At 65.4% G+C, this 57,671-nt stretch carries 29 protein-coding genes; 20 read left to right on the forward strand and 9 right to left on the reverse strand.

The window, feature by feature from the left end; genetic code table 11:
* The first annotated feature begins 160 nt into the window (after window positions 1–160).
* The 11 genes from manA (at window position 161) to QM806_RS35650 (ending at window position 13,663) form a co-directional block, all read left to right on the forward strand.
* A complete protein-coding gene (manA, locus tag QM806_RS35600) occupies window positions 161–1,405 on the forward strand; it encodes a mannose-6-phosphate isomerase, class I (protein ID WP_283294496.1) in 1,245 nt (414 codons plus the stop codon).
* A gap of 139 nt (window positions 1,406–1,544) precedes the next feature.
* Window positions 1,545–2,447 (forward strand): UTP--glucose-1-phosphate uridylyltransferase, encoded by a 903-nt coding sequence (locus tag QM806_RS35605; RefSeq protein WP_283294498.1) that lies wholly within the window; start codon window positions 1,545–1,547, stop codon window positions 2,445–2,447.
* A 396-nt stretch (window positions 2,448–2,843) separates the two neighbouring features.
* Window positions 2,844–4,367 (forward strand): sugar transferase, encoded by a 1,524-nt coding sequence (locus tag QM806_RS35610; RefSeq protein ID WP_283294500.1) that lies wholly within the window; start codon window positions 2,844–2,846, stop codon window positions 4,365–4,367.
* 222 nt (window positions 4,368–4,589) lie between these two features.
* Window positions 4,590–5,555 (forward strand): WecB/TagA/CpsF family glycosyltransferase, encoded by a 966-nt coding sequence (locus QM806_RS35615; protein WP_283294502.1) that lies wholly within the window; start codon window positions 4,590–4,592, stop codon window positions 5,553–5,555.
* 184 nt (window positions 5,556–5,739) lie between these two features.
* On the forward strand, window positions 5,740–6,894 hold the full coding sequence (locus tag QM806_RS35620; RefSeq protein ID WP_283294504.1) for a glycosyltransferase family 4 protein: 1,155 nt from the start codon (window positions 5,740–5,742) through the stop codon (window positions 6,892–6,894).
* Window positions 6,895–6,985: 91 nt separating this feature from the next.
* A complete protein-coding gene (locus tag QM806_RS35625) occupies window positions 6,986–8,107 on the forward strand; it encodes a polysaccharide pyruvyl transferase family protein (RefSeq protein ID WP_283294505.1) in 1,122 nt (373 codons plus the stop codon).
* Window positions 8,092–9,354 (forward strand): hypothetical protein, encoded by a 1,263-nt coding sequence (locus tag QM806_RS35630; protein ID WP_283294507.1) that lies wholly within the window; start codon window positions 8,092–8,094, stop codon window positions 9,352–9,354. Before QM806_RS35625 ends, QM806_RS35630 begins: the two co-directional genes overlap by 16 nt.
* Complete coding sequence (locus QM806_RS35635) at window positions 9,351–10,517, forward strand: polysaccharide pyruvyl transferase family protein (RefSeq protein ID WP_283294509.1); 1,167 nt, start codon at window positions 9,351–9,353, stop codon at window positions 10,515–10,517. The genes QM806_RS35630 and QM806_RS35635 overlap by 4 nt, the downstream gene beginning before the upstream one ends.
* Window positions 10,507–12,009, forward strand: coding sequence for a lipopolysaccharide biosynthesis protein (locus tag QM806_RS35640; protein WP_283294511.1), 1,503 nt, complete (start codon window positions 10,507–10,509; stop codon window positions 12,007–12,009). The genes QM806_RS35635 and QM806_RS35640 overlap by 11 nt, the downstream gene beginning before the upstream one ends.
* A 142-nt stretch (window positions 12,010–12,151) precedes the next feature.
* A complete protein-coding gene (locus QM806_RS35645) occupies window positions 12,152–13,027 on the forward strand; it encodes a nitroreductase family protein (RefSeq protein ID WP_283294513.1) in 876 nt (291 codons plus the stop codon).
* A 78-nt stretch (window positions 13,028–13,105) separates the two neighbouring features.
* Complete coding sequence (locus QM806_RS35650; protein WP_283294515.1) at window positions 13,106–13,663, forward strand: YdcF family protein; 558 nt, start codon at window positions 13,106–13,108, stop codon at window positions 13,661–13,663.
* 108 nt (window positions 13,664–13,771) lie between these two features.
* Here QM806_RS35650 and QM806_RS35655 read toward each other — a convergent pair whose 3' ends face one another.
* The 4 genes from QM806_RS35655 to QM806_RS35665 all read right to left on the reverse strand — a co-directional run bounded on the left by QM806_RS35655 (window position 13,772) and on the right by QM806_RS35665 (window position 18,495).
* Complete coding sequence (locus QM806_RS35655) at window positions 13,772–14,080, reverse strand: hypothetical protein (protein ID WP_283294517.1); 309 nt, start codon at window positions 14,078–14,080, stop codon at window positions 13,772–13,774.
* A gap of 213 nt (window positions 14,081–14,293) precedes the next feature.
* Window positions 14,294–15,865 carry an IS1634 family transposase gene (locus QM806_RS35660; protein ID WP_283294531.1) on the reverse strand — a complete coding sequence of 524 codons (1,572 nt, stop codon included), beginning with the start codon at window positions 15,863–15,865 and terminating at the stop codon, window positions 14,294–14,296.
* A 338-nt stretch (window positions 15,866–16,203) separates the two neighbouring features.
* The gene (locus QM806_RS41940; RefSeq protein ID WP_502943944.1) at window positions 16,204–16,629 is read right to left on the reverse strand and encodes a fluoride efflux transporter FluC; all 426 of its coding nucleotides are present in this window, start codon (window positions 16,627–16,629) and stop codon (window positions 16,204–16,206) included.
* A 6-nt stretch (window positions 16,630–16,635) separates the two neighbouring features.
* A complete protein-coding gene (locus tag QM806_RS35665; RefSeq protein WP_283294518.1) occupies window positions 16,636–18,495 on the reverse strand; it encodes a DUF4012 domain-containing protein in 1,860 nt (619 codons plus the stop codon).
* Window positions 18,496–18,735: 240 nt separating this feature from the next.
* Here QM806_RS35665 and QM806_RS35670 point away from each other — a divergent pair, with 240 nt between their 5' ends.
* Window positions 18,736–43,692, forward strand: a complete 24,957-nt coding sequence (locus tag QM806_RS35670; protein WP_283294519.1) for a non-ribosomal peptide synthase/polyketide synthase — start codon at window positions 18,736–18,738, stop codon at window positions 43,690–43,692.
* A 121-nt stretch (window positions 43,693–43,813) separates the two neighbouring features.
* Window positions 43,814–45,523: a tyrosine-protein kinase domain-containing protein gene (locus QM806_RS35675; protein WP_169693244.1), complete on the forward strand. Its 1,710-nt coding sequence runs from the start codon at window positions 43,814–43,816 to the stop codon at window positions 45,521–45,523.
* On the opposite strand, the gene QM806_RS35680 is transcribed toward QM806_RS35675, so the two are convergent.
* The gene (locus QM806_RS35680; protein ID WP_011597644.1) at window positions 45,488–46,006 is read right to left on the reverse strand and encodes an arsenate reductase/protein-tyrosine-phosphatase family protein; all 519 of its coding nucleotides are present in this window, start codon (window positions 46,004–46,006) and stop codon (window positions 45,488–45,490) included. The two genes, QM806_RS35675 and QM806_RS35680, sit on opposite strands and share 36 nt — an antisense overlap.
* A 105-nt stretch (window positions 46,007–46,111) precedes the next feature.
* Here QM806_RS35680 and QM806_RS35685 point away from each other — a divergent pair, with 105 nt between their 5' ends.
* The 4 genes from QM806_RS35685 to QM806_RS35700 all read left to right on the forward strand — a co-directional run bounded on the left by QM806_RS35685 (window position 46,112) and on the right by QM806_RS35700 (window position 50,346).
* Entirely contained in the window at window positions 46,112–47,434 is a 1,323-nt protein-coding gene (locus tag QM806_RS35685; RefSeq protein ID WP_005563241.1) for a UDP-glucose dehydrogenase family protein, read from the forward strand.
* 131 nt (window positions 47,435–47,565) lie between these two features.
* On the forward strand, window positions 47,566–48,531 hold the full coding sequence (locus QM806_RS35690) for an esterase/lipase family protein (RefSeq protein ID WP_283294521.1): 966 nt from the start codon (window positions 47,566–47,568) through the stop codon (window positions 48,529–48,531).
* A 115-nt stretch (window positions 48,532–48,646) separates the two neighbouring features.
* Window positions 48,647–50,062: a DUF7159 family protein gene (locus QM806_RS35695; protein ID WP_283294523.1), complete on the forward strand. Its 1,416-nt coding sequence runs from the start codon at window positions 48,647–48,649 to the stop codon at window positions 50,060–50,062.
* Window positions 50,063–50,112: 50 nt separating this feature from the next.
* Window positions 50,113–50,346: a hypothetical protein gene (locus tag QM806_RS35700; protein WP_206033988.1), complete on the forward strand. Its 234-nt coding sequence runs from the start codon at window positions 50,113–50,115 to the stop codon at window positions 50,344–50,346.
* 11 nt (window positions 50,347–50,357) lie between these two features.
* Here the strand turns inward: QM806_RS35700 and QM806_RS35705 are convergent, their stop codons facing one another.
* Window positions 50,358–51,653, reverse strand: coding sequence for a YibE/F family protein (locus tag QM806_RS35705; protein ID WP_005253476.1), 1,296 nt, complete (start codon window positions 51,651–51,653; stop codon window positions 50,358–50,360).
* A 262-nt stretch (window positions 51,654–51,915) separates the two neighbouring features.
* Between QM806_RS35705 and QM806_RS35710 the strand changes: the two genes are divergently transcribed.
* The 3 genes from QM806_RS35710 (at window position 51,916) to QM806_RS35720 (ending at window position 55,178) form a co-directional block, all read left to right on the forward strand.
* Window positions 51,916–53,043 (forward strand): RNA-guided endonuclease InsQ/TnpB family protein, encoded by a 1,128-nt coding sequence (locus tag QM806_RS35710; RefSeq protein ID WP_502943948.1) that lies wholly within the window; start codon window positions 51,916–51,918, stop codon window positions 53,041–53,043.
* A 487-nt stretch (window positions 53,044–53,530) separates the two neighbouring features.
* The gene (locus QM806_RS35715) at window positions 53,531–53,992 is read left to right on the forward strand and encodes a hypothetical protein (protein ID WP_212636664.1); all 462 of its coding nucleotides are present in this window, start codon (window positions 53,531–53,533) and stop codon (window positions 53,990–53,992) included.
* A gap of 4 nt (window positions 53,993–53,996) precedes the next feature.
* Entirely contained in the window at window positions 53,997–55,178 is a 1,182-nt protein-coding gene (locus QM806_RS35720) for an MAB_1171c family putative transporter (protein WP_169695892.1), read from the forward strand.
* On the opposite strand, the gene QM806_RS35725 is transcribed toward QM806_RS35720, so the two are convergent.
* The 3 genes from QM806_RS35725 to QM806_RS35735 are packed head-to-tail and all read right to left on the reverse strand — an operon-like array spanning window position 55,169 to window position 57,631.
* Window positions 55,169–55,597 (reverse strand): hypothetical protein, encoded by a 429-nt coding sequence (locus QM806_RS35725; protein WP_283294527.1) that lies wholly within the window; start codon window positions 55,595–55,597, stop codon window positions 55,169–55,171. The two genes, QM806_RS35720 and QM806_RS35725, sit on opposite strands and share 10 nt — an antisense overlap.
* A complete protein-coding gene (locus QM806_RS35730; protein ID WP_169695894.1) occupies window positions 55,594–56,313 on the reverse strand; it encodes a helix-turn-helix domain-containing protein in 720 nt (239 codons plus the stop codon). Before QM806_RS35730 ends, QM806_RS35725 begins: the two co-directional genes overlap by 4 nt.
* Window positions 56,314–56,368: 55 nt before the next feature.
* Window positions 56,369–57,631: a pyridoxal phosphate-dependent aminotransferase gene (locus tag QM806_RS35735; protein ID WP_005238257.1), complete on the reverse strand. Its 1,263-nt coding sequence runs from the start codon at window positions 57,629–57,631 to the stop codon at window positions 56,369–56,371.
* Window positions 57,632–57,671 lie beyond the last annotated feature (40 nt).

Below are 57,671 nucleotides of genomic sequence, written 5' to 3' on the forward strand. Positions count from 1 at the left end.
GCCCGCGGCCGCGTCGCACTCGAAAAGATCAGCTAAATCAGAGACACACCACTAGGGCATCGAGAAACTGGCGACGGACCTTGCCGTCGAACACTGTGCGCTTCAGTGCACATCAATGTTTCAGCGGGTCACAGCTAGATTCTCGACGAGTGTCTGATCGATGAATCGCCTCCATGGAACAATCCGGTCGTATGACTGGGGCTCCCACACTGTGCTGGCGGAGCTCACGGGTCGACCCTCGCCGTCCGATCGGCCCGAAGCCGAACTCTGGCTGGGTGCGCATCCAGCAGACCCGGCTCGCGTGGACGACGCGGCCTCCGGCGTCTCACTCCTCGACGTGATTTCGGCCGACCCGCACGGGCAACTGGGGGAGGCCAACGCGGAACGCTTCCGAGGTCGCCTTCCGTTTCTACTCAAGGTGCTCGCCGCGGAGGAACCGCTGTCGTTGCAGGCGCACCCTAACTCGATGCAGGCACGTGAAGGATTCGAACGCGAAAACGCAAACGGTGTCCCGCTGGACTCGCCTGCCCGCAACTACAAGGACGACAACCACAAACCGGAACTTGTGGTTGCGCTGACGAGATTCGAGGCGCTCGCGGGTTTCCGCGACGTGCGGCGAACCGTCGCGTTGCTGCGAGCGCTGGGTGTTGCGGAGTTGGACCGGTGTGCGGAGCAATTGGCAGCTCAGGCCGACTCTTCTGGTGTGCGCGCGCTGTTCACGCAGTGGATCACGGGCGACGAACACTCGGCGCCGCTGATCGGTGCTGTGGTCGAGGCCTGCCGACGTTATCTATCGGCGGAGCCCAACGGAGCGGTGGGTGAGTTCGCGGCCGAGGCGCAGACCGCGCTCGACCTGGGGAGCAGGTATCCGAACGACCCCGGTGTGCTGATCTCGCTGCTGCTCAATCGGATCACGCTCGAACCGGGGGAGGGCCTGTTTCTCGCGGCCGGAAATCTGCACGCATACCTGCGAGGCGTGGCCGCCGAGATCATGGCCAGCTCGGACAATGTGCTTCGGGGTGGTTTGACACCCAAGCACGTTGATGTGCCCGAGTTGCTGAAAGTCCTTGATTTTCGGCCGGGGTCCATGCCGGTGGTGCGTGCGGACGGTGATGGCCGTGACAACACGCGCGTGTACGAGGCGCCGGAGAGAGAATTCGAGCTCACCCGGCTGCAACTCGACACGAGCCGGAGTGGTGCCGCGTCATCCACAGCGACTCTCGCCGCCGGGAACCCACGGATCGTTCTCTGCACGGCAGGATCGACCGTCCTCTCGTCCCACTGCGACTCGCTCGAGCTGAGTGCGGGGCAGTCGGCGTGGTTGCCTGCATCGAACCCGGCGGTGACCCTGGCACCGGCACAGCAGCGCGCCCAGGTCTTCGTCGCCACCATCGGCTCCGGATGATGCGGACTCTCCTCACCACCAAGGGATCTGCGCTTATGTGCATTCAGTAGACCTGGACAACTGACCAGTGTGACGGTCGGTTCACACGCGGGGGTCGTGACACTGCAGCTCAATTAAGCAATTCGAGAAAGGCATAACGATGGGGGAATTGGATTCGACTGCTTTTCGGACGGCTGTGGTGCCGGCCGCGGGAATGGGTACGCGATTTCTGCCGGCGACCAAGACGGTCCCCAAAGAGCTACTTCCTGTGGTGGATACGCCCGGGATCGAGTTGGTGGCCGGCGAGGCAGCCGCATCGGGAGCGGAGCGGCTGATCATCGTGACAGCGCCTGGCAAGGACGGCGTGGTGGCGCACTTCGTCGAAGACCTGGTGTTGGAAAACAACCTTGCGGCCAGGGGTAAACACAGTCTGCTGGATAAGGTGCGCAGGGCACCGGGCCTCCTCGCTGTGGAGTCGGTAGTCCAGCATCAACCGCTGGGGCTCGGCCATGCGGTCGGTTGCGCTGAACTGGTGTTGGGGGACGACGAGGATGCGATCGCGGTTCTGCTGCCGGATGACTTGGTTCTGCCGAACGGCGTGCTCGATGTCATGTCGCGCGTGCGAGCCAAGCGTGGCGGAACGGTGCTGTGTGCCATCGACGTCCCCAAGGATGAGGTGAGCGCATATGGAGTCTTCGACGTCGAGACGGTCCCCGATGCCGTGAATCCGAACGTACTGCGGGTGAAAGGCATGGTGGAGAAGCCGAGCCTCCAAGACGCACCGTCGACTCTCGCGGCTGCGGGCCGTTACCTCTTGGACCGGGCGATCTTCGATGCGCTCCGACGAATTCGGCCGGGAGCGGGCGGCGAGTTGCAACTGACGGATGCGATCGCACTGCTGATCGCGGAGGGGCATCCCGTACACGTCGTGGTTCATCGGGGTCCTCGGCACGACCTCGGCAATCCCGGTGGGTTCCTTCGCGCGTCGGTTGACCTGGCGCTCAGTCGTCCGGAATATGGGGTGGACTTGCGGACGTGGCTGGAGCAGAGGGTCAAGGGCTAGAGCGATGTTCCGTTCGTTCGTCTTGGCGTTTCGGCGCACCTGCCCATGGTCAGAGCAACGTTACCGCGTTGTTACTGTCCAGTACGGAGTGCGGAAAATACTCGAAGATCGGAATCCGTGCCAGCAGTCGGGTCTGAGGTCAGCCTTCGGACTGGCCCCCGAGCGCGTCACTCTAAGCGCAGATCCTCTGGTTGACCAGGGTCGAAAGTCCCTCTCTCTGAGGAAAAATCGGTGGTGTGAGTCGCATCACTCCGGGCCGTCTCAAGTGTAACGAGACGGCCACTGGTGCGATTATTAGCTGGCAGCAAAACTCCGGGGGGCGGACTTCCTCTACCGCCACGCAGGTCGCGAGACAGTGACGCTCGCCGACTCTTTGGTCCTAGTTGGAAGGCTCAGATGGTGACGTCGTTCGGTGTTTCGCTCGACTCGGCAACCCCGGATGGGGGCAGCGCGCCCGCATCGGGTCTCGACGGCCGACTCGGCGGCAGGCGTGCCTGGCAGGCCTCGTACATCCGGCGGTTGTGGGTCTCGGACACTGTGGTCGTGATTGCCGCTGTAGCCCTCGCGCAGTGGGTTCGGTTCGGCGACAGCGGCGTCCTGCACACCTCGGCGTTCCCTCAAACACTCAGCTATGCGCTAGTGTCTGCTCTACTCGCAGTGTCATGGCTCGCCACGCTCGTCATCTTCCGGACCCGCACGGTCCGGGTGATCGGGAGCGGCCCGGACGAATACCGGCGAATCTTCGTCTCCACTGTCAGACTGTTTGGCCTCATCGCCATCGTGTCGCTCCTGTTCCGCCTCGACCTCGCTCGCCTCTATCTCGCGATTGCCTTTCCGGTCGGGCTGGCCGGTCTAATTTTCAGCCGTTGGGCGTGGCGTCGGGTGATCGCCCGGAAACGTTCCCGCGGCGAGTTCCAGACGTCGGTGCTCGTGGTAGGTGGCGAGCGCTCGGTGCGGAGTTTGGCCGAATCGTTCGAGCGCGGCACGGCCGACGGTTACAAGGTGGTCGGCATGTGCATACCAGGGCACACTGGCGCACACAACGACAAGATCGTTGTCGGAGAGCGCGATATCCCCGTGTTTGGTGACGAGGGTGACGTGGTTCGTGCGTTGGGTTTCTGCCGCGCTGACACCGTTGCAGTGACCGCTACAGAGCACCTCGGGCACGAGGGTATGCGTTCCCTTGCGTGGGACCTTGAGCCACACCATGTGGATCTGGTGGTCGCGCCGGGCATGATGGACGTGTCCGGTCCGCGCCTGTCGATGCGGCCGGTCGCGGGCCTGCCCCTGATCCACGTGGAGAAGCCGCAGTACCACGGCGCTCAGAAGTTCTCGAAGCTCTCCTTCGACTACGTGTTCGCGGCCCTTGCGCTCATTCTCATCAGCCCTGTGATGATGACGGCTGCTCTTGCGATCAAGCTGACGAGCAAGGGCCCGGTGTTCTACAAATCGGAGCGAATGGGCTTGGACGGGAGGCCGTTCCCGATGCTCAAGTTCCGCAGCATGATCGTCGACGCGGACAAGCAGGTGGCGTCGTTGATGAAATCGAACGAGGGCGCCGGCGTGCTGTTCAAAATGCGCGACGATCCTCGAGTTACCAAGGTGGGGAAGTTCCTCCGCAAGTACAGCCTCGATGAGTTGCCACAGTTTGTGAATGTCCTGCGCCGAGAGATGAGTGTGGTTGGCCCGCGCCCGCCGCTGCGCCGGGAGGTGGAGGCCTACGACGGGACCGTTCGGCGCCGGCTGTTGGTCAAGCCTGGGATTACAGGCCTATGGCAGGTAAGCGGACGCTCGGATCTGTCCTGGGACGAGACTGTGCGGCTTGATCTCTCGTATGTAGAAAACTGGTCGATGATGGGCGACGTGCTGATCATCGGGAAGACGATCAGGACGGTGATTGCCGGTGACGGAGCGTACTAGTGAGACGATACTCGTACCCTCAAGCCTCAGGGCGTCTCAAAACTGGGCCTCTGTCGCCGATCAAAAGTCGCGGGAATGGCGAGTGTCGCCTTGGTTTGAGACTGATCGGTGCATCCTCACTCATGGAAACAGCCCGTGCGCGACAGGATATCGGCGTCCCGAGCAATCGATCATGAGCACACGTAGCCGGTACTGTATTCCTGCACTTGAGGAAGTTTGAATGTGAGTACCAAAGTTGCGATTTGCCATGGCTATTTTACGCAACGTGTCCGTCCTGAAAAGGTCGTGCGCGCTATGGTGCGCGGATTTCCCGAATCGAAAATTTATACCAGCCTAAACAATGAGAACGAAGCGCGCCCAGATTTTAAAAGTTTGGATATGCGCTATTCTGCCCTGAATAGAATCCCCGAAAGGACAAGGATGCTGCAGTATGCACCCGAATCAGTCCGCCTGCGCATTCGAGGTGCCGAAGTGCCTTTCGACGTGCGCACACTCGACGAGATCACCAATGAGATTGTCGGTACCGCCCCAGACTCATGGCACGTAGTCATTACGCCGAATCTTCACCACATCCATCTGCTTCGGCAGGACACGTCACTGCTCGAGGTCTACCAGGCGGCAAAGCTCATCATTCCCGACGGGTGGCCGGTCGCTTGGATGCTGTCTCGCGTGTCAAAATCCAAAGTCGGTCGGGTCACCGGATCTGACCTTTTGGAGCGCATACTCGCAGTCCACGGTGGGGGGAGGCGGTTGGTACTTGTGGGGGGTGCGGATCCCGACGTGCTGTCCTCCCTCGCAGAGCGGGCGCAACGAAACCAGTGGGACGTCATGGTTGAGCCCGCGCCGAAGCCCGAGGTCGAGAACGTGGATCCGCGACGAGATCTGGTTACGCGAGTCGCAAAGAAGGGCGAAGGTGGAATCGTAGTACTCGGCTTGGGGGCTCCAAAGCAGGAGCTCTTCGCACATGAGTTGCTTACACAGAATGGTTCAGGCCACATCTTGTGCCTTGGGATGGCGATTAATTTTAGCTCCGGAAGATACCGCCGGTCGCCAAATTGGATGCAGCGCGCCAAACTGGAGTGGATTCACCGAATCATGACCGAGCCCCGCCGGCTCTTTCCAAGATACGTGCGGGATGCGCGAGCTTTGGTACCTACTCTCGCAGAGAACAGCCGGCGCGCCGCATGAACTACACCACAAATTCGTACAACAACGAGCCGATGATCATGGTAGAGCCAGAAATCGTCGCAACTTTCAGGCTCCGCGAGCGGGAATCCCGAGCGCATAACACTTTTCAGGTTGCACACAACTACTGTACCCGTAGTTCTCGACGCCCGTCCAACCATGCGTGCCCCATCTCGGATTGTCGAGTGTGTCGCGCATCAAGCTCGAAATGACACCTAGAGGGACTGACATGGGACGTTTTGGCCAACTGAGAAAACCACGCTCGACCCGCAAGCGCGTCTCCAAGCCTCTACTGCCAGCTGTACTCCAAATTGGTCCTGCACCGGGCAGTTCTGGCGGGATCGCTTCGGTCATAGAGGAAACTCTGAAATTCAATCCTAAGGAATTTCAGCAACGCACCCACCCATCTTGGACGCCAGAAGGGTACCTAGCGTCGTTTCCACGAGCGTGGCGGACAGCGGTGATAATGTGTGCCACGACCCGGCACTGGAGTATTGCCCATGTTCACCTCAGTGAGTACGGCAGCTTCCTCCGTGAGGGGGGGCTATTACTAGTCGCTCGAGCGCTGCGCCGACCCGCGGTAGCGACTCTTCATGGAGCGAATCTGGCTCAGCATGTCGAGAGGTATCCACAACTCACACGGTGGGTCTTCGGTGCAGCCACCATTATCCTGTGCCTTGGTGAGAAACAGGCGCAGATCGTCGCAGGTATTTCGCCCAAAACGCCGGTACGTGTAGTGGCAAATCCTGTGGATGAAATGACTTTCCGCTCGGCCGGAATCCAAGCCCAGCAACACCACTCGGGACCTGTGTTTCTATTCGCAGGCGAGGTAGGGCATCGGAAGGGCCATGATCGCCTCGCGAAAACGTGGGATACGATTCTCGATCAGTATCCGGATGCGAAGTTGCGCGTCGCCGGCCCGGTAGCCAACGGATACAAGGTGACATCACAACGCAACGTCGAATATTTAGGAAACCTGAGCCGCGATGAACTTCTTGGCGAAATGTCGACGGCCACAGCTGTAGTGCTCCCCAGTCGCGCCGAAGTCCTCCCGATGGTTCTAATCGAGTCTCACGCGCAAGGCACTCCGACGGTTTACACGAAGGTCGGTGAGTGGAGCGAATTCGACGGTGCTCCAGGCATCCGCCTGATCGATACCTCTGGGATACCTGAACGTGACATCGTCGCCTCCCTTGCTGACGCAATGCTCGACATCGCAACGGCGACGAATTTCAACCCAGATGCGCTTGTCGACTGGACTCGACGCAAGTTTTCTGCGCCCGTTGTTTCTGAACAGTTGAACTCCGCCTATCGCGATGCAATTGGGCGAACCCGCCCGTGAGGCCGTCGACATCAGGCATGGCCTGCCGATTTTCTTCAAAAGAAATTCAAGCAATAGATAATTGTAGCAAGTGCAAGTCTAAGGAGGGGCAGTGAAGACAGTCGGGATCTTAACTCGCCACGTCTATCCGAACTATGGGTCGCTGCTGCAGGGCCACGCGCTTGTAAACGCCCTGACCTCGGCGGGTGCGAGAGCAAGCATTATAGATTACTTCCCCCTTACCGATCGGCCATTCAGGCTGGCGACATCCCGTCTTCGAGAGTCGAGAATGCGAACCTCGGTGACCAAACGGGCCGCGTATCTCGCTATACAGACGCCAAACATGGCGAACATGAGTACTAGATTTCGAAAGTTCCAGCATCGGCACCTCCCTCTAACCCGAATGTGTGCAGATGATCTGGGCGTCGCGGAGATCATCGATGGGCTGGACATCGCGCTAACGGGGAGCGACCAGATCTGGAACTCCATCCACGGAGACCTAGACCCGGTGTACTTCCTCGCAAACCAGCGGAACGAGAATAAGTTCAGCTATGCCGCCAGCTTCGGATCAGGATCGCCCTCTCTGGAAGACAAGGGAAGGGTACATTCCTGGTTGCGAGAATTCAGGGAAGTATCGGTGCGAGAGTCCTCGGCCCAGACTGCTCTGGCTTCGATCGGAATCCCGTCCCGTGTCGACGTCGATCCTGTGCTACTCCATGACAACGCGTTCTGGAACAGCTTCGCAGACGCGCAACCAGCTACGGCGGGCAGGTACATTCTGGTCTATCAGCTTCACAACACACCGGATTTCAATCGCCGACTCAAAGTCATCTCAGACCGTCACAAACTGCCGATTCGCCGCATTACGCCGGATGCGAAAATGTACCTGGCTCACCGGGCGTCGGACTATCTAGTCGAGCCACGGCGATTTGTGAGTCTGTTTCGTGACGCTGATATCGTTGTTACCGATTCATTCCACGGCACGGCGTTCTCGCTGGTATTTGGGAAGCCGCTCTACGCCCTTTTGCCGCAGGAGAACTCCACACGTAATACGGACCTTCTTACATCGGTCGGACTGGATCATCTAGCTTCGGCCCCCGATCAAGCGCCGGTCGAGAATCCGGACTATGACGCTGTAGCAGTCACAAACTTACTCCGCTCTTATGCGGACGACTCGTGGCGTTACCTTCGGGCGTTGCTCGGCGAGGATGATGCGTCATGCGAGACACGGTGAGCGGAGCCGATGCCCCCTCGCGCGAGGACGCCAATCGAATCCTACCAATCGACATTATCCAGCTTCTCCTGTTTACGGGATTTGCGTTCTCGTATTCCCTGTACATGTCGGACTTGATGCCCGGAACCTTGTACTACACATCCATGGCGGCATTTATCATATTTGCGGCCGCACGCGTTGCTTGGCTTGTTCTAGTAGCCCAACCTAGGGCTCCATTGGCATTCGGTAAATCAGCGTGTGCATTGTTTGGCGCAGCGGCAGTATTGGTCTTCCTCTCGATCGTGCAGGAAATCAATGCCGCCGGCGACTTCAGTTACACCAGCTTCGGGGCGATCATCTATATTGTGATACCAGTGTTGTCCGCACTGTGCATCGCGAATACAGTTACACTACGTCTCGCCGACGTCTACATGACGGTCCTGCTGGCGCGATACATATTCTTTTTTCTAATCTCGGACAAATTCTCTATTGAAGCAATACAGTCAATCAGTTGGGTTGATTCGCAATCTCCCTTCGAATCGTCGTTTGCCCACGACCTCCTGGTAGTTGGCTTGTACTTCGTCGTTCGGCAGAAGGCGATTCGTGCCGGACTGGCGTTGGCCTTCACCATGCTGGCCCTCAAGCGTGCCTCTTTCCTTCTATCGCCATTGTTGATCATATTTCGTCGGAAAATTCGATACTCGCCTCCACCGAAAAGTACGTCGGTTTTGGCGCTATTCGTTGTCGGCGCAGTAAGTCCGTTCGCCGTAATGGCTGCGTATTCACAGACGTCTTCCGAGTTCTTTGAGAACAACTTCGGTGTCGATCTCAACGAATTCACGAGCGGGCGCTTGTCCATCTATCAACTGGCCACGAACTGTGCGGAGTCGTCGCATGCATTCGGTTCTCTCAATATCTGCTTGAGTGATACAGCATTTCGAGTCGGGGGAACCACTTGGAACGGTCTGCTACATAATGACACGTTGCGTGTGTACATGGAGGTTGGGCTCATAGGAGTCGTAGTTTACGTAGCCGCTCTCTCGTACGCTTCTCGCACTAGCCGCCCGGCTTTCATACTCATGATGTATGCCTTCTTTGTTTTGATCACATCGCGCTTGATAACTCACATGAGCTTTTGGATCGTGCTCTTCATAGCGATTGCGTTGTTGGAGCGGTTTCAATCGTCACGAGACGAATTTAGCGGAAGGGGCATTGCATTGCCGGAGCAGGAAGTTCGCATCCAAAGCACGCAGAGGGAAACCAAGTGAACCGCGATGCATCGAAGGTGGGGATCCTCACCCTAACTCAGTCGGAGAACTACGGGACGGTCCTGCAGGCATATGCGACCTACCAACTATTGAATCGAGGCTCCCGACGGAAGCACTTCTCTCTTGTCCCCACGGATGTTCAGTCCGTCAGGCGTCGCCGCCTTATTTCCCTTGCGAACCCGCGAAACGCCAGCACAGGACTAACTCGATACCGCAACTTTGCGGATATGCGGAAATTTATTGCTCCGTACACAGATACTTCAGATGGCAAGAATTGGGTGAATATCAGCAACAGGCGGTCTGCGCTGGACTATCTGAACTCCCGGTTCGACGGCTTTGTTACCGGATCGGATGAGATTTGGAATCTCGCTTTTGTCGGAGATAAGAGTATCTATTATGCGCCCGAGACCCTTGGGCGGATTCGCGTTAGTTTTGCAACATCCGCCAATCGGCTCGATATTTCGAAGTTATCGAGCGAGAGCTTGGATATACTTCGGCGCTCGCTACAGTCGTATCGATTTATTTCGGTGCGGGACTCGAACACGTTCGCTTTTGTGGAGAGCCTCCTCGAAGGGGCTAGCTCGATCGAGCAAATTGTGGACCCCACGATAATCCACGGCTTGCCCGAGTTTGTTGGGTTGCATCAACCGTCCGCTGATTCAGGGCGCAAGCGCATTTTGATGATGGTTCGAGACCGGGCCGTGGGCGAAGGTCTGGTATCCCGTTTCCATAATTCCGCGGATATTGACTCTGTGTTCATACGCTACCCGGGGACCCGATTCTTGTCCTTGGATCCTGCCTCCTTCGTTCGGGCATTCGGGGCATACGATTGTGTGGTCACTGATTTCTTTCATGGGACTTGCATGAGCGTCTTGAGCAGGGCGCCCTTCGTTAGCTTTGACAGTGAGCCGGTGTATTCGAAGTATGAGAGCAAGATTTGCAACATGTTGATGAAGCTGGGCCTGAATGGCCGCTATGTCAATCTGTCTGCCAACGGTCGGGTTGCAGGCAATTCTGCCGTGCATGACCTGGTGGATAATATGCTGACAGAACCGCCTGTTTGGGTGGCGGACGGAGCAATTCAGCGCGAGCGCGAACACGGTCTTGCAGTACTGGCACGCGTGCACGACGCAATTAGCGAGGGACTCGCCGGTGTCCGTTGATTCCAGTGCAGTTACAAGGCATTCCGTAATATACGTGGCGGCCTCTATTCTTCAGAAGCTGTCGTCACTCATTCTTCTGCCTGTCTACACACGCCTTTTGACACCTGAGGAGTACGGGTACTTCAATCTCATAATCACCTTACTGCTGCTTGGTGGAGCGGTAGCGACTCTGGGGTTAGAGTTCGCAGTTGCGCGGTACTGTCACCCGGAAATATCGGACGATGTGACTGATACCAGGGACTGGAAACTAGGGGACAGTCAGGGCAGATACTATACCGCGGCATATTTTGTCGTGGTCGCAGCATCTATGGGTGTGACGGCACTGCTGGCTGCCACTGGGCCGCTGTATTCGCCAATCGCGTTTCCGGATTTCGATTTCTATCCGGTCGTGCTCATTGCGCTGGTGTCGATCCTCTTCCAGCCACTGACAGCAATCTACCTTTCGTTGTTGCAGGCGCGATCCATGGCCCGCGCCTACGGAACGTTCTCGCTGGCTTTATTTCTCTCAAACGCCCTGCTCACCGTTGCTCTGTTGGGTCCGCTCAATCTCGGCCTACTTGGTGTGGCGGTTTCTCTTGTTGCAGTGAACGCCTTCTTTGCTTTGCTCGGGACGTTGCGTGCGAGCAGACTTGGAATGTTGTGGATCAGATTCTGCGCGGACGACGTTCGTCGTATTCTTTCGTATTCACTTCCAATGCTTCCACACACCCTTACGCTGCAAGCAACCTCGCTTGCAAGTCGCGTGATCATCTCCAACCTCGTGAGTGTCGCTGCGGCGGGACTATTTAACATTGCGATGTACGCGGTGAATTTTATCGATGCGGTGCAGACCGCGTTGCATCGAGCTTTTCTTCCCTGGTATTTCACGCAAGTAGAGCAACAGGCGGTCGGTTGGCAAGACAATGTCCGGGATGTCATTGCGGCGTTCGTCGGGGCGTCTGTCGTGGTGTCATCGGCTGTGGCCCTTTTTGCTTCCGAGTTGTTAGTCGTAATGACACCGGAAAGCTTTCATGAGGCGGCAAATATTGTTCCTATACTTGCGTTAAGCATGATGGTGAAGTCGGTATATTATCCATCGTTATCAGCCCTTCTGTACAACGAGAGGGGAACGAACTTAGTAATGGTTATATCAGGCACCGCGAGTGTTTTCTCAATTCCTCTCGCTGTTGCGGGCGCATTCTCCCTGGGGCTTACGGGAGTAGCTCTTGCGCAGCTAATGCAGCGGTTAGTCATGAGTGCAATGGCGGTGAGGCTGTCTGCGCGCGTTGATCGTCCTCCGATACCCTGGGGAAGTGTTATGCGACTGCAAGCCGGCGGGGTAACCGTCGTGGTGTTGGTCATGATCGGCGATCATGCTGCGTGGTGGGGGCTTGGATTCTGGTGGTTGCTTGTCGCTAAGTCCGCGGTTGGGATAGCTCTGGCTTCCTACCTGTTTGTTTGTGATCCAAATCTGTTCCGAGCTGCAAGGAGAGTATTGAGCCATGGGCGTTAAAGAGAAACTGAAAGCGGTGGACCCACTTCGCCGGGTTGTGAAGCGAGTAAAGATACATCGTGAGTACTTTTTGGACGCTAGGTTCATGTCTAGCCACCTCTTGGATGGTGGCTCCGCGTCTAGCCATGAACAGTATCGAATCATGCTGCGAGTCCATTCGTTAGAGAAGGGAATGGCGCATCGGTCGCCTCGCTCGTTTGGTGCGAGCAAGGCGACTTCGCTTGTCCGCATGTTGGAAGTGTCCAGCGCGGAAACCCGAGACTCTACCGCCTACGGGATGGGCGTGTCGGTGCTTCACGCTTGGTTGGGTTTTCACGCTGATAGGGATGATCGGGATGCGACTTCGTACGAGTTGGTCGAGTGGTTCCTTAGAGATGCTCGCGGCGACGGCTACGGCGGCGAAGGTTTTGCGGCGGGTATCCGGTCTATTTCCGGGCGAGATCCTCAAGAGTGGGTCGGTCTCCCGTTTGCGGAGTTCGTCGCTACTCGTCATTCGACCAGACGCTACTCCGCGGAGCCCGTCAGTGACGATGTGGTGGACATGGCCGTCTCGCTCGCGTTGCTATCGCCTTCGGCGTGCAATCGGCAAATGATGCGACTTCATGTGATCGATGATCCTGTCCGTAAGCGCCTGCTGTACGACACTCTGCATGGCACGGGTGGCGTGGATTTCGACAGCTGCAGGATTGGGGTTGTCACGTATGACTCGCGCAGTCTTGAGTTCTATGGCGAACGAAACCAGGGCTATTTCAATGCTGGGTTGTTTGCCATGACCCTCGTGTATGCGCTTCATTGGAAGGGTGTCGGTGCGTGCCTTCTTCAGTTTGGCAATACCGTTGCTGAGGAACGGATGTTGAGCCAAGGTCTGGGGATATCTGATTTTGAGCGAATTGCTGTAGGAATCTCGTTTGGACATTTGGAGTCCAGTGACGTCGTTCCAGCGAGTGTCAGGCGTACAGTTCCGGAGGTTCTGAGGATTGATACACAAGGTCCTGCTCTCGTTCACTCAAATGATTAGGTAGTCGAAATAGCGTCGCGCCACGACGGGCCACACAGAACGCTGGGACGGTGTTGCTCGGGCTGCGAGGAGGGTGAGATGCGGCGTGCAGCGAAGTTGGTAGTCAGTGCGATGAGTGCTCTCGTCGTGCTCATCGCGATTATGGGGGGCGCGGGATTCTTCGTCTACACCAAGTCGCGGGTGGACAAAGTGAAGCCCGTAGACGCGATTGTCGTACTTGGCGGCGGGCACGATGGTCGCGAGCAATACGGTATCGAGCTGGCACGGCAAGGGGTTTCGAGAAACGTTGTGCTTTCTAATCCGTATTCGAGACGCGACACGAGGATGGCCAAGTTTTGTGCGACCAAGGATCCACGCTTCACCGTCACCTGTATACCCCCAGTGCCAGGAACGACGCGCGGTGAGGCGCTTTTCACCCGGGAGCTCGCGGAGCTACACGGCTGGAACAGCATACTGGTAGTCAGCTGGAGGTACCACTTACCGCGAGCGCGTTACATCTTCTCTCAGTGCTTCGATGGCGACATCGTCATGCGGCCCGTTCCTCGTGATTACAATTTCAGCCTGGCAGAATGGGAATATACGTATCTCTACCAGACGGTGGGGTTCGTCAAAGCTCTTTTGCAGGGTCGGTGCTGACGGGCCCTCTGTTTTGCAGCTACTGCAAGCGCGTCGGAATCTTCTCGAACGCAATGCTCCCCACGTCGGCCAAGATGTAGCCCACAATCGCCATCGACACGCCAGCTACTACCGTCCAGCCGCAAGCGATACCGTACGACGGCGCGACCGCCTGCTGGTGTCCTGTCCGAGAGCCTGCGAGGCCAGGGCGGTAAACGGGGCCACAGCTCCAAGGAACCCGATGCCGATCAGCGCGTAACGATCCTCGTCGCGACCCGACGCCACCACGATTCCCAACAATGCGTACGCGCACATCGTCAACGCAACCACTGTGCGTCGCACACCCAGCCGTGGACCCACCACAATCACCGCGAAATAGTGCAGCAGCGCTCCCGCCGCGGCACACCATAAATAGTTGATTGACGTCGACACGTTCACCGCGCATGCCTCCCAGCACGAGCGGTATTCCTCGCCAGCGCGGATGCTGACGCCCTGCCCACCCACGCTGCACTGACGGCCACGAGTGGTGTTACCACCAGGTACAACGCACCCTGCCGGGGAGACATAAGGGTCGCACCCTGCACGGCAAAGATACTGACGCTCGTGAAGCCGCTCAACAATCCGAGCATCACTAGCCTGAGTTGCACCAGTTTAGTGTGCCAACCCTGACCGAGGATTCGGGATTTCGAGGGAATCGAGGATGCTCGCCGCGTCGTCGGTGAGCGGATCGAGGGCGGTGTGCGCGTGGCCAGCAATCGTGACGGTGATTTCCTGCAACGGACGCAGGCTACGCACGATTCTGCGGATCGACATTCCGGTCTCGGCCTGCAGATAACGCGATATCGCCAACGCAGCGAACACGATCGTCAGGTGCGCCTCGATCGAATCCCGGGTGTGACTGAAGATCGGCCTCGCCCGCAGGTCGGTCTTCGACATTCGGAACGACTGCTCGACCTGCCACAGGTCATGATACTTCTCCATCACCTCATACGGATTCATCAGTGACACAGGAAGGTTGGTGACGTAGCCCTTCAGTCCAACGAGGGAACGCGCCCTGGCGATGCCCTCGGCATCGAGACTCTTACCCTTCGCGGTGGTCTTGACGAACCGCGGCGATCGAGCAGCACGAGTACCGTCGATGACCTCCCTGGCCCGAGCCTCCTGGGCATTGAGCGTCTGGTTATCGCGCACGGCACGCTTCTTCGAGTACGCCCAGATCGCCCGCCACGCCGACGTGTCGGCGGGGTCCCACACCGGCTCGCTGCGGCGCGTGATGTCGTTGACCACGCTCTTCGCGTGACGCGGCGTCACCGTATCGATGACCTGCCCGTCTGTGAACACGTCCCCGTTCCAGTGGAAATGGCTGGCCAGATCCGCCGGTGCCTTCATCACCCGTGACCCGACGATGAACTTCAGTCCGGCGGCGTCGAGGTCCTTCAGATTCGATGCCGACAGCATCCCGGCATCGGCGGCGATGACCATCTCGACGTCCTCGATGTTGTGACGCTCCTGGAACTGACGCACGATCGGGACAATGGTGCGTGTCTCGGCGTGGTTTCCTTCGAAACATCCTATTTCCAAGGGGAATCCGTTGCGGTCGACCAGGAGTCCGACCACGATCTGCGGGTCGACGCGACGCTCTTTCGAGTACCCGACCTTACGCAGCTCATCTTCCTTCTCGGCCTCGAAGTACAAGGTCGTGACGTCGTAGAGCAACAGGTTCAGATCACTCGCCTCGGCGGCGTGTTCGAAGCAGCGTCGTGCGATGTCGTCGCGGTAGCCGTGTGCGGTGCAGCGGCGCAGGGTCCGCACGAAGGTGTTGCGATGTGCGGGGGCGATACCGATCTCGCCGAGCACTCTGCCGGCGTCGGCGACGGAGGTTGCCTCGACGATACGGGCGGCTACCAGTTGGAAGAATGCCTCGTTGTCGACCACATCGAATCCGAGGTGTCGCCACGCAGTCTCGATGACCTCGATCAGCCAGCGAGACCGTTTACCGTTGATCGTCGCGCTGCCGCCAGTGTTCGTGCCGAGGTCGAGGTCGAGTTGCTGTTGGCCGGCGAGTAGTTTCTCGCGGGCCGTCTCGAGCAGGGCGGCGAGTTCGCTGTCGGTGTGGGCTGATCCGAGGTGCTCGAGTACCTTGTCTCGGCGGCCTTGCTTGGCTGCGATCTGCACCGCGGTTGCTCCCGACGCGGTGCGGACTTTGCGGATGTAGGCGGCCACGGGCGTGGAGTCTACCGACTGATTAGTGTGCCATTTCGCGAACCTGCACCGCTGCCACCAGCACAAATGCCGGACCTGTCCAGGAAATCGGCCAACCTGGTGCAACTCAGGGGCGGTAAACGGGGCCACAGCTCCAAGGAACCCGATGCCGATCAGCGCGTAACGATCCTCGTCGCGACCCGACGCCACCACGATTCCCAACAATGCGTACGCGCACATCGTCAACGCAACCACTGTGCGTCGCACACCCAGCCGTGGACCCACCACAATCACCGCGAAATAGTGCAGCAGCGCTCCCGCCGCGGCACACCATAAATAGTTGATTGACGTCGACACGTTCACCGCGCATGCCTCCCAGCACGAGCGGTATTCCTCGCCAGCGCGGATGCTGACGCCCTGCCCACCCACGCTGCACTGACGGCCACGAGTGGTGTTACCACCAGGTACAACGCACCCTGCCGGGGAGACATAAGGGTCGCACCCTGCACGGCAAAGATACTGACGCTCGTGAAGCCGCTCAACAATCCGAGCATCACTAGGGCGCGCACAATCGTTGCCGAACGACGCTCGGCGTCCGAAAGCGGCCCGGCGCACACCCCGAACATGAAGCAGCCCATCACGTTTATGGCGAACGTGGTGAGTGGGAACTCCGCGATATCGTCTGGCCACCACCGCCACAGCTGGTACCGAAGTGCGGCACCCCCGGCACCACCCGCTGCCACAGCCAGGGCGGTGGCGGCGGTGCGAGAGGAGCCGGAGAGCATTCCGAATCAGGCGCCGCAGTTCGGCACGTTCACCGTCACCGTCGGATGATCCACCAGCGGCTGCATGGGAACCCGCGCCTCGCCGGGCGTGGAGGGCTCGGTCAACTGGTACTTGATCTCCGTCGTCCGTCCTCGTGGCACCGGAACCAGCACATCGAACATCGGATGGCCCAGTTCCCGGCCGGTGAGGAACATCGTCGGCTTGCCGTCGATGGTCACATTCCGCAGTTGAGCGCCCTGCGTGGCAACGAGGGATACCGCTGACACGTTGGTTCCCTTTGGCACGCCCAGCGTGTTGATGTGCGTCCCCGACACGTATTCGGGGAAATCGCCGTCCGGAATGTTATTCGTCAGTTTGACGGTCACCGTGGAACGCCGAGTGTCCTCCGTGCAGCTCTCCGCCGTGTAGTCGATCTCGCGAGTCAGGTAATAGTCGAGCTTATTTCCGGCCTGGTTGTTGATCAGCACACCCGCAAACGGTGCTGCGTCATCAGGCACGACGTGTCCGAGCGGTGTGCCGGCCAGGACTTCCTGCTCCTCGGGGTGTGAGCTCCACACCGCAATTCGGCGTTCGCCAGCTGCGCGGCCCAGCGCGTCGAGCAGTTTCTGTGGCGACTTGATCTCTCCGGTCATCTTGTCGATCACCCGGGCCGCCACGGTTTGCAGATACTGCTTGCGGGCGGCGTTATCGTCGGCGAAGCGGACATAGGCAGTCGACTCGGTCAGCTCCACAACGTTGTCGGCATTGATGACTTCGCCGTCCGGCATCTTGACCGGACCGATCGCGTCCAACACATAGCTGAGGGCGATCGGGTCGGTGGCAATTACTCCGTCGACCTGCTCGCCGGATTCCTGCGCCCACAGTGACTTCCAGATCTGCGCCGCATAAGGAAAGTGTGAACTCAAGTTACTGTTACGGAAGTCGGTGGTTGGCCGGCTTCGGCCATACTGCGCCGCGAACTCCGGACCCAGATCGATCGGCTGACTGTTCATCGGTAGATCGGAGTTGCGACCCAAGGTGTCTACGCGTGCGACACCGTCATTCGCGCGAATGACACCGTAGCCGCCCAGTAGTCCGCCTGTACCCCGCGCTTCCGCATTGGTTTGGAAGGCCATGAAGTAGTTGCGCGGACCGTCTGCGCCCAACATCGTGGGTGCCAGCTTCGCAGCAATTGCGGTATTTCCCAACAGCTTCGACAGCTCCGAAAGCTGGTCCTGTAGTTGCGTACGCGCATCGGAAACCGACGCCAGGTATGTCGGTTCGTCGATAGCCTGTGCCTGATCGTTCCACCGTTGGGCAGCGACGGCAGTCTGATCCAGCACTGGTGCAGCGTCCTGCAGGGGCTGCAAATTCACCTTGCCGCCCGAGGCGATGAGTTGGTTTGGCGCCAGAGAGGTTCCGGCTGCCACGGCCGGTGCGAGTACCTCCGACGTCAGGCCGCGCACGACTTCGGAAATCTGCTGTGAAGTCTCGAGCGGGCTGCCCAGCCACGGAATGGCGGAAGCGACACTCCACGGGACATTGTGGGTGTAGTCGTAGGCCTTGTTCGCATACTTGTCGGCGTCGGTCGATGACCGCTCCGCGTCTTCTGTATTACCGTCCAGTAACGCGTCTTTCGCCAGCTGTGCGTGGTTGCGCGCCTCGAATAGATTCGCGCGTGCTTCCCTGGCTGAATAGCCGAGCCACAGACCCAGTGCCACTACCACCAGCGAGGCCACAAAACCGCCCGTGATCAGGGAACGCTTGCGCTTGTAGGACTTGCTGCGGACATTCGTTCGCTTGCGGATGCGACGAACCGAGGGCTCGCCCGCGGAAGTGCCCGAAGCGCCGGGGTTCTCGGCGTCACCGCGGGAATGATCGTTCACGGATCGTGGCTCCTGTCATCGTGGTTGCGTAGAGGATACTGTGACGTGCGTCGCAGGTTTGACCCCCGCGTGGTGAGCAACGCGCTTGCTCATTATTGTCTGAGTAGCGAATTTCGCGAACCGGGGAGTCAGCAAGGTTCAGGCCCATCCAGATCGAGGGTGGGCCAATTCACAGTAACGAAGCGGCGTGCAGGCCCGATTTCTGCTCGGATCGGGAAACATGGACGGGGGACAATCACTGTGAGTGAGTTCCCCCTGTCGAGAGCACAACAGGGAATCTGGTTCGCCCAGCAACTCGACCCTAGCGTTCCCCTCAACGTCGCCCAGTATGTGGAGATCCAGGGACACGTCGACGTGGGGTTCCTGGTGGACGCCACCGACCGTGCATGCCGCGAGCTCCAGTCACCCTGCGTCAGCCTCATCGACAACGGCGACGAGGTTCTGCAGGTAGTGGATGTCGAGATCGACGATGCCATCTCCTACCGAGACCTACGCGGCGTCGACAATGCAATCGCCGAGGCCCACCGCTGGATGACTGCGGAATGCTGCCGGCCGCTCGACGTGCTGAAAGACCGGCTGATCATGGCCAGCCTGCTGCACGTCGGCGACGACCATTACTTCTGGTTCTCCCGCGTCCACCACATCGTCATCGACGGCCACGGCGGCATGGTGCTCACCAACCGTGTGGCCGAGATCTACAGCCACCTCGTGAACGGCACCGAACCGCCGCCGTCCAAGGCGCTGAGCCTGCGCGAGCTGTACGACGCCGAAGACGCCTACCGATCCACGAGCCGGTTCGAGACGGACGGAAACTACTGGGCCGAGCGCATCGCCGGCCTGCCCGACCCCGCCCGGCTCACCGACCGGGAAGCGCCACCCGTCGCACCCTCACTTCTCCTCGGCGGCACCATCGCCGACGGCATTTCCCAGAGCATCGGCGACGTTGCCCGACGCTGGAATTCGTCCGACGTCCCCGTCGTCGTCGCCGCATTCGCCGCCTACCTCGCACGGATGACCGGCACCACCGACATCGTGCTGAGCCTGCCTGTGTCTGCCCGCACCACCGCGGCCACACGTCGTTCGGCGGGCATGGTGTCGAACATCGTGCCGCTGCGCGTGCAGGTGGACGGCGAGGTGAGCGGTGCGGAGCTCGTCCGACGGGTGCAGCTCGAGCTCACCGGGGCACTGCGGCACCAGCGCTACCGCTACGAAGACATGCGACGCGACCTCCCCGACGGCGGTGCGCGGCGCGGCGGCTTCGGCCCCACCGTGAACCTGATGATCTACCACCAGGAGATCGTGCTCGGAGACGTCGTCGGTGTCTTCCATCCACTCACCAGCGGTCCGGTGGACGACCTCGCCCTCAATCTTTACCCATCGGTAACTGGGCGGGGTACACGCATCGACTTCGAGGCCAACCCCACGCTCTACGAAGAACGCGAGCTGCACACTCGTTACCGCCGGTTCCTGGACTTCCTCGAGACGTTCGTCCGCGCGGAGGACGACACCCCGGTCGGGGCGCTGCGGATTCTCGATGAGGCCGAGCAATCGGAATTGGCGCCCTGCGCCGGCCCGCCCGCCGTCCCGCCGGCGACTCTGCCCGAATTGCTCGACGCCGGACTGCGTGACCCCGACGCAATCGCACTGCGGCATGCGGGTGCCGACCTTTCCTACGGACAGCTGGACGCATGGTCGAACCGGCTCGCCCATCGGCTGATCGAGCGCGGTATCGGCCCCGAAGACGTGGTGGCCGTGATGCTGCCGCGCTCACCCGAATCGGTGGTGGCACTGTGGGCCGTCGCGCGCTCGGGCGCCGCCTACCTGCCCGTCGACCCCGGCTACCCGGCAGAGCGGATCGCGTTCATGCTCGCCGATTCCGGGACCACGGTGGCATTCGCCGCGGACGCCTTGGTGGTGCCCGCCGGAATCGACTGGGTTGAGGTGACAGACCGGCCCGGCGACTCGTCACCCGTTGGCGACGCCGATCGTGTCCGCCCGCTGCGCATCGACCACCCCGCGTACGTGCTCTACACGTCCGGCTCCACCGGAACGCCCAAGGGTGTGACGGTGACGCACCGGGGCCTGGCTGGCCTTGCCCACGCGCGCGACGGACTCTACGACGTCGACGACTCCGCCCGCGTCGCGCACTTCGCCTCCCCGTCGTTCGACATCTCCCTGGACGAACTGCTGCTCGCGTTCACCGCCGGAGCCACGCTGGTGATCGTGCCGCCCGACGTCTTCGGGGGCGAGATTCTGACGGAGCTGTTGCGCACGGAGCGCGTGACGCACGCCATACTCACCCCCGCGGTCGTAGCCACCCTGGTGCCGTCGGACCTGCCCGACCTCCGAGTCCTCGACGTCGGCGGCGAGGCTCTGACCGGCGCACTGGTCGAGGCGTGGGCCCCCGGCCGCGTCATGGTCAACGGCTACGGGCCCACCGAGGCCACCGTCACCACCCTGTTCAGCCCACCGCTGATACCGGGAGAGCCGGTCACGATCGGCCGTCCCGTGCCGGGCACCGACGCACTCGTGCTCGATACCCGACTCCGTCCGGTCCCGGTCGGCGTGGTCGGGGAGTTGTATCTGGCGGGGGAGAGCGTCGCGCGGGGATATCACCGGCGCACCCGGCTGACAGCCGAGCGATTCGTCGCCTACCCGCACGGCGCCGGGTCGCGGATGTACCGCACCGGTGACCGAGTGCGGTGGACCCCCGACCACCTGCTCGAGTTCGTCGGCCGCACCGACACCCAGGTGAAGATCCGCGGCTTCCGGGTGGAACTCGGCGAGATCGACGCCGTGCTCACCACCGCGCCCGGCGTCGACCATGCCGTCACCGTGGTGCACGGTGGCGGAATATCCTCGGGCACAGTGGTGTCGTACGTCAGCGGCGCGACCGACCCATCCGCAGTGCTCGATTTCGCCACCGCCCGGCTGCCGCACTACATGGTGCCGGCCTCGGTGACCGTGCTCGAGCAGATGCCGCTCACCCCCAGCGGCAAGATCGACCGCGCACACCTCCCCGAACCGGTCGTGTCACCGTCCCGTGCGCCGCACGGCGAGGTCGAAGAACTCGTGGCCGCGGTGATCGCCGAGATTCTCGGACTGCACTCCGTCGGAGCCGACGCCGACTTCTTCGCGATGGGCGGAAATTCGCTGTCCGCCACGCAGGTCGCTGCCCGACTCTCGGCCCGGGGACACGCGGTAGGGGTGCGCGACATCTTCGAGGCACCCACCATCGCGCTGCTGGCCGCCAGGGTCGGCGCTTCGCATTTGCGCGTGGACACACCGCCGCTGCGGCCTGCCGACTCGGACGGGGGCGCAGCACCACTCGCGCCGGCGCAGCAGCGACTGTGGCTCCTGGCGCAGGCCGCGCCTGAATCGCCCGCCTACAACGTGCCGTTCGTCGTCGAACTCGACGGTGAGCTGGATGCGTCGAGTCTGGCTGCGGCGGTGCACGACGTCCTCGACCGGCACGTCCTGCTGCGCACCGTCTACCCCGACACCGACAACGGTCCCGTGCAGGTGGTCACTCCTGCCGTCGTGAATCTGACACCCATTCCGCTCGTGCCCGAGGCACTCGACGCCGCCGTGGCCGAACTGGCGGGCCGCGGCTTCGACGTGACCACCGAGACGTCGGTGCGCATCCGTCTCTACCAGCTCGCCCCCACCCGCCACGCCCTCGTCGTGATCGCCCATCACATCGCGATGGACGGTTTGTCGTTCGCGCCGCTCACCCGTGACGTGATCACCGCCTACGAGGCACGTCGCTCCGGCACCGCGCCGGGCTGGCCCGAGCTCGACGTGCAGTACACCGACTACGCCCGATGGCATCGCGACATCGTGGAGGCCGCCGCCCCCGGCGACATCGACTACTGGACCACCCAACTCGATGGTGCGCCCGAGTTGCTGCCGCTGCCCACCGACCGCCCGCGTCCCACGGCAGGGTTGCACCCGGCAGGGGCAGTACCGCTGGCGTTCGACGCCGCCCTGCACCGGTCGGTGGAAGAATTCGCGCGGACGCATGATTCGACGCCCTTCATGGTGGTGCACGCCGCGCTGGCAGTCACATTGAGCGCGCTGGCGGGCACCGACGACATCGCCATCGGGACCGCGGTATCGGGGCGCACCCATCCCTCGCTCGACGCGCTGGTCGGCATGTTCGTGAGCAATGTCGTGCTCCGCACCCGGGTATCCGCGCATCAGACCTTTGCCGACGTGCTGTCGGACGTTCGCCGCACCGACCTGGACGCCTTCGCACATTCCGAGACACCGTTCGACCAGGTGGCCGATGCCGTGACGGGTGGGGTGTCGGCGCCGCATCATCCGCTGTTCCAGGTCGCCCTGGCATTCGAGAACGCCGCCACCGAACCCGAACTGACCCTGGGCGATCTCACGGTGCGCCCGTACGCCGTCCCCGCTCCGGTCGCACGTTTCGATCTGGAACTGGCATTGGCCGAAAGGCATTCACCGGACCGTTCTGCGGCCGGGTTGCTCGGTGCCGTCACGTACTCCCGCGCACTGTTCGACGACACCACCGTGCGCCGCTGGACGCGACTGCTCGAACGGGTGCTGCGAGCCATGGTCGCGCGCCCCGACAGCCCAGTGCGGACGGTGGACCTGCTCGACCCCGCCGACCGGGCCGCACTGATCCCGCAACACGGACCCGCCGCCGCACCGGCCGTCACCCTGCCCGCGCTGCTGGACGGCACCGGCATCGCAGTCGTGAGCGATTCCGTCGAGCTCACCCCCGCGGAACTCGACGATCGGGCCAACCGGCTGGCACACCAACTGATCGAGCGCGGCCTCGGACCCGGCGACGTGGTGGCCGTGCAACTGCCGCGGTCCGTCGAGTGGGTGACTGCGCTGTGGGCGGTCACCCGCACCGGTGCGGCGTTCGTGCCCATCGATCCCACCTACCCCGAATCGCGTGTGGCGCACATACTCGCCGACTCCGGGGCGCGCGCTGTACTCACCGACAGCGACATGCAGCACCTCGGCGACAACCCGTCCCCGGTCGCCGACGCCGACCGGGTGCGCCCGCTGTGGGTGGACGATCCCGCGTACGTCATCTACACCTCCGGGTCGACCGGAACTCCCAAGGGTGTCGTCGTCACCCATCGCGGACTGTCGAGTCACGCTGCGGCTCTCCGGAAGTCCTACGCCGTGGACAGCGGCTCGCGGGTACTGGCGTTCGCGTCGCCGAGCGTCGACGCCTCCGTCCACGAAGTGCTGTCGGCGTGCGGCGCGACTCTGGTCCTCGCGCCCACCGACGTCTACGGCGGCGACGAGCTGACGGAACTCCTGCAGCGTGAGCGCATCACCCACTGGACCACCACCCCGGCCGTCCTCGCTCTCACCAAGCCCGACGGTCTCGACCGCCTGCGTGTCGTCGCCGTGGCCGGGGACGTGTGCCCGCCGGAACTGGTGTCGCGGTGGGCGCCCGGCCACACCTTGCTCAACCTGTACGGGCCCACCGAGGCCACCATCTGGGCCACCGGCACCGGACCACTGGCCGCGGATGACCCGGTAACCATCGGCAGTCCCATCGACGGCATGTCGGTGCTGGTGCTCGACGCGGCGCTGCGTCCGGTCCCCGTCGGCGTCGTGGGGGAGCTGTACCTGGCCGGACCGGGCCTCGCCCGCGGATACGTCGGCAGACCCGGGTGGACGGCGGAACGCTTCGTCGCCAATCCGCATGCGGGCGGTCGCATGTACCGCACCGGGGACCTCGTCCGCTGGACCGCCTCGCACCACCTCGAATTCGCCGGACGCGCAGACGATCAGGTGAAGATCCGCGGCTACCGCGTAGAACTCGGCGAGATCGATGCGGTCCTGGGGGCGGCACCCGGAGTCGACACGGCGGTCACGATCGCGCGCGGCGGCACCCTGCACTCCTACGTCCACGGAACCGACGTGGATACCGACGTCGTGCTCGCCTTCGCGACGCAGCACCTGCCCCGGCACCTGATTCCCGCATCCGTGACCGCCCTCGGGAGCCTGCCGCTGACGCGTGGCGGGAAAGTCGACCGGGCGGCGTTGCCCGAACCCGTGATCCGGGCGACATCGAGCCGGGAAGCGCGCACCGCGACGCAGGAACTGGTGGCCGCCGCCTTCGCGACCGAAATCGGGACCCCGGACATCGGTCTCGACGAGAGCTTCTTCGACCTCGGCGGAAACTCGCTGGGAGCGACACGTCTCGCCGCCCGAGTGGGATCGGTGTTGGGACGCCGGGTCTCCGTGCGCGACATCTTCGACCACCCCACCGTGGCCGAACTGGCCGCCCACGTGACGGGGGCCGCCGATCGCCCGGCGCTCGGCCGCCGCGAGACGTCGGGACCGGTGCCCCTGTCGGTTCAACAGCAGGGACTGTGGCTGGTCAACCAGCGCGACCCCGCCGCCGATCCGTACGCCATGGGATTCGAGGTGGACCTCGACGGCACCCTGGACGTGGAGGCTCTGCGGGCCGCTGTCCGGGATGTGCAACACCGGCATCGGCTGCTGCGCACGGTGTTCCCCTCGCTGGATGAGCAGGTGGTGCTCGAGGAGGCGGATTGCGTTCTGGAAGGCGTCACCGGCTCCGGAATCGACCTCACTCGTGAGGTTCCGATTCGGGTGACCCTGTCGCAGCGTGCCCGCGACCGACACACAGTTGCCATCCTGCTGCACCACATCGCCGTCGACGGACCGTCCCTGCGGCCGCTGCTGCGCGACCTTGCCGTCGCCTACTCCGCGCGCACCGCCGGCCGCGTTCCCGACTGGGCGCCGCTGCCCGTGGAGTACTCGAGCTACGTGCTGTGGCAGCGAGAAGTACTCGGAGACGCGGAAGACCCCGACAGCCTCGCCGCCCGTCAACTGGGCTATTGGGCAGAGGCATTGGACGAGGTCCCGGCGGTGTTGCCGTTGCCGCTGGACCGACCGCGACCCGCCGGCGCGCTCACGCTGGGACACACAACGTTCGCTGTGGGCGCCGAACAGCACCGTGCGCTGGTCCGGTTGGCGCGCGAGCACGGCGTGACCCCGTTCATGGTGCTGCACGCAGCGGTCGCCGTCCTGCTGCGTGCCCTCACCGGCACCGACGACGTCGTCGTCGGCACTTCCACTGGTGGTCGCGCGGATCCGGCACTCGACGATCTGGTTGGCATGTTCGTCGGCACCCTGGCGCTGCGCACCCCGATCGACCCCGCCGCGAGCTTCGCGGATCTCCTCGAGACGGTGCGGGCAGCGGACCTCGGGGCGTTCGAGCATGCCGACGTGCCCTTCGAGCAGGTCGTGCGACAGCAGGGCACGGAATCCGGCCAGCTCGAACACCCGCTGTTCCAGGTGATGTTGGCGTACGAGAACTTCGGTGCAGCCGAGGTGGCACTGCCGGGTCTGGCAGCCCGGGTACGGGACGTCCAGACCCACGCTCGACCGTTCGACCTGGACCTGACCGTACGCGAGCGACGCTCGGACGACGGCACCCCCGACGGACTGCACGCGGACGTGAATTTCCCGGGCGAACTCTTCGATACCGAGACGATCGACCGGTGGATGGCGTTGCTCCAGCGAGTACTCCTCGCCGCAACATCGGATCCGTCGGTGACTGTCGGGAATCTGGACCTACTCGATCCGGACGAGTGCGCCGCACTGGTACCGCGCGTCGGGCCGATCGCCATACCGTCCGCGCCTCTGCCCGAACTCTTTGACGGTATGCACGACGGGGTGGCCGTGCGGTGCGCCGGCGTCGAGGTCACCTACCGCGAGTTGGATGCCCGGGCCAACAGGTTGGCCCGGCGGCTGATCGCGCGCGGGATCGGGCCCGAGGATCTGGTGGCCCTGATGCTGCCGCGGTCCATCGAGTCGATCGTCTCCGTATGGGCCGTCACGCGCAGCGGCGCCGCATTCCTTCCCGTGGACCCGGAATATCCGCCGGAGCGGATCGCATACATGCTCCACGACTCCGGTGCCACGGTGGCACTTGCCGCCGACGCGTCGCACGTGCCCGACGGTATCGTGTGGATCGACGTCGCCGACGGCCCGGGTGACGCGGCCGCGGTGACCGACGGTGACCGCGTGCGGCCGCTGCGGGTCGACCATCCGGCCTACGTGCTCTACACCTCCGGCTCCACCGGAATGCCCAAGGGCGTGGTGGTTACTCACCGCGGGCTGGCCCCGCTCGCCGACGCGAACGCGACGCTGGGACTCCTCGATTCGGAGGCGTGCGTGGCGCACGTCGCGTCGCCGTCGTTCGACCTCTCCATCAACGAGATGCTGCTAGCGTTCACCGCCGGCGCCACCCTGGTGATCGTGCCGCCCGGGGTGCTCGCCGGCGACGAACTGGCCGGTGTGCTGCGCCGCGAACGCGTCACCCACGTGATGGTGACACCGAGTGTGCTGGCGTCACTGGAGCCGTCGTCGGTACCGGACCTGCGGATGATCGACCTGGCCGGCGAAGACCTGCCGTGGGAACTCGCTCAGCGATGGACCCCCGGACGCATCGTCGTCAACGGGTACGGGCCGACCGAAACCACCATCGTCAATTTCATGAGCGCACCCCTCACCCCGGGCGGTCCGCTGACCATCGGCGGCCCCATCGAGGGAACCGAAGTGCTGGTACTGGATTCGCGGCTGCGCCCGGTTCCGGTCGGTGTGACCGGTGAGGTGTACCTGGCGGGGGAGAGCCTCGGACGGGGCTACCACGACAGGCCGGGGCTGACGGCGGAACGGTTCATCGCGTACCCGTCCGGCAACGGCACTCGGATGTACCGATCCGGCGACCTGGCCCGGTGGACGCCGTCGCACGAACTGGTGATCGTGGGGCGCGCCGACAATCAGGTGAAGATCCGCGGTTTCCGGGTGGAGCTCGGCGAGGTCGATGCCGCACTGCGCGCGGCACCGGGCGTCGAGAGCGCGGTGACGCTGGTGCACGGCACCACCCTGGCGTCGTACGTGACCGGATCGGTGGAACCGGCTGCAGTGCAAGCATTCACGGCCGACAAGCTGCCCCACTACATGGTGCCCGGTTCGGTGACGGTCCTGGACGCGATGCCGCTGACCGCCAACGGCAAGGTGGATCGGGCCGCGCTGCCCGACCCCGGATCGACCGTGGTGCGGTCACGGAAGCCGCGCGGCGCCACCGAAGAGGTCGTGGCCCGGGTGATCGCGGACGTGCTCGGCCTGCCGTTCATCGATGCCGAGACGGATTTCTTCGCGGCCGGCGCCAGTTCCCTGACCGCCACCACCCTGGCGTCGCGGGTCGGGTATGCGCTCGACCGGCAGGTGAGTGTGCGCGACGTCTTCGAGGCTCCCACCGTGGCGGCGTTGACATCCAGGCTGCTCCGCAGCCCGTGCGTGCGCGAGGAGTCTCTGCACTCGTCGACCACGCACGGGCGCGAAGCGCCTCTCGCACCGGCGCAGGACCGGTTGTGGCTGCTCGACCGGATGACCCCCGGCTCCGCCGACTACGTCGTCCCGTTCGCGGTGGACCTGAGCGGCGCCGTCGACGTGGACGCGCTGGCCGCGGCCGTGCGGGACGTGGTGGACCGCCACGAGCCGCTGCGTACGGTGTTCCGGGAGACCGGGACCGAGACCGGAGCGGTGCAACGGGTATCTGAGGTGGCATTCGATCTGAGCCCGGTTCCGGTCGACGAGCACGGACTCGGCGAGGCGATCGCCGCACTGACAGCCGAGGGGTTCGACCTCACACGGGATACGCCGATTCGCGTCCGGCTCTTCGACCGCGGGACCCACGGCTACACCGTGGTCGCCGCCGCCCATCACATCGTCTTCGACGGACTCTCGGTGGCTCCGCTCACCCGCGACCTGATGGCCGCGTACCGCGCGCGCCGGGAGGGCAACGCCCCCGGTTGGGACGCCCTACCGGTCCGGTACGGCGACTACGCCCGATGGCACCGGGGGATCGTGGAGGAGGGCGCTGACCGAGACCTCGCGTTCTGGAAGAGCACCCTCGACGGACTGCCGGAGCGGCTGCCGCTACCCACCGACCGGCCGCGCCCGGCGACGGCGACCACCCCGGATCACGTCCCGTTCACGGTGGACGCGAGTACCCACCGTGCCGTGGAGGAACTGGCCAGACGATGCAGCGCTACCCCGTTCATGGTGGTGCACAGTGCCCTGGCCGCCACCCTGGCCGTCCTCAGCGGAGCCGACGACATCGCCGTCGGCACGCCGGTGTCCGGTCGCGGAGATCCCGTCCTGGACGATCTGGTGGGCATGTTCGTCGGCACCGTCGTTCTGCGTACCCGGGTGGATCCGAGGATCCCGTTCGCCGACCTGGTCTCCTCCACCCGCGTCGCGGATCTGGCGGCATTCGCGCACAGCGAGCAACCGTTCGACCGGGTCGTCGACGCCGTCGCGCCGACTCGCTCCGCCACGCATCACCCGCTGTTCCAGGTGATGCTCGCCTACCAGAACTTCACCGAAGCCGAGATTCGATTCGACGACGTCACCGTACGCAGTCGCGACACCCCGAGCAGCGTCAGCCGCTACGACCTGGAGATCGAGATTCGGGAACGGCACGCCGAGGACGGCGCCGCAGCCGGACTCGACGGCGTGATCGCCTATCCGACCGAACTGTTCGACCGTGTCACCATCGTCCGGTGGTCGCGACTGCTGCAGCGGTTGCTTCAGTCGGCAGTAGCGGACCCGTCGGTGGCCGTCGGCGATCTCGACGTGCTCGAGCCGTCCGAGGATGCTGACCTGGTCCCCGCGCGCGGGGAGGTGGCACTCTCGCCGATCACCCTTCCTGAGCTTCTCCGTGGCAACTCCACACACGTTGCGGTGCGGTGCGGCGAGGACGAGCTGACCTATCGTGAGCTGAACGAGCGAGCGAACCGGCTGGCGCGCAAGCTGATCGGACTGGGCATCGGACCCGAGGACGCGGTGGCGCTGATGCTGCCGCGCTCGATCGACTCGGTGACCGCGGTGTGGGCCGTTGCCCGTAGCGGTGCCGCGTCGCTGCCGATCGACCTGGACCATCCGGCCGAACGCACCGCCCGCATCCTCACCGCCGCTGGAGTGCGCGTCGCGATCGCACACGACGCCGAGCTCGTTCCCGACGGCCTCGTGTGGATCGATGCGCGCGAGAGGCAGGGGGATTCGGCACCGATCGGCGACGGCGAGCGCGTCCTGCCGCTCTCGGCGGATCACCCCGCGTACGTGGTCTTCACGTCCGGGTCGACAGGCGAACCCAAGGGCGTCGTGGTAACTCACCGCGGCTTCGCGAACCACGCCGCCGAGGTCCGTGCCCGCTACCGAGTGGGGCCCGACTCCCGCGTCCTGCACTTCGCGGCCCCCAGCTTCGACGGCGCCTTCCACGAAATTCTGGTGGCCGCTATCGGCGGCGCCACCCTGGTGATCGCCCCACCGGGCGTGGTGGGCGGAGACGAGTTGAGGGACCTGCTCCTCCGCGAACGCGTCACCCACTGGACCACCACCCCCTCGGTTCCCGCGCTGATGGACCCGAAAGGCCTGGACTCGCTCGAGTTCCTGGCCGTGGTGGGGGAGGCGTGCCCGCCGGAAGTGTTGGAGCGATGGGCCTGGAACCGGACTGTCGTGGACCTGTACGGACCCACCGAACACACCGTGTGGGCCACCGGAAGCAGCGAGTTGCAGTCCGGCGACCCGATCACCATCGGCCGTCCGATCCGCGGTGCGTCCGCGGTGGTGCTCGACGCCCGGCTTCGGCCGGTGCCGGTGGGTGTCATCGGTGAGCTGTACCTGTCGGGTCCGGCGCTGGCCCGCGGCTACCTCGGTGCGCCCGATATGACGGCGGAACGATTCGTCGCGAACCCGTACGGATACGGTCGTATGTATCGGTCCGGCGACCTGGTGCGCTGGACCGCAGACCACACCCTCGAGTTCGTCGGTCGCGCCGACAGCCAACTCAAGATCCGTGGATTCCGTGTGGAACTCGGCGAGATCGACGCGGTGCTGTGGTCGGCGCCCGGAGTCGACACCGCCGTCACCGTGCTGCACGACAACGTCCTCGCCGCGTACGTCCACGGCACCGTCGAGCTCGACCCCGCAGCATTGCGGGGGTACGTGGCGGAGCGTCTGCCGCACTACATGGTGCCCGCGACTGTGACCGTGCTGGACGCCGTGCCGCTCACGGTGAACGGCAAGGTGAACCGTCACGCCCTGCCCGCACCCGAACTTCCGGCGGCGACCCGGCCCCCGCGGACCCCCGTCGAGCAAACTGTCGCGGACGCAGTGGCAGCTGTCCTCGGGATCCCCGACATCAGCGCCGACGCGGATTTCTTTGCTCTCGGCGGAAATTCGCTGTCAGCGACCCGGGTTGTCTCGCACCTGTCAGCGATGTCCGGACTGCGTATCGGTGTGCGTGACCTGTTCGACCGCCCCACCGTTGCCGCGCTCGCCGCCCTGATCGAGGAGGGCGGTGACCAGCGTCCACCGCTCGTCGCCGAGCACGCCGACCAGCCGGCGCCGCTCGCCTACGCGCAGCAACGGCTGTGGTTGCTCAACCGGGTCGACCCCCAGTCTCCCGCCTACAACGTGCCGTTCGCCGTCGACCTCGACGGTGACCTGGACGTCACTGCATTGACTGCCGCCCTGCACGACGTGGTCTCCCGCCACACCGTGCTGCGCACCGTCTTCCCCGACACCGAGACCGGACCCGTCCAGAAGGTCGTGCCCGCCGCCGTCGACCTCACGCCCACCGGGCACGAGACCGCCTTCGCCGTCCGCGGATTCGATCTCACCACCGAGCCACCGCTGCGCGCCGCTCTGTTCGAGGTCGCGCCGTACCGCCACACCCTCGCAGTGGTGCTGCACCACATCGCCGTCGACGGCCTGTCATTCGGGCCGCTGATCCGGGACGTGGCTATCGCCTATCACGCGAGGACATCCGGCCGTGTTCCCGACTGGGCACCGCTTCCCGTCGCCTACACCGACTACGCCCGGTGGCAGCGCAGCCTCCTCGGCGACGCCGCCGACCCTGACAGTCGTATGCGACGCGAACTCGACTACTGGACATCCGCACTCGCCGGACTGCCCACCCTGCTGCCGCTGCCCACCGACCGGCCACGACCCGGCACCGATCGGCTGACCGCCCGGCACCTCCCGTTCTCGGTTCCCGCCGAGTTGCACCGACGCCTGGAAACAGTGGCTCGGCAGCAGAACGCGACGCCCTTCATGGTGCTGCACGCCGCACTCGCCGTCCTGCTGTCCAAGCTGACCGGTGCCGACGACCTCGCCATCGGCACACCCACGTCGGGGCGCATCGACCCGGCGCTCGACGACGTGGTCGGCATGTTCGTCGGCACCGTGGCCCTGCGCAGCCGGATCGACCCACGTGCTGGGTTCGACGCCCTACTCGCCGCCGTTCGCGAAACCGACCTCGCCGCGTTCGCCCATTCCGAGGTGCCGTTCGACCTGGTCGTGGATGCGGTCGCGCCTACCCGCTCGGTCGGGCATCACCCGTTGTTCCAGGTGATGCTGGCGTACGACAACTTCGGGTCTCTTCCGGCTGCGACGATGTCGGGGCTGGATGTGCGCGGCCGTGACCTGGGCACCGGCACCAGCCGGTTCGACCTCGAGGTATCGATAAGAGAACAGCGCGGCGAAGATGGTGAACCGGTCGGTCTCGACGGCGTATTCGTCTATCCGGCAGAGCTGTTCGATTCCGAGACGGTCGAGGGGTGGGCGGAGCGTCTGCTGCGGGTGCTGCGGGCGATAGCTACCGATGTGCAGGTGCCCGTGGGGTCGATCGACGTCCTCAGCGAGTCCGAACGCAACGCGAGTGTTTCGGGTGTCGACGGCGCGCTATGGGAAGCGTCATCGTTGGCAGAACTGTTCGAGCACCGCGCCGCCGAGAATCCCGACGCGGCGGCGATCACGTTCGGTGACACCACGGTGACCTACGGCGACCTGGATCACCGCTCAGCGGAGATGGCCGAGGGCCTACGGGCAACCGGCGTGGGAGCCGAAGACCTGGTTGCCCTCGTGCTGCCTCGCTCGGTCGATCTGGTGGTGGCGATGCTCGCGGTGATCCGCGCCGGTGCCGCATACCTGCCCATCGACGTCGACTACCCCGCCGAACGCATCCGCTACCTGCTCGACGACGCTGCGCCGGCGGTTGTGATCTCCGAGATGCCGCAGGTGAGTGGCACGGTGTCCACGCGTGCGCCTCGCCGCTCACCTGGGGGAGCGGCGTACGTGATCTACACGTCGGGCTCCACCGGGCAGCCGAAGGGCGTGACGGTCACCCACGCCAACGTACTGTCGCTGCTCGCGAACACACGCGAGGACTTCGGCTTCGGCCCGGGCGACGTGTGGACGATGTTCCACTCACACACCTTCGACTTCTCGGTCTGGGAGATGTGGGGCGCCCTCACCACCGGCGGACGACTCGTACTGGTCGACCACTACCTCGCCCGCTCACCCCACGAATTCGCCGATCTGCTGGTACGCGAAGGCGTCACCGTCCTCAACCAGACGCCGTCCGCCTTCGGGCAACTCGTCGAGCACCTCGACAGCTCCTCGCTCCGGCTGCTGATTTTCGGCGGTGAGGCACTCGACCACACGCTCGTGGCATCATGGCTCGGCCACCACCCGAACGTGCGCGCGGTCAACATGTTCGGCATCACCGAGACCACCGTGCACGTCACACGACACGACCTGAAGTCGGGAGATGAGCGCCGGTCGGTGGGCAGGGCGCTGCCGGGACTGCGGACCTACGTTCTGGATGCGTCGCTGCATCCCGTGCCCCCGGGGACGGTCGGCGAACTGTACGTCTCCGGCGCACAGGTCGCGCGCGGCTACATGGGACGCCCCGCGCTCACCGCGGAACGGTTCGTCGCCGACCCCTTCACCCCCGGCACCCGCATGTACCGGACGGGAGATCTCGCCCGATACCGCTCGAACGGTGAACTCGACCACCTGGGCCGCGCCGACACCCAGGTGGCGGTGCGCGGCTACCGCATCGAGCCCGGAGAGATCGAGGCGACACTTCTGCGGCGCCCCGACGTCGAGCACGCCGCAGTGATGCTGCGGGGCAGCGCCGTCGGCGACCAGCTGGTGGCCTACGTGGTGAGCGCAACGGACCCGCGCACACTCCTCGGCTACCTGCGGTCTGTGTTACCCGGGTACCTCGTACCGGGCGCGGTGGTGCCCGTCCCGACCTTCCCGCTGACCCCCAACGGGAAATTGGACCGGCACACGCTGCCCGAACCGACCGTCCTCGCTGCAGACTCCCATGCACCCCACGGGCCGATCGAGGAAGTGGTCGCAGGTGTATTCGCCGAGCTTCTCGGCGGCATCGAGGTCGGCGCCCGGCAGAGCTTCTTCGACCTGGGCGGCAACTCGTTGATCGCCACCCGGGTGGCCGCCCGGCTCAGCGCCGTCTTCGACACGGACGTGACGGTCCGCGACCTCTTCGAGGTACCCACCGTCGCCGAACTGGCGACGCGGGTGGAGGAGCGGGCCGGGGACGGCCGCCGCCGACCGCCGCTGGTGCCAGCCTCCCTCGGTGAGCAGCTTCCGCTCTCGCCGGCGCAGGAACGGATGTGGATCCTCAACCAGTTCGACACGGGCGCAGCTGGATACAACATTCCGCTCATCGTCCGACTCGACGGCGACCTCGACGTGGAGGCGCTGGCCGCGGCGGCCCGCGACGTCGTGCAACGTCACCGCACCCTGCGCACCGTGTACCCACGGACCGCCGACGGTGTGCGGCAGGTGGTGCTCGACGCCCACGAGATCCCGCTGGACCTCACTGCGATCGCCATTCCCGACGACGCCGTCGACGCCCACGTCCGGGCACTCACCGGTGACGGTTTCGACGTGGCCGCAGAACCGCCGCTGCGGGCGCGCCTCTACCGGACCGCCGCAACCACCCACGTGCTCACCCTGGTGGTCCACCACATCGCCGCCGACGCATGGTCGCTGACCCCGCTGATCAGGGACACCCTGGAGGCGTATCAGGCCCGGCTGAGTGGCGTCGGACCCCAATGGTCCTCGCTGCCCGTGCAATACAGCGACTACAGCATCTGGCAGCGTCGGATGCTGGCCGAGGACAGCGCGAACCTCGAGAACGCACTGTCGAACTACTGGTCGACTGCCCTGGCGGGGCTGCCCGAACAGGTGACGCTCCCGCCCGACCGTGCCCGCCCCGCCATCCCGTCGGGGGAGGGCGCCGCCCACTCGGTGGTGGTGGACGCCGCGCTGCACGAATCACTGACCGCGCTGGCGCGCACCTACCGGGCTACGACGTTCATGGTGTTGCACGCCGCACTCGCGGCGCTGCTGTCTCGGTACAGCGGCAGCCCGGATGTGCCCATCGGCACCGCCGTAGCCGGCCGCACCGACCCGCAACTCGACGACGTAGTCGGCATGTTCGCCAGCACCCTGGTGTTGCGGGCAACCGTCGACCCGACCGCCAGCTTCGCCGAACTGCTCGCCCAGGTACACGAACGTGACATCGCGGCCTACACCCACGCCGACATGCCGTTCGAGACGCTGGTGGAGTTGCTCAACCCGCCGCGATCGGCATCGCAGCACCCGCTGTTCCAGGTGGCACTGTCGATGCAGCGACACCGCCCCGGACACCTCAGCCTGCCCGGGCTGACCGTGACCCCGGTGATCCCCGACGTCGAGCACGCGAACTTCGATCTGCAGCTCACCGTCGCCGAGTCCGGCCCCGGTGAGCCGATGGCACTCCACTTCGGCTACAACGCGGAACTCTACGACCACGCCACCGTCGTCGAGTTCGCAGCGCAGCTGGTGCGGTTTCTCGAGGCTGTCACAGCCGACCCCGACAGCTCCGTGGGCGATGTGGACCTGCTGAGCGCGCGCGAGCGTTCCGTCCTGGTTCCCGCAACCGGACCCCGCACACCGGGTGCGCTGACGTTGCGGGGCATGATCACTCGCGGCGCCCAGGTGGCGCCGAATGCCGTGGCGGTCCGCGACTCCGGCACGCAACTGACGTACCGGGAACTCGACGCCCGCTCCGACGTCATCGCGCGCGAACTGCTCGAATCGGGTGTGCGGCCGGGTGAGGCCGTCGTCTGGTCGGCGCCTCGTTCGACCGAGTCGGTGGCGAGGTTGTGGGCGATCGCGAAAGCAGGCGCAGCGCCCGTCCTGATAGACCCGGCTCTGCCCGCAGCGCGGGTGGCCGTGATGAGGGGTATCGCCGACAGCCTGCCGCGGGCGACCGGCACGGCGTATGTGGTGTTCACGTCCGGCACCACCGGCACACCCAAAGCCGTGGTGGTGACAGACTCCGGCCTAGGCGCGCTGGACGCGGACGTCGCGTCGCGCTTCGGCGCCGCACCGGGATCGCGCGTGCTGCACCGCGCCGCCGCCGGGTTCGACATGACCCTGCTCGAGGTACTGATCGCAGGGGCATCCGGGGCCACACTCGTGATTGCCTCCGACACCGAGTTCGCCGGCCCCGCACTGGGTGAGCTGCTTCGCCGCGAACGGATCACCCACGCCTGTGTCACCCCCACCGTTCTCGCGACCGTCGGCGACTTCGCACTGCCCGACCTGGAAGTACTGATGGTGGGCGGCGAGCGGCTCGGAGCCGAACTGGTCGACCGTTGGGCCCCTGAACGCCGGCTGATCAACGGCTACGGCCCCGCCGAGTCGACGATGTACACCATCGCGACTCGTCCGCTGTCGTCCGGAGCGCCGGTGACCATCGGCACACCCATCCCGGGCGTTGCCGCCCTCGTGCTCGACGAGCGGCTACGCCCCGTGCCGGTGGGCGTGCCCGGCGAGCTGTACCTGTCGGGCGGTGCGCTGGCCCGCGGCTACGCCGGACAACCCGGGCTGACGGCGGAACGCTTCGTCGCCGGCCCGGACGGCACACGCTTGTACCGCACAGGTGACCTGGTGCGCTGGCGAGGCGGTGACGAACTGGAGTACATGGGCCGCAACGACAGCCAAGTCAAGATCCGAGGAGTCCGCGTCGAACCGGGTGAGATCGACGCCGCCATCGCCCGCGTCGCCGACGTCGACTTCGCGGCCACGATCGTCCGCCCCACACCCACCGGCTCCGACTCACTCGTCTCGTACGTGTTGCCGCGGCACACAGGCTTCGACGCGGACGGACTACGGCGTCGCCTGGCCGAACTGCTGCCGTCGTACCTGGTACCGACGGCCGTCGTGGTGCTCGATTCGCCGCCGCAGACGATCAACGGCAAGCTCGATCTGCGATCCCTGCCCACGCCCGAACTCGCTGCGGGCGAACACGAACCGCCCGCCACGGATACCGAACGTGCCGTGGCCGCGGTCTTCGCCGAGGTCCTCGAACTGCCCGAGGCCGGTCGCGGAGCGCACTTCTTCGATGCGGGCGGCAACTCGCTGCTGGCCACACAGCTGACAGCCCGGCTTTCCGAGGTGATGGGCCACCCGGTCCCGTTGCGCAGCCTCTTTACGCACCCCACGATCGCGGAACTTGCCACCGTACTCGATGGTGCCGTCCGCGAACCGGACCTGCGGCCCGCGCTCGTCTCGCAATCGCGTCCGGATCGAATTCCATTGTCGCGCAGTCAGTACCGGATGTTGGTGCTCAACCGCCGCGACCCGTCGTCCGCGGCCTACAACCAGCCCGCGACACTCCGCCTGGACGGGCCACTCGACGTGCTCGCGTTGTCGGCGGCGCTCACGGACGTCGTTGCCCGCCACGAAGTACTGCGCACCCAGTACCCCGCCGCGGCGGGGGAACTGCCCCACCAGCAGATCCTCCCGGCCGGCGAGCTGGACCTCACGCCCCAGGACACGCACCCGGAGTCGGTGGAATCCGTGGTGGCCGCATTCGCGTCCGAGGGGTTCGACCTCACCTGCGAAATGCCCCTGCGGGTCCGGTTGCTGCAGATCGGTCCCGATTCGCACGTGTTGGCCGTGGTGCTCCACCACATCGCCGCCGACGGCTGGTCGCTCACCCCTCTGGTGACCGACGTACTCACCGCCTACGACGCTCGTCGCGCCGGAGACACACCCGACTGGGCGCCGTTGTCCATACACTTCGCCGACTACGCGCTCTGGGAGCAGGAACTGCTCCGCAGCGAGTACTCGGCGCGCGGTGTCGAGCACTGGCGGCGCGCGCTCGACGGTGCCGAGTCGGGTGCCGCACTCATCCCGGATAGGCGACCGAGCATCGATGTATCGGACGGCGCCGCCGGGGTGGTGAGCTTCCGGATCCCCGGCGCGGTCCAGCGAGCGGTGCACCGGTTGGCTCACGACCACCGCGCCACGCCGTTCATGGTGCTGCACGCGGCACTGTCGGTGCTGCTGTCGCGGCTCGGTGCGCAGCGCGACGTCACCGTTGCCACCGCGGTGGCCGGCCGGGGCGACCGTACCCTCGACCCGCTGGTCGGAATGTTCGTCAACACTCTCGCTCTGCGGGCGCAGGTCCAGCCGGACATGCCGTTCGCAGGACTGCTGGCCCAGGTGCGCGACTTCGACGTGGATGCGTTCGAGCACGCCGACGTGCCCTTCGAATCGATCGCCGACCTGCTCGGGGGACGCACACCGCAGGTCGCACTTGCAGTGGAGAACCTCGACCTTCCTGCCGTCGACGTGGCCGGCCTTCGCGTAGAAGTCCGGGAAGTCGACACCCGCACAGCGAAATTCGACCTCCACGTGACGGTCCGCGAACACTGGGACGGCGAGAAACCCGGCGGTATGGACGGGGCCGTCGCCTACGCCGCCGACCTGTTCGACCGCGGTACCGCAGCCTCACTGGCGACCCTCCTGGGCCAGGTGCTGGACGCTGTCACACTCGATCCGCAAGTGATGGTGGGGGAGATCGCCCTGGCTCCGGCACCTCCGCTCACCGGTGGGCCCGCCGACGACATCCGCACCCTCACCGACATCCTCCTGTCCACCGCTGCCGTGCACCCCGACCGTCCGGCTCTCACCGACGGCACCCGGACACTCACCTACCGCGAACTGGCCGCGGCGTCGGAACTCCGGGCCGGTCAGCTTCGCGCCGAGGGCGCCGGACCCGGAACGGTCGTGGAAATCTGCATGCCGCGCTCGATCGACTTCGTGATCGAACTCTGGGCCGTGACCCGGACCGGGGCCACCTTCCTGCCGCTCGACCCGACCCACCCCGGCGAACGCCGGGACGCGATGGTGACGCAGGCGCAGGGGTCGGCGCAACCGTCGGTGGCGTACATCATCTACACGTCCGGATCGACCGGCACCCCGAAGGGCGTGGCCGTCACCCACCGCGGACTGGGTTCCCTCGCCGACGAGGCCGTCCGCAGGTACCGAGTGCACCCCGAGGCGCGGGTACTGCACGGCTACAACCCCACCTTCGACGCAGCGCTGCTCGAGATGCTGCTGGCCTTCCGGTCGGGTGCCTGCCTCGTGGTCGCACCCCCTGACGTCTACGGCGGCGCCGAGCTGCAACATCTGCTCACCGCTCAGGGCGTGACGCATTACCTCTCCACACCCTCCGTCTTGGCGACCCTCGAACCGCGGGAACTGGACGCCCTCCAGGTCGTCGCCGTGGGCGGCGAGCCTTTGAGCCTGGAACAGGCCGCAGCGTGGAGCGAGGGGCGGCTGATGCTGAACGCCTACGGGCCCACCGAGTCCACAGTGGTGGCCACCCTGGCAGAGGTGGGCGCCGACGTCACCATCGGCACACCCGTCCCCGGCACGACGGCGGCTGTCCTGGACGACCGGCTTCGTCCGGTACCGCTCGGGGGCGTCGGCGAACTGTACTTGGAGGGACTGGGACTGGCCCTCGGCTACGTCGCGGACCCAGCGCTGACGGCCGCGAACTTCGTTGCCGGACACGCCGGCATCCGCCGTTACCGCACCGGCGACGTGGTGCACCGCCGCGTCGACGGCACACTGTCGTACGTCGGACGCGCCGATCGTCAAGTGAAGGTGCGCGGCATGCGCATCGAGCCCGCCGAGGTGGAGGCCGCCCTGCTGGTGCAGCCCGGTGTCACCCAGGCAGTGGTGTTGCTGCACCACGGTCGGCTGGTCGCCTTCGTCACGGGGGCGGCTGTGGATCCCGAACCGCTCCGCGCGCAATTGATCAGACAACTCCCGGCACACCTGGTGCCGGAGAGCATCATGATTCGCGACAGCCTTCCGCTCACCTCCAACGGCAAACTCGACGTGCGGGCGCTGGAAGCGAGCGACGTCGAGATCGACACCGACTCGCCGGCGCCACTGCGGACCATGACCGGGGAACTGGTTGCAGGGGTGTTCGCTACAGTGCTCGGCGGCGTGAGCGTCGGTGCCCACAGCAACTTCTTCGACATCGGCGGCGACTCCCTGTCTGCGACCGCGGTGACAGGCCGGCTGTCGGCGGCATTCCGCGTGGACGTACCCGTCAGAACGCTGTTCGAACATCCCACCGCCGCCGGGATGGCCGGGTGGCTCGACGAGCGGCACACGGTCGCGACACGCATTCCACTGGCGCCACGGGACCCGGCCGCCCGGATTCCGCTGTCGCCGGCGCAGCAACGGATGTGGCTGCTGCACCGCGTCGATCCGAGCGCTTCGATGCACCATCTCGTGTTCGTGCATCGTCTCGGCGACGACATCGACCTGGGCGCACTGTGGCACGCACTCACCGACGTGGTGCAGCGGCATGCCGTGCTGCGCACAGTCTTTCCCATGGACGACAGCGGACCACACCAGGTGATCGTCCCCGTGAACATCGACCTGCGTCCCGTCCACGGCGCCGACGTGTCCGCCGAGGTCGCGGAATTCGTGCGGCGACCCTTTGACCTGGAGTCGGAAACCTCGCTACGCGTGCAACTGTGGGCCGAAGCCGACGGCGACCACGTGCTCGCCGCCGTCGTGCATCACATTGCGCTGGACGGTGGCTCCATGGAGCGGTTGGCCACCGACCTCGAAGCTGCCTACACCGCTCGCTGCGGAGGACGCGAACCACAATGGGAGCCGCTTCCCGTCGATTACGCGGATTACAGCGTGTGGCTGCGCGGGGTCCTCGGCGACCCCGCGGACCCCGACAGCGTCGCCCATGCCCAGCTCGACTACTGGACCAGGGTGCTCGACGGCGTCGACGCCCCGATCGCGTTGCCCACGGACCGTCCGCGGCCCGCCCAACCGAGCCACGAAGGCGCCACCGTCGAGTGGACCCTGGACGCCGAAGTGCGTCAACGGTTGTCCGACGTCGCCCGCAGTCAGGGCGCCACGGTGTTCATGGTGCTGCACGCGGCGCTTGCCGTTCTGCTGTCGCGCGAAGGTGGGCACCCGGACGTCGTGATAGGGACCGCCGTTGCCGGACGACCCGACCCGGCACTCGACGCGCTGGTGGGGATGTTCGTCGGCACCGTCGCCTTGCGCACCGAAGTGAACTCTGCTGCAACCTTTGCCGCGCTCCTCCAGCAGGTGCGTTCGGCTGACCTCGACGCGTTCGCCCACGCCGACGTGCCGTTCGACGACGTGGTCGCGCGCATGGCACCCCGCCGCTCTACCTCGTACAACCCGCTGTTCCAGGTGGTGCTCGCGTACCAGCACGCAGCGCAGCAGCCGGGCGGTCTGCCCGGAACCGAGGCGGTCGGAGCCACTACTGCCACCGCAGAATTCGACCTGGTGTGGGATTTCACGGAATCGTCGGGGGAGCTGACGCTGCGGCTGTTGTATGCCACGGACCTGTTCGACGACTCCACCGCCCGGGCGCTGGCACAGCGCTTCGATCGTATCCTCGGCGCAGCCCTGACCGATCCGTCCGCGGTGGTCGGCGACATCGACATCCTCGAGGCGGGCGAACGTGCGGCCCTCGTCAGTGGCCCCGCACGGAACTATCAGCCGAAGACCCTCGCCGAGATCTTCGAGACACAGGTCCGCGCCACCCCGCACGCCGTCGCCGTAGAGGACGACGGAGCGCAGTGGACATACGAAGAACTGGACGACGTGGCGGAGCGGTGGGCCCGGGCGCTCTCGGACCGTGGCGTCGAACCCGAGGATGTGGTCGCGGTCGCCACCGGTCGTGGCCGGCACTGGGTGGCCGCCGTGTGGGCTGTGGCGAAAGCAGGCGCGGTCTGGCTGTCGCTGGACCCGACGCATCCCACCGAGCGTCTGGAATGGATGCTCGCCAACTCCGGTGCCGTGGTGGGGCTGACCGTGCCCGAGCGCATCTCCGAGCTCCCGTCCACAATCCCTTGGATCCCACCCGTGAGTACTTATCAACCACCCGCGGTTAAGAAGTACTCACAGGTGGAGGGCGCCGCGTATGTGATCTACACATCCGGCACCACCGGAACGCCGAAGGGCGTCGTGGTGCCGCATCGCGGTCTGGTGAATGTGGTTGCCGCGCAGGCGCCGGTGCTCGACATCGACGGCGCCGTGCGGGTTCTCCAGCTGGCCTCCCCGACCTTCGACGCCTCACTGTTCGAAATGCTGTACGCGCTGTCATCCGGCGGCAGCCTGGTGATCGCCCCCGACTTCACTTATGCCGGCGATCAGTTGGCCGACGTGGTGCGCCGGGAGCGCATCACCCATCTCGTCGCGACGCCCACCGTGCTGGCCACTCTCGATGCCGACAGCCTGGGTGACGAAGGGCCCCGGACCGTGGTGTCGGTCGGCGAACGCCTACCGTCGGCATTGGCGACGACCTGGGCGTCGCGTCATCGGCTCTTCAATGCCTACGGTCCCACGGAATTCACAATCCTGGCGTCGGTCGCAGGACCGCTCACACCGGCCGGCGTCGATGACGGCGTCGACATCGGGGACGTGATCGACGCTGCCGCCGCCCTCGTGCTCGACTCCAGGCTGCATCCGGTGCCCGACGGCGTGACCGGTGAGCTCTACCTGTCCGGAAGCAGCGTCGCCCGTGGCTACCTCGGGCGGCGTGGTCTCACCGCAACGCAGTTCGTCCCCAACCCGTATGGGAAACCTGGAGACCGGATGTACCGCACCGGAGACCTGGTGCGCCGCAATGCACACGGTGCTCTGGACTATCTGGGACGCAATGACGCTCAGGTGCAGCTGCACGGCATCCGCGTCGAACCTGCCGAGGTGGACGTCGCATTGGCCCGGCACTCCGACGTCAGGTTCGTGATCACCACGCCGGTCGTGGCTCCCGGTGGACAGCTCGTCCTCGTCTCCTACGTGGTGATGGAGCCCGACTCCACGCTCACCGCCCGCACTGTGCGCGAATTCGCCCGCGCGGTTCTGCCCCGACATCTGGTGCCGTCCGCCGTCGTCGTGCTGGACAGCCTGCCGGTTCTACCGTCGGGCAAAGTCGACCGATCCGCGCTTCCCGAGCCGGAATTCGATTCGGACACGACAGGGACGACACCGCCGTCCGGATATCTGGAGACAGTGGTCGCCGACGTAATGGCCAATGTCATCGGAGTGGTTTTCATCGGCACGGATCAAGATTTCTTCGCGCTGGGCGGCACCTCCATGGGCGCGGTGGCGGCGGCCGATGAACTGCGCACGAGGCTGGGCCGGGACGTGCCCCTGCAATGGCTCTTCACCGACCCCACCGCCGCGCGACTCGCCAAGCGCATCGAATCCGGTACGTCGGCGTCCGACGATCCGTTCGCCGCTGTGGTGCGCCTCGGCGGAGAGGGCGACGGTCCGCCACTGTTCTGCATCCACCCTGCGGCGGGAATCGCGTGGTGTTACACGGGCCTCGCAGAGCATCTCCCCGGACGTGTGTTGTACGGAGTGCAGGCAACCGGTGACACGGACTTGCCCTCGTCAATCGCCGAGCTGGCCGCTCGCCACATCGACGCCATCCGCACGGTGCAGCCGACCGGCCCGTACCACCTGCTGGGCTGGTCGCTGGGCGGCACTGTGGCACAGGAGATGGCCGTGCAACTACACGAAGCGGGCCACGAAGTGGCCACCCTCGCGATGCTCGATACCCTGCTGCCGGAACACCGCGCGGCGCTCGTGAACCTCGGCGACAACCGGCCCGAGCTGGACCTTCCGGCCGAGCTCGGAGCAGCGGTGCCGGCCGATCGTGTGCGGTCGCTGGGCGAGCTCCTCATCCGTCTCGAGCAGATCGCGTCGACACATCAGCCCCGGCACTTCGGCGGCGACGCCGTGTTCTTCACGGCCGCATATGATCTCGATCATCATCCGGAACTCGTTCCGGACTGGCGGCGACACTTCGGCGGTGACGTCACCGAACACCGCATCGATGCTGTGCACGCAGACATGGTCGGGCGTGTACCGGTGGCTGTGATCGGCCGAAGACTGCGTGGATCGGGAGGCCACTCCGGACCGTGAAGCAGCTGCCGCCCCTGACCGCGGCCATCACTAAGATGCAGAGGTTCAGTCGGGTCGAAACGAAGTAGATGACAGCACGATCACGCAAGCCCCGAGCGTGAAGTCGATGGGAGACTCGATAATGGAAATACAAGACTACCTGCGGATACTGCAAGCACGATGGAAAATCATCGCCGTGACGACCGTAGTTGCTATTCTCGGCGCGCTGGGAGCATCACTGCTCACCACGCCGATGTACGAGGCGTCGACCCGCATGTTCGTGTCCACGTCGTCCGGGGCATCAGTCAACGAGATATACCAGGGCAATCTGTTCTCGCAGCAGCGAGTGACGTCGTATACCAAGCTGCTCACCGGTGAAAATCTTGCGCAGCGAACCATCGACAAGCTCGGCCTCGACATGACGGCGCCCGCACTCGCATCGCAAGTGAAGGCCAGCTCGGCGCCGGACACGGTGCTGATCGACGTCAAGGTGCAGGATCCGTCGCCGGAACGCGCCCGCGACATCGCCAATGCCCTATCCGACGAGTTCGTCGTCATGGCACGAGAATTGGAGACGCCCGAGCGAGGGGGCGCACCGGCGGCGCGCGTCGTCGTCGAGCAGCAGGCTCAGACCCCGTCGGTGGCGGTCTCCCCGAAGACCACGCGGAACCTGGCGCTGGGTGCGGCGGTGGGCTTGCTGCTCGGTCTCGCGCTGGCAGTCCTGCGTGATCGCCTCGACAACACCGTCAAGGATCGGCGCACCGTCGAGGAGCTGGCCGGGTCCGCACTGATCGGCACCATCCCGTTCGACAAGGAGCGGCAGACGCAGCAGGCCATCAACTTCGCCGAAGGCAACTCCTCGAGCGCCGAGTCCTACCGGGAGCTGCGCACCAACCTCCAGTTCCTCGAGGTCGACAACCCGCCGCGTGTCATCGTCGTCACCAGTTCGCTGCCCACCGAGGGCAAGACCACGACCGCCATCAACATCGCCCTCGTGCTGGCGGAGGGCGGTCAGAACGTGTGCCTGGTCGAGGGTGACCTCCGCAAGCCGCGGGTGTCGAAGTACCTCGGCGTCGTCGGTTCCGTCGGTCTCAGCAGTGTGCTGGCTGGCAAGGCCGATCTCGACGCCGTGCTCCAGCCGACGCAGTACTCGGGTCTCACGGTCCTGGCATCCGGACCGATCCCGCCGAACCCGAGTGAGCTCCTCGGAACGGAGACGGCCCGCCAGGTGCTGGCCGATCTGCGGGGGCGTTTCGACTACGTGATCGTCGACGCGTCACCGCTGCTGCCGGTCACCGACGCGACCGTCCTGACCGCGATGTCGGACGGCGCGCTGGTCATCGCACGGCACGCCGAGACCAAGCGGGATCAGCTGTCGAGGGCGGTGGGCAACTTGCACAGCGTGGGGGCAACCATCCTCGGAACGATCATCACGATGACACCGAGCCGCGGGCGGGGCGTCTACGAGTACAAGTACTACTACGAGACCGACAAGTCTCTGCCGCAGATGCAGCAGGCCGCCGCCGTGCAGCCGCCCGTGCAGCAGCAGCCCCCTCAGCACCAGGCACCCCAGCAGCCGGCACCTCAGCAGCCGGCCCCGTACGTTCGCGACGAGCACCCGCCGCACCAGTACGGTCCGAACGGGGGAGATCAGCAGGAAGTCCCCTCCTATCAGGGCGCCCCGGCCTACCAGGGCGACCAGAGTCAGCAGTGGTACGGCGGTCCCGACCACTACGGCAACGAGCAGCAGGCGGGCGCGCCGGTGCCCCCCGCACCGAGACGCACCCGCCGCTACCGCGACGACCAGGAAGCCTGGTCAGAGACGGACGCTCCGCGCGACCACACCCAGTAGATCGGCGATCTCGGACCCGATGGTGAGGAAGGTGTCCTCGTCCTGCCCCATCGGGTCCGGAACGTCTTCCGGGGTCTCGTCGGCCTTGTGTTTGGGACGTGCCGCAGCCAGGTCGGCCACCGACTTCGCATCCGCTGCTTCCGCGAGCCGCGCCGCCTCCCGGAGCGTGAACGTCTTCTTCAGCTGCTCCGGGGCCAGCGCCAGCACCTTCTCGCGCTGACGCTCGGTCATCGTCAACACCAGATCGGCATCCGCCGCCAGATCGGCGGTGAGCATCCGCGCGGTGAAATCGCTCGGATCACCGCCGAGCCCTTCGAGGACTTGCGCGGCCGTCGGTTCCATCGGGCGTCCGACCGCGGCGCGGGTACCTGCACTTTCGGCAGTCAGATCGGTGATCCCGAGCTCCTCGGCGTATGCCACTGCGAGGCGCTCAGCCGTTGGGGAGCGACAGACGTTTCCGGTGCAGACGAAGAGAACATGCATGGGCGAAGCATAGGGTCTCGCCCCGCACCGTTCGTACACGCACTGTTGGCTTCGAGCATCAGTCGGGTAAATATCGCGCTCACCTGCACTGGTTATCAAGGGTGCATGCGCTGCACCGTGTTTGGAACCGGATACCTGGGAGCCACCCACGCCGCCTGTATGGCGGAACTGGGTCACGACGTCCTGGGCGTCGACATCGATCCCGGAAAAGTGGCGAAGCTCTCCTCCGGGGAGGTCCCGTTCTACGAGCCCGGGCTGGGGGAGGTTCTGCGCCGGAACATCGACGCCGGCCGACTGCACTTCACCACGTCGTACAGCGAGGCCGCCGAGTTCGCCGACCTCCACTTTCTCGGTGTCGGCACCCCGCAGAAGAAGGGTGAGTACGCGGCGGACCTGCGGCACGTGCATTCGGTGATCGACACTCTCGCGCCGCTGCTCGATCGTCCCGCCGTCATCGTCGGCAAGTCGACAGTTCCCGTCGGGACGGCGGCGGATCTGGGTGCGCGGGCCCGGGCGCTCGCCCCGGCGGGGGACGCCGTGGAAGTGGCGTGGAATCCGGAGTTCCTGCGGGAGGGCTTCGCCGTCGAGGACACCCTGCACCCCGACCGGATGGTGCTGGGAGTGGACCGCCAGCGCCCCGGACGCGCGGAGACCGAGTTACGCGAGCTGTATGCCCGCCTGCTCGGCGAGGACATTCCGTTCCTGGTCACCGACCTCGCCACCGCGGAACTGGTGAAGGTCTCGGCCAACGCGTTCCTCGCCACCAAGATCTCCTTCATCAACGCCATCTCCGAGGTCTGCGAGGCCACCGGCGCCGACGTCACCCAACTCGCCGACGCCCTGGGCTACGACGCGCGGATCGGCCGGCGCTTCCTCAACGCCGGTCTCGGCTTCGGCGGCGGCTGCCTGCCCAAGGACATCCGCGCGTTCATGGCGCGGGCGGGCGAGCTGGGCGCGAACCAGGCACTGCACTTCCTCCGGGAGGTCGACAGCATCAACATGCGGCGTCGCACCCGGATGGTGGAGTTGGCGGCGCAGGTGTGCGGAGGTTCGCTGCTCGGCGCCAACGTCGCCGTGCTCGGCGCGGCGTTCAAGCCCGAATCCGACGACGTCCGTGATTCGCCGGCACTCAACGTCGCGGGAATGATGCAGTTGCACGGGGCAGTGGTCAGCGTCTACGACCCGAAAGCCCTGGACAACTCACGAAGGCTGTTCCCGACGCTGAACTACGCGACATCGGCGGTCGAGGCGTGCGACAACGCCGACGCCGTGCTTCTGCTCACCGAGTGGGCGGAGTTCGCGGCCCTGAAACCGGAGGATCTGAACGACGTGGTCCGGGCCCGGGTGATGGTCGACGGCCGCAACTGTCTCGACGCCGCGGACTGGCGCGCCGCCGGGTGGGTCTACCGGGGGCTGGGCAGGGGCTGACCTGCGACGCGCAGGTTGCGACCGGGTCACCGAACGGATCGGACCGCGCGGTTCGGTAACAGCTGCGAAAGATCGCCCGCCGCGATTGCCGGACCGGTAGCGTCAGCCTCAATCGCAACGGAGGGCTGGCGATGTCGAAGGCACGTCACGGATCCCGACTCGCACTCCTGGCTGCCGTTGCCTGTGTCTGTGCGCTCGGTGTCGCCCCCGCTCGGGCGGCGGAGGTCCCGACCCTGCCGGGGCCGGCGCAATCCGACGCCGGCGCGGCCATCTCGTACGCGAAGCAGCATCCACATTCCGCCCCTCCGGGTGTCAACGACTTCACCTGCCACCCCGACGCCTCCCACCCCCGTCCGGTCGTGCTCGTCCACGGCAGCGACGGCAGTGCCTACGCGAACTGGGCCGGGCTGAGCCCGAAACTGAAGGCCGCGGGCTACTGCCTGTTCGCCCTCAACTACGGGCAGAGACCGGGCACCGAACACTATGGGATGGAAACAATGGCCGAGGGGGCGCACGAACTCGACGGTTTCGTCGCCCAGGTGCTGTCTGCCACGGGCGCCTCGAAGGTCGACGTGATCGGGCACTCGCAGGGCGCGACGGTGGCCCGGTACTACATCAACAGGCTCGGCGGCGCGGCCCACGTGAGCCGGTGGATCGGTCTGGCGTCCCCGACCTACGGTGGGACGTTCTTCGGGATCGCGACGGCGGTGACGTCGGTCCCCGGGGGCAGCGAGTTGATAGTGGGGATCGGTTCGGAGGCCCTCGCCGAGCAGGTGCAGGGATCGCCGTTCCTCACCGCCCTCAACGCCGGCGGTGACACCGTTCCCGGCGTCGAATACACCACGATCGGGACGCGGTACGACGAGGTGATCCAGCCGTACACCAACGTCGCGCTGCACGACCCCGGCGCCACCAACATCCTCGTCCAGGACCTGTGCCCGATCGATCAGACCGGCCATTTCAACCTGCCCTACGATCCGTTCTCCCAGCAACTGGTTCTCAACACGCTCGATCCTGAACACACGATCGTGCCGCCCTGCAGGTTCGTGCCGCTGGGCACGGGCATCGCGGGAGTGATCATCGCGAGCAACTTCTGAGTTGCCTCTCGCCGAACGGTTGCTCGGTTGCCCCGTCGGACCGCTTCGCTAGACTGCGGGCCATGGAGTGGGGGGATTCCGGATCGAACCCGTGCACAGTCGAGTCAGGCGGCCCATGAGTTCGGTTCTAGGTGTGTCGGTCGGTGCGAGCGCTGTGCGCTTGGCGCGACCCGACTCCGTGAACCGTGACGACGCCGGGAGCAGGCACGTCCCCGATTTCCGGGCCCAGGTCGTCGCCGCAGGGTGGGACCTGCCGGAGGAACTTGCCGCCGAATCGATCGGCGTCGTCCTCGCCGGGGCGCCCGACGCCGGGCCGGTCCGCGCCACCGGGGTCGCCTACCGCGACGAAGCCCAGGCAGACGCCGTCCAGGCGGCGATGACCCGGCAGCAACTCGCCAACTACCAGCTCGTCACCGAAGCCTCGGCGGCGTTGAAGTTCCTCGACGTCTCGGGCGCCCTCGGTGACCATGCGACGCTCGTGTTCTACGACCTGGGCAGCTCCGGGCTCACCGTGAGCGTCGTCGACCGGGCGACGGGGGAGGTGGTGGAGACGGTCCGCACCGACGCGGTGAGCGGAGACGTCTTCGACCGGCTGATCCGCGACAACCAGTTGGAGAACAAGCGGATCGAGGAGCCCGGCGACGCGGCCGCCGGCCTCGCGCTCGACCTCCGCTGTCGTGAGGCGAAAGAGCGGCTCTCCACCGGCGGCGCCGTCGCGGTGCCCGGCGACGGCGGGCTGCTGTTGCTGTCCCGTGACGTCTTCGACGCGCTGATCGGTGTCACCGTCGAATCGTCGGCGCGCCTCGCCCGCGATGTGATCACGAAGTCGGGACGAACCCCCGATGCCGTGGTGCTCATCGGCGGCGGTGCACGCATCCCTCTGGTGCGGTCGGTGCTGCAGTCGTGGCTCGGGTTGCCGGTCGTCGTTCCTGATCACCCCGAACTCGTTGCGGCACAGGGTGCTGCGCTGCTTGCCCAGCAGGTGGTGCCGCCACCCGCCGAGGTCGCCAGGGTCCTCCCGCCGCCATACACGCCGCACTCCGCACCGGACGCAGTCGTATCCACCTACCAGGCGCCGAGCGCGACCGTCGCACGCACCGGTGCGCCGTCGAGTACTCCGTCCTGGCTGAGCGCCGCGGCGCCGCCGCCGAGTCAGCAGGTGGCCAAGCCCCAGATCCGGGGGGCCGCGCTGGCGGGCAGCGCGCTCGCCGTGGTGGCGGTGATCGGTCTCGGACTCGGGTACGGCAAGAACCTGTTGGCACGCACCGAGGGCTCGTCGCAGCCGGTGACCACACAACTCACCACCGAGTCGCCGGTCATGACCGAGGTGGCCACGCCGTCGCCGGCGACGCTCCCGCCGCCTCCGTCCGAGGCCGTCGAAGCGCCGATCCAGACGGCGTCGCAAATCCGGATTCCGGAGCCGGAGCCCGCCCCGCCGCCCCCACCGCCCGTGCCGGTGTTCCCCGGTCTGCCGCAGATCCAGCTGCCGCAGTTCCAACTGCCCGAACTTCCCAGGTTCCCCGGAACGTAGTCGCCGCCGATCTCCGGGCCTACGATGGGAATGGTTCCGGCGTAGAGAGGATGTGTGCAGTGACTGCAAATCCAGCGGAGTTCCACAGCACTCCCAACGTTCCCAGGCCTTCGGCGGCCGCGCCGGCAGAAACGCGCAGGCTCGTCGCATATTCCAAGCCGATCCTGAAGATGTTCCCGCCCACCAGCGAGCATGCGGCCAAAGTGACGATGCTGACCGTCTACGCGCTGATGGTCATCGCCATCATCTTCATCGTCCTGCGGGAGTTCGGCGTCTTCAGCTAGCGGTCGCCGCGCTACTTGGAATGGCGGCCACCCCGTGACGGCTTGACCGCGGGCGCGCTGCCGGAAGGACCCGCGCCGATCGGCCGCGCCAACATCACCGCGATCGCGGTGGTCAGCGGAACCGACAGTGCCAGGGCGATGCCACCGACCGCCGAACGCACGATCTCGATGGCCACGGCATCGCTGAGCAGCACGTCCTGGATCGACCGCCCCGCCACACTGAACAGCAACAGCAGCGGCAACGCCCCGCCGGCATATGCGAGGACCAGGGTGTAGACGGTGCTGGCGATGTGATCGCGTCCGACGCGCATCGCCGAACCGAAGATCTGACGCCGGGAGGCGTCGGGGTCCAGCGACGCCAGTTCGAACGCGGACGCCGCCTGCGTGATGGTGACATCGTTGAGCACACCCAGTGAGCCGATGATGAAGCCGGCGAGCAGGAGTCCGGTGATGCTGACGTGCTGTATGTACGTCTGGACGTTGGTGTTCTGTTCCTCGGAAAGCCCTGTCAGACGAGTCATCTCGATGGTGGCGTAGGAGAGGATCGCCGCCACCAGCATCGACGCGAGAGTGCCCAGCAACGCCGAACTCGTTCGCAGGGAGACACCGTGCGCGAGATACAGGACGGCATACAGGATCACGGCGCCGGAGACGAGGGCCACCGGGATCGCGGGTTGTCCGTCCAGCAGGGCCGGGAGCGTGAACAGAACGAGCACGCCGAACGAGACGACGATGCCGACGAGTGCCCGGAATCCGCGCCACCGCGCGACCGCGATCACGACGACGGCGAACGCGAGGGCAATGAGGGTGACGGGCAGGCCGCGCGCATAGTCCTCGAACGAATACTCCGTGGTGCCGTTCACGTCCGTCTGACGGGACAGCCGGATTTTCTCGCCCACCCGGAGGTCGGGCTGCCCGGGGCCGGGAATGATCTCGAGCAGCGTCTGGGTACCGGTGTTGGGACCGGACTCGATGTCGACGATGCTGCGCTGGCATTCGTACGCGCCGGCCGGCGGCGGCAACGGGGTGCCGGTGAAGACGCGCCCGGCCGACGGACTTCCACAGTCGCCGATGTTCTGCATCGTGACCGTGCCCGACTCCGTGACGACTGCACCGCCCTGGGCGCTCTGGAAGGGCTGTTCGACGTCGACGCTCGGCTTGCCGGGCCACAACGCGATGGCGCCGATGAGCACCGCGACGCCGATGGCGACGAGGAGTCCGACGACCACCTTGGCGGCCACAGGTCCCATCGGGGCCGGTCCCTCGCTGTGGCCGTGGCCGTGTCCGTGTCCGTGGAATTCGCTCATCGGCCGCGTCGCGTCGGCTGCTGGGGGGATTGTCTCGGCACGCACGACAGGGTAGTCGGACGGGGACCGGCGACGCTGCGACGGAAGTGGCGTGCGGTGCCAGTGTTGCCACGATGTCAGGCTCGTATTGCTCTCGTGTCGCTTATATGTCGCCGGTGTGATCCGTGAGTCTTTCGGCGCAAACCCGGTCCTTCAGGTCCGGAGAGCCGATCTGGTTATGTCGGACTGTGTGGCTAGTGTCTGGGTCATGGCGGGGAGGGTGGTGAAGCGGGCGTTCAAGTACCGTTTCTATCCGACTGCGGTGCAGGCGGAACAGCTTGCTCGGCCGTTCGGGTGCACCCGGTATGTCTACAACCGGGCGTTGGCCGAGCGCTCGCGTGCCTGGTTGCAGGAGCGGCGGCGGGTCACCTACGCGGACACCTCGAAGATGCTCACCGGATGGAAACGGGACACCGAGACCGAGTGGTTGTCGGAGCCGTCGAAGGGGCCGTTGCAGGAGGCGCTGCGGCAGTTGCAGGGCGCGTTCGACAGGTTCTGGCGCAAGCAGTCCCGCTACCCGCAATTCAAGAGGAAGGGCCGGTCGAAGGATTCGGCGACCTACTACTCGAACTGCTTCACCTACCGCGGCGGGCAGATCCGGTTGGCCAAGCAGTCCGAACCCCTGGACATTCGATGGTCGAGGCCGTTACCGGAGGGGGCCGTGCCGTCGCAGGTGACGGTGTCGCGCAACGCTCGCGGTCAGTACCACATCTCGATCCTCGTCGAGGACACGATCACCGAGCCCCCGTCGACGGATCGGGTGGTCGGGCTCGACGCCGGGATCACCAGCCTCTACACGCTCTCGACGGGGGAGAAGATCACCAACCCGCGTCATGAGCGCACGGACCGTGAGCGGCTGGCGAAGGCGCAGCGGGTGCTGGCCAAGAAGAAGAAGGGATCCCGTAACCGGGCCAAGGCCCGACTGAAGGTCGCGAAGATTCATGGCCGGATCGCCGATCGGCGTCGCGATTATCTGCACACACTCTCCACTCGGCTGGTGCGCGAAAATCAAGTGATCGCCATCGAGGATCTGAGTGTGCGGAACATGGTCAAGAATCGGTCGTTGTCTCGGGCGATCTCGGATGCGAGTTGGTCCGAGTTTCGGTCGATGCTCGAGTACAAGGCCGACTGGTACGGGCGGCGGGTGGTGGTGATCGACCGGTTCTTTCCGTCGTCGAAGGCCTGCTCGGTGTGTGGGGCGATCGCCTCGACGATGCCGCTGAACGTGCGGGAGTGGGCGTGCCGATGCGGCGCCGTCCATGATCGGGATGTGAACGCGGCGAAGAACATTTTGGCCGTCGGACTGACGGTGGCAGCCTGCGGAGATGGTGTGAGACCGCCCCGCACATAAAGTGTGGGGAGGCAACTGTCGGTGAAACAGGAACCTCGGGACGCGAGTCTTGAGGGGAATCTCGGTCGTTCACGGCCGAGAGGACGTCAATAGATATCGAAGCATGGCACGCAGCAGCTAATCTGCAGCGAACGCCGAACTCCACGCAGGGGTGGTCCGGAACTCCGAACGAGGGGTGTGTTCCGCGGACGCAGAGCCGCTGCGTGGAGAGATTTGCCGAGCTGGGTGGCGGGGTACAGGGGGGGTTGACCCCGCCACCAACCTGGCGCCCACAGGGGGGAGGGGCGACAGGTGCTCGAGGCACTCGAGGTGCCGGTAGCCAATCTACCGACACGGTAGGGGTATTCGTCAACCGGGTAGGTGAAATCGCCCACATGTCGTGACCTCGTACCCCGACGGCCTAGGATTATGGCCGTTCGGAGGTGTTCCAGTGCGAATCTCGCGGCAGTCGCGATCCAGCAACCATCTTCGCCGGATCGTGGCGGAGATGGCTATTCCCGTGCCCTGGAACAGGGATCAGCTCGTCGACGGCGTCGCGGCCCGGCGCGGGCGCCCGATTCACCTGGTCCCGGTCTCGCACGCCCTCGTCCAGGGCGGTCATTCCGGTCTCTGGCTCGCACGGGCCGAGGACGACGTGATCCTGTACGCAGCAGGGACGTCGGACGTGCACGCCACCCACATCATCTGCCACGAACTGGCACACATGGAGCTCGGCCACGACCGCGACACGATCGGGGACACCACCGTCGATTCGACGGCCTTGTCGGTCGCCGCGCCAACGGTCGACACGGCGCGCGTGGTCAAAATGCTCGGCCGGTCCAATTACTCGAACGACGAGGAATACGAGGCGGAACTTCTCGCCACCCTGATCATGGCGGGTCGTCGAGCGGGGACGAGCGACGACACCGTCGGTGACGCACGGGTGTCGCGGATGCTCGGAACGTTCTGACGCCGTGTACGAACCGCCCACCTATGTGAGCTGGCCGCTCCTGGCCGTCGTCTGGGGAACGACTCTCCTGCGCCTGGCTCTGGTCCGGTCGACTGTCGCCGAACGCCGGATGAACGCCGCCCTCGTCTTCGCATCCCTCTCCCTGGTCCTCCAGCGGTCACTGGCACAGATCTGGCTCGACCGCTGGTTCGGGTACGGGTTCGCGAACACCCTCAGTAACGTCTGCATCATCCTCACCGCGGCGTCGCTGATCAGCCTCTTCTCCGCGTGGGCACTCGGCCCGGCGCGCCTTCCCCGGATCCACGTCGTCTCGCTGTCGATGTGTGCCGTCGCGGGGGCAATCCTGATCGGCCTGAGCACGCCGGCGCGATCGCGGGGCGTCGCCATAGCCGACGAGGGCGGCTGGCCCTTCGCGGCGTACTGCATCACGTACGCGGTTCCGATCCTGTCCGTCGCCCTGCTCAACCTGTGGATCTCGCTGAAGGCCGTGCGCAGCGCAAAACCGGGACGCGAGCGCCGGGTGTTTCTCGCGGTCATCGCCCTGTCGTTGTTCGAGGTGTTCGACATGGGAGTCGTCGTGACGACCGGCGTGGTCAACGCGGTCAGCGAAGACAACGCCCTGACCGAATCGCACAGCGACTCGGGGGCGTTCATCCGCCTGCTCGTCGTGTCGGCGGGCGCGCTCATCTCGGTCGGACCGGTGGTACGGGCGCTCGGTCACCGGTGGCGGTCACGGCAAGTCACCCGGCGTCTGCAACCGATGTGGCGGACCCTGACCGGTGCGGTGCCCGAAGTGGTCCTGGAACTGCGACCGGCGGATCGCCGGGCACTGTCGGCCCGGAGCCGCCTCGACCGCATGAGCGTCGAGATCCGCGACGCGATCATGATCCTCGACCGACACGTGGTGTTCGAACTCGGCGGGCATTCCGGCACCGCACCGCCCGTGGTCACGGCGACGCGGCTGCACCTCGCGTGCCTGGCTCGCAGGGCCGGTCACCGGGCGCACGGCACGGGCGGGACGGCCCACCTGTTCACGACCGACGTCGGCGGCGAACCGTGGGAGCTGGCCCGGCTGGCCGATCACTGGCGGGACGCCGAGCATCTGGCGGCCGAACTGTGGGCGCGTCGCCTCCCTCAGTTCGGCGGCCCCGCGGACCGGTCGGCGCGCGTTCCCGCTCAGGTCTGACGAGGATCCAGCGCCGGACCGTGACTCTGCCGCAGATTCTCCAGAAGGGGAATCAGCGATTCCATTTCCGCGGTGGTCGGCTCCGCGGATGCGTCGAGCGATCGCATCGACAGGTGCCGGACACCGGCCTCACGGACCGCGATCTTGAAGCGGACCAGCGTGTCGTAGTCGTGGTAGCCGTCGGCGGCGAGGTACTGCTCGGGGGCGTGGAAGTGCTGTGCGACCGCCCGCAGGACGTCGGGCTCGGGCGCGTGGTGATCGTTCCTGCGCAGGGACTCGATCTCGGACGGCTCGACGGCACGGCCGAGTATCCGCGACACACTCGCGGCGACGGTGTCTTCGCCCGGTTCGGGACCGTCGAGGTCGTGGGCCAGCGAGAAGAGGCGGTTGACCCGCATGGACAGCGGCACGCCGTTCATGCGTTCACCTCCGCGTCTCCGCTGCGCTCGGGATCCTCGGTGGCCACGAGTTTCACCGCGTCCTCCCATCGACGCCAGAAGCGCTCCCGGGTGGCCGCGTCGAGGCCCTCTCCCCGGCCGTAGAGGAAACGGCGATACCGTGCTTCCTCCAGTTCACGTGGGTCGGTGACCGTGGACGGTTCCTCGAGCAGGTGGCCGAACGCGAATTCGACCAGCGGCTGGCGCGGCCCGGCCGGGCCTCCGTTGACTTCCAGCAACCGCGTCACGTACGCGCCGGTGATCTTCGAGACCACCCGGCTCAGTTCGCCCGCCGCTTCGGCCAGCCCCGGAACCTCGGGGTGCGCCGCGCTCAGCTTGGTGATCTGGGTGTGCGGCCCCAGGATCTCGATGATCGTGTCCAGATCCAGCGGAATCTCCGACGGCCCGAGCGTCAGCGGGCGCGAGGTCGGTGACCGGTCCTCCCCGTCGAGCGCCTCGAGCGGAGTCGGATGACCACCGTCGAGAGTGCGAGCCGCGCTGCCCGGAGCCCAGCGGAGCGCGACGTCCAGTTTGCGGAGGGTCTCGATGCTCGGATCCGGGCCGGTCCCGTTCTCGGCGCGCGTCTGAGCTGCGTCGGACGGGCCACCCGCGGCCGTGACCTCGTCCTGTGTGAGGTTCAGCAAACGCCGTCGTCGATGGACGAATTGTCCGAAACGCGCGCGGGTGCTGGTGACCATTCTTTCCCCCAGGAGACACGCAAGCGACGCGCGTGTCGCTTGCTGTGTCTCGATCCTACTGCTTGTAGCTGGTGAGGAAATTTCCGAACCGCTCGATGGCGACAGCGAGATCACGCGCCCACGGCAACGTCACGATGCGGAGGTGATCATGGTCGGGCCAGTTGAATCCGGTGCCCTGCACCATCAGGATCTTCTCCTGCAGTAGAAGGTCCTGGACCAGCTTCTCGTCGTCGTAGATCTCGTACACGTTCGGGTCGAGGCGGGGGAATGCGTACAGCGCGCCCTTCGGCTTCACGCAGGAGACACCGGGAATCATGTTGAGGCGTTCCCAGGCCACATCACGCTGCTCGAGCAGTCGACCACCCGGCAGGATCAGGTCTTCGATGCTCTGGTGCCCACCGAGCGCCACCTGGATGGCGTGCTGCCCGGGCACGTTCGGGCACAGACGCGTCGACGCGAGCAGGTCGAGTCCCTCGAGGAAACCCGCGGCGTGCTCCTTCGGGCCCGTGATGGCCACCCAACCGGACCGGTAGCCGGCGACGCGGTACGCCTTCGACAGGCCGTTGAACGTCAGGCACAGCAAGTCCGGGGCCAGCGTCGCCAGTGAGATGTGCTTGGCGTCGTCGTAGAGGATCTTGTCGTAGATCTCGTCCGCGAGAAGCAGCAGCTGATGCTTGCGCGCCAGGTCGACGAGCTGCTGCAGCACCTCCATCGAGTACACCGCACCCGTCGGATTGTTCGGGTTGATGACCAGCAGCGCCTTGGTCTTGTCGGTGATCTTCGACTCGATGTCCGCGATGTCGGGGTTCCAGTCGTTGCCCTCGTCGCACAGGTAATGCACCGGGGTGCCGCCGGCGAGGCTCGTCATCGCCGTCCACAGCGGGTAGTCCGGTGCCGGGATCAGCACCTCGTCGCCGTTGTCGAGGAGCGCCTGCATAGTCATCGTGATGAGCTCGGACACACCGTTGCCCAGATAGATGTCGTCGACGTCGAGTTCGGGGAACCCGGCGACCAGCTCGTAGCGGGTGACGATCGCGCGCCGCGCCGACAGGATGCCCTTGGACTCGGAGTACCCCTGCGCGTACGGGAGCGCTGCGATCATGTCGCGCATGATCACGTCGGGCGCGTCGAAACCGAACGGCGCGGGGTTGCCGATGTTGAGCTTGAGGATCCGGTGGCCTTCCGCCTCCAGCCGGGCGGCGTGGGCATGTACCGGTCCACGAATCTCGTAGAGCACGTTCTGAAGCTTGGTGGACTGCTCCAGCTTGCGGTGCGGCATGCGGTGATGGCCGTGGTCTGGGTTGCTCACGAGCGTCATTCTCCCACTCCCGGGCAACCCGATTTCTACTGGTGGGTAT

Origin of the sequence: Rhodococcus sp. IEGM 1351, from assembly GCF_030056875.1 — a bacterium.
Classification (GTDB): Bacteria; Actinomycetota; Actinomycetes; order Mycobacteriales; family Mycobacteriaceae; genus Rhodococcus_F; species Rhodococcus_F opacus.

What these genes read in the sequence shown, in the direction of transcription:
- manA (WP_283294496.1), top strand. Translation starts at nt 161, where the DNA reads ATGAATCGCCTCCATGGAACAATCCGGTCGTATGACTGGGGCTCCCAC.
- QM806_RS35605 (WP_283294498.1), top strand. Translation starts at nt 1,545, where the DNA reads ATGGGGGAATTGGATTCGACTGCTTTTCGGACGGCTGTGGTGCCGGCC.
- QM806_RS35610 (WP_283294500.1), top strand. Translation starts at nt 2,844, where the DNA reads ATGGTGACGTCGTTCGGTGTTTCGCTCGACTCGGCAACCCCGGATGGG.
- QM806_RS35630 (WP_283294507.1), top strand. Translation starts at nt 8,092, where the DNA reads ATGCGAGACACGGTGAGCGGAGCCGATGCCCCCTCGCGCGAGGACGCC.
- QM806_RS35645 (WP_283294513.1), top strand. Translation starts at nt 12,152, where the DNA reads ATGCTGCGAGTCCATTCGTTAGAGAAGGGAATGGCGCATCGGTCGCCT.
- QM806_RS35650 (WP_283294515.1), top strand. Translation starts at nt 13,106, where the DNA reads ATGCGGCGTGCAGCGAAGTTGGTAGTCAGTGCGATGAGTGCTCTCGTC.
- QM806_RS41940 (WP_502943944.1), bottom strand. Translation starts at nt 16,629, where the DNA reads ATGCTCTCCGGCTCCTCTCGCACCGCCGCCACCGCCCTGGCTGTGGCA.
- QM806_RS35675 (WP_169693244.1), top strand. Translation starts at nt 43,814, where the DNA reads ATGGAAATACAAGACTACCTGCGGATACTGCAAGCACGATGGAAAATC.
- QM806_RS35680 (WP_011597644.1), bottom strand. Translation starts at nt 46,006, where the DNA reads ATGCATGTTCTCTTCGTCTGCACCGGAAACGTCTGTCGCTCCCCAACG.
- QM806_RS35685 (WP_005563241.1), top strand. Translation starts at nt 46,112, where the DNA reads ATGCGCTGCACCGTGTTTGGAACCGGATACCTGGGAGCCACCCACGCC.
- QM806_RS35690 (WP_283294521.1), top strand. Translation starts at nt 47,566, where the DNA reads ATGTCGAAGGCACGTCACGGATCCCGACTCGCACTCCTGGCTGCCGTT.
- QM806_RS35695 (WP_283294523.1), top strand. Translation starts at nt 48,647, where the DNA reads ATGAGTTCGGTTCTAGGTGTGTCGGTCGGTGCGAGCGCTGTGCGCTTG.
- QM806_RS35700 (WP_206033988.1), top strand. Translation starts at nt 50,113, where the DNA reads ATGTGTGCAGTGACTGCAAATCCAGCGGAGTTCCACAGCACTCCCAAC.
- QM806_RS35705 (WP_005253476.1), bottom strand. Translation starts at nt 51,653, where the DNA reads ATGAGCGAATTCCACGGACACGGACACGGCCACGGCCACAGCGAGGGA.
- QM806_RS35715 (WP_212636664.1), top strand. Translation starts at nt 53,531, where the DNA reads ATGGCTATTCCCGTGCCCTGGAACAGGGATCAGCTCGTCGACGGCGTC.
- QM806_RS35725 (WP_283294527.1), bottom strand. Translation starts at nt 55,597, where the DNA reads ATGAACGGCGTGCCGCTGTCCATGCGGGTCAACCGCCTCTTCTCGCTG.
- QM806_RS35730 (WP_169695894.1), bottom strand. Translation starts at nt 56,313, where the DNA reads ATGGTCACCAGCACCCGCGCGCGTTTCGGACAATTCGTCCATCGACGA.
- QM806_RS35735 (WP_005238257.1), bottom strand. Translation starts at nt 57,631, where the DNA reads ATGACGCTCGTGAGCAACCCAGACCACGGCCATCACCGCATGCCGCAC.